50 protein-coding genes, 2 pseudogenes and 1 riboswitch (2 of these 53 only partly in view) are annotated in these 55,917 nt (G+C 70.9%); of the genes and pseudogenes, 26 read left to right on the top strand and 26 right to left on the bottom strand.

Features of this window, described 5'->3' with window-relative positions; genetic code table 11:
• Positions 1–166, top strand: partial view of a S1 family peptidase gene (locus ACZ7M3_RS35960; protein ID WP_472068971.1) — the end only. The gene continues 1,229 nt to the left of window position 1, outside the view; only the last 166 of its 1,395 coding nucleotides appear in the window; its start codon lies off the left edge, out of view; its stop codon occupies positions 164–166.
• 148 nt (positions 167–314) lie between these two features.
• On the opposite strand, the gene ACZ7M3_RS35955 is transcribed toward ACZ7M3_RS35960, so the two are convergent.
• On the bottom strand, positions 315–2,474 hold the full coding sequence (locus ACZ7M3_RS35955; protein ID WP_472068969.1) for a SpoIIE family protein phosphatase: 2,160 nt from the start codon (positions 2,472–2,474) through the stop codon (positions 315–317).
• Between the two features lie 180 nt (positions 2,475–2,654).
• Between ACZ7M3_RS35955 and ACZ7M3_RS35950 the strand changes: the two genes are divergently transcribed.
• From ACZ7M3_RS35950 to ACZ7M3_RS35935, 4 genes are all read left to right on the top strand, one after another.
• Complete coding sequence (locus ACZ7M3_RS35950; RefSeq protein WP_472068967.1) at positions 2,655–5,099, top strand: SpoIIE family protein phosphatase; 2,445 nt, start codon at positions 2,655–2,657, stop codon at positions 5,097–5,099.
• 59 nt (positions 5,100–5,158) lie between these two features.
• Positions 5,159–6,679 (top strand): hypothetical protein, encoded by a 1,521-nt coding sequence (locus tag ACZ7M3_RS35945; protein WP_472068965.1) that lies wholly within the window; start codon positions 5,159–5,161, stop codon positions 6,677–6,679.
• A gap of 68 nt (positions 6,680–6,747) precedes the next feature.
• Entirely contained in the window at positions 6,748–7,152 is a 405-nt protein-coding gene (locus tag ACZ7M3_RS35940; RefSeq protein ID WP_472068963.1) for an acyltransferase family protein, read from the top strand.
• Positions 7,153–7,179: 27 nt separating this feature from the next.
• A complete protein-coding gene (locus ACZ7M3_RS35935; RefSeq protein ID WP_472068961.1) occupies positions 7,180–7,680 on the top strand; it encodes a metallophosphoesterase family protein in 501 nt (166 codons plus the stop codon).
• 5 nt (positions 7,681–7,685) lie between these two features.
• Here the strand turns inward: ACZ7M3_RS35935 and ACZ7M3_RS35930 are convergent, their stop codons facing one another.
• The 7 genes from ACZ7M3_RS35930 to ACZ7M3_RS35900 are packed head-to-tail and all read right to left on the bottom strand — an operon-like array spanning position 7,686 to position 15,329.
• A complete protein-coding gene (locus tag ACZ7M3_RS35930) occupies positions 7,686–8,333 on the bottom strand; it encodes an SRPBCC family protein (protein WP_472068959.1) in 648 nt (215 codons plus the stop codon).
• Positions 8,317–9,477: an XdhC family protein gene (locus ACZ7M3_RS35925; RefSeq protein WP_472068957.1), complete on the bottom strand. Its 1,161-nt coding sequence runs from the start codon at positions 9,475–9,477 to the stop codon at positions 8,317–8,319. The genes ACZ7M3_RS35930 and ACZ7M3_RS35925 overlap by 17 nt, the downstream gene beginning before the upstream one ends.
• A gap of 33 nt (positions 9,478–9,510) precedes the next feature.
• Positions 9,511–10,746: a vWA domain-containing protein gene (locus ACZ7M3_RS35920; RefSeq protein WP_472068955.1), complete on the bottom strand. Its 1,236-nt coding sequence runs from the start codon at positions 10,744–10,746 to the stop codon at positions 9,511–9,513.
• Positions 10,743–11,627 (bottom strand): AAA family ATPase, encoded by an 885-nt coding sequence (locus ACZ7M3_RS35915; protein WP_472068953.1) that lies wholly within the window; start codon positions 11,625–11,627, stop codon positions 10,743–10,745. Before ACZ7M3_RS35915 ends, ACZ7M3_RS35920 begins: the two co-directional genes overlap by 4 nt.
• A gap of 5 nt (positions 11,628–11,632) precedes the next feature.
• Positions 11,633–12,484 (bottom strand): FAD binding domain-containing protein, encoded by an 852-nt coding sequence (locus ACZ7M3_RS35910; protein ID WP_472068951.1) that lies wholly within the window; start codon positions 12,482–12,484, stop codon positions 11,633–11,635.
• On the bottom strand, positions 12,481–14,862 hold the full coding sequence (locus ACZ7M3_RS35905) for a xanthine dehydrogenase family protein molybdopterin-binding subunit (protein WP_472068949.1): 2,382 nt from the start codon (positions 14,860–14,862) through the stop codon (positions 12,481–12,483). Before ACZ7M3_RS35905 ends, ACZ7M3_RS35910 begins: the two co-directional genes overlap by 4 nt.
• Positions 14,859–15,329, bottom strand: coding sequence for a (2Fe-2S)-binding protein (locus ACZ7M3_RS35900; protein WP_472068947.1), 471 nt, complete (start codon positions 15,327–15,329; stop codon positions 14,859–14,861). Before ACZ7M3_RS35900 ends, ACZ7M3_RS35905 begins: the two co-directional genes overlap by 4 nt.
• Positions 15,330–15,576: 247 nt before the next feature.
• Between ACZ7M3_RS35900 and ACZ7M3_RS35895 the strand changes: the two genes are divergently transcribed.
• Positions 15,577–17,562, top strand: a complete 1,986-nt coding sequence (locus tag ACZ7M3_RS35895) for a GTP-binding protein (protein WP_472068945.1) — start codon at positions 15,577–15,579, stop codon at positions 17,560–17,562.
• Positions 17,563–17,678: 116 nt separating this feature from the next.
• Complete coding sequence (locus tag ACZ7M3_RS35890; RefSeq protein ID WP_472068943.1) at positions 17,679–19,547, top strand: cellulase family glycosylhydrolase; 1,869 nt, start codon at positions 17,679–17,681, stop codon at positions 19,545–19,547.
• Here the strand turns inward: ACZ7M3_RS35890 and ACZ7M3_RS35885 are convergent.
• The gene (locus ACZ7M3_RS35885; RefSeq protein WP_472068941.1) at positions 19,540–20,808 is read right to left on the bottom strand and encodes a YncE family protein; all 1,269 of its coding nucleotides are present in this window, start codon (positions 20,806–20,808) and stop codon (positions 19,540–19,542) included. The genes ACZ7M3_RS35890 and ACZ7M3_RS35885 overlap by 8 nt on opposite strands.
• 171 nt (positions 20,809–20,979) lie before the next feature.
• Here ACZ7M3_RS35885 and ACZ7M3_RS35880 point away from each other — a divergent pair, with 171 nt between their 5' ends.
• On the top strand, positions 20,980–21,633 hold the full coding sequence (locus ACZ7M3_RS35880) for a TetR/AcrR family transcriptional regulator (protein ID WP_355301921.1): 654 nt from the start codon (positions 20,980–20,982) through the stop codon (positions 21,631–21,633).
• 195 nt (positions 21,634–21,828) lie between these two features.
• Here the strand turns inward: ACZ7M3_RS35880 and ACZ7M3_RS35875 are convergent, their stop codons facing one another.
• Positions 21,829–22,176: a hypothetical protein gene (locus tag ACZ7M3_RS35875; protein ID WP_472068939.1), complete on the bottom strand. Its 348-nt coding sequence runs from the start codon at positions 22,174–22,176 to the stop codon at positions 21,829–21,831.
• The gene (ctaD, locus tag ACZ7M3_RS35870) at positions 22,173–23,858 is read right to left on the bottom strand and encodes an aa3-type cytochrome oxidase subunit I (RefSeq protein WP_472068937.1); all 1,686 of its coding nucleotides are present in this window, start codon (positions 23,856–23,858) and stop codon (positions 22,173–22,175) included. The genes ACZ7M3_RS35875 and ctaD overlap by 4 nt, the downstream gene beginning before the upstream one ends.
• A 105-nt stretch (positions 23,859–23,963) precedes the next feature.
• Here ctaD and ACZ7M3_RS35865 point away from each other — a divergent pair, with 105 nt between their 5' ends.
• The gene (locus ACZ7M3_RS35865) at positions 23,964–24,527 is read left to right on the top strand and encodes an RNA polymerase sigma factor (protein WP_472068935.1); all 564 of its coding nucleotides are present in this window, start codon (positions 23,964–23,966) and stop codon (positions 24,525–24,527) included.
• Positions 24,520–25,506, top strand: a complete 987-nt coding sequence (locus ACZ7M3_RS35860; RefSeq protein WP_472068933.1) for a CU044_5270 family protein — start codon at positions 24,520–24,522, stop codon at positions 25,504–25,506. Before ACZ7M3_RS35865 ends, ACZ7M3_RS35860 begins: the two co-directional genes overlap by 8 nt.
• 36 nt (positions 25,507–25,542) lie before the next feature.
• Here the strand turns inward: ACZ7M3_RS35860 and ACZ7M3_RS35855 are convergent.
• Positions 25,543–26,395, bottom strand: a pseudogene (locus ACZ7M3_RS35855) (bifunctional 5,10-methylenetetrahydrofolate dehydrogenase/5,10-methenyltetrahydrofolate cyclohydrolase).
• 23 nt (positions 26,396–26,418) lie between these two features.
• Positions 26,419–26,505, bottom strand: a riboswitch (ZMP/ZTP riboswitch).
• Between the two features lie 17 nt (positions 26,506–26,522).
• A complete protein-coding gene (locus ACZ7M3_RS35850) occupies positions 26,523–27,482 on the bottom strand; it encodes a hypothetical protein (RefSeq protein ID WP_472068931.1) in 960 nt (319 codons plus the stop codon).
• Positions 27,483–27,541: 59 nt separating this feature from the next.
• On the opposite strand from ACZ7M3_RS35850, the gene ACZ7M3_RS35845 reads away from it, so the two are divergent.
• Complete coding sequence (locus tag ACZ7M3_RS35845; RefSeq protein ID WP_472068929.1) at positions 27,542–28,171, top strand: MarR family winged helix-turn-helix transcriptional regulator; 630 nt, start codon at positions 27,542–27,544, stop codon at positions 28,169–28,171.
• A gap of 24 nt (positions 28,172–28,195) precedes the next feature.
• Here the strand turns inward: ACZ7M3_RS35845 and ACZ7M3_RS35840 are convergent, their stop codons facing one another.
• The gene (locus tag ACZ7M3_RS35840; protein ID WP_351296380.1) at positions 28,196–28,561 is read right to left on the bottom strand and encodes a nuclear transport factor 2 family protein; all 366 of its coding nucleotides are present in this window, start codon (positions 28,559–28,561) and stop codon (positions 28,196–28,198) included.
• A gap of 172 nt (positions 28,562–28,733) precedes the next feature.
• Between ACZ7M3_RS35840 and ACZ7M3_RS35835 the strand changes: the two genes are divergently transcribed.
• Positions 28,734–29,024 carry a hypothetical protein gene (locus ACZ7M3_RS35835; protein WP_355301941.1) on the top strand — a complete coding sequence of 97 codons (291 nt, stop codon included), beginning with the start codon at positions 28,734–28,736 and terminating at the stop codon, positions 29,022–29,024.
• 134 nt (positions 29,025–29,158) lie between these two features.
• Here ACZ7M3_RS35835 and ACZ7M3_RS35830 read toward each other — a convergent pair whose 3' ends face one another.
• Positions 29,159–30,913 carry an ABC transporter ATP-binding protein gene (locus tag ACZ7M3_RS35830; RefSeq protein ID WP_472068927.1) on the bottom strand — a complete coding sequence of 585 codons (1,755 nt, stop codon included), beginning with the start codon at positions 30,911–30,913 and terminating at the stop codon, positions 29,159–29,161.
• An 808-nt stretch (positions 30,914–31,721) separates the two neighbouring features.
• Here ACZ7M3_RS35830 and chvE point away from each other — a divergent pair.
• Both chvE and ACZ7M3_RS35820 read left to right on the top strand, forming a co-directional pair.
• Complete coding sequence (chvE, locus tag ACZ7M3_RS35825) at positions 31,722–32,810, top strand: multiple monosaccharide ABC transporter substrate-binding protein (protein ID WP_452974665.1); 1,089 nt, start codon at positions 31,722–31,724, stop codon at positions 32,808–32,810.
• Positions 32,811–32,940: 130 nt separating this feature from the next.
• Positions 32,941–33,042: pseudogene (locus ACZ7M3_RS35820) on the top strand (short-chain dehydrogenase); the annotation flags it as partial.
• A gap of 106 nt (positions 33,043–33,148) precedes the next feature.
• On the opposite strand, the gene ACZ7M3_RS35815 reads toward ACZ7M3_RS35820, so the two are convergent.
• The 4 genes from ACZ7M3_RS35815 to ACZ7M3_RS35800 all read right to left on the bottom strand — a co-directional run bounded on the left by ACZ7M3_RS35815 (position 33,149) and on the right by ACZ7M3_RS35800 (position 38,536).
• Complete coding sequence (locus ACZ7M3_RS35815; protein WP_472068925.1) at positions 33,149–35,926, bottom strand: alpha/beta hydrolase family protein; 2,778 nt, start codon at positions 35,924–35,926, stop codon at positions 33,149–33,151.
• Positions 35,927–36,355: 429 nt separating this feature from the next.
• Positions 36,356–36,757, bottom strand: coding sequence for a hypothetical protein (locus tag ACZ7M3_RS35810; protein WP_472068923.1), 402 nt, complete (start codon positions 36,755–36,757; stop codon positions 36,356–36,358).
• Positions 36,758–37,090: 333 nt separating this feature from the next.
• Complete coding sequence (locus ACZ7M3_RS35805) at positions 37,091–37,327, bottom strand: hypothetical protein (protein ID WP_472068921.1); 237 nt, start codon at positions 37,325–37,327, stop codon at positions 37,091–37,093.
• A gap of 69 nt (positions 37,328–37,396) precedes the next feature.
• Positions 37,397–38,536 carry an inorganic phosphate transporter gene (locus tag ACZ7M3_RS35800; protein ID WP_472068919.1) on the bottom strand — a complete coding sequence of 380 codons (1,140 nt, stop codon included), beginning with the start codon at positions 38,534–38,536 and terminating at the stop codon, positions 37,397–37,399.
• A gap of 771 nt (positions 38,537–39,307) precedes the next feature.
• Between ACZ7M3_RS35800 and ACZ7M3_RS35795 the strand changes: the two genes are divergently transcribed.
• The 5 genes from ACZ7M3_RS35795 to ACZ7M3_RS35775 all read left to right on the top strand — a co-directional run bounded on the left by ACZ7M3_RS35795 (position 39,308) and on the right by ACZ7M3_RS35775 (position 42,668).
• Positions 39,308–39,664 carry a SidA/IucD/PvdA family monooxygenase gene (locus tag ACZ7M3_RS35795; RefSeq protein ID WP_472068917.1) on the top strand — a complete coding sequence of 119 codons (357 nt, stop codon included), beginning with the start codon at positions 39,308–39,310 and terminating at the stop codon, positions 39,662–39,664.
• A complete protein-coding gene (locus tag ACZ7M3_RS35790) occupies positions 39,624–39,884 on the top strand; it encodes a hypothetical protein (RefSeq protein ID WP_472068915.1) in 261 nt (86 codons plus the stop codon). Before ACZ7M3_RS35795 ends, ACZ7M3_RS35790 begins: the two co-directional genes overlap by 41 nt.
• Positions 39,885–39,915: 31 nt before the next feature.
• Complete coding sequence (locus tag ACZ7M3_RS35785; protein ID WP_075028203.1) at positions 39,916–41,001, top strand: S-(hydroxymethyl)mycothiol dehydrogenase; 1,086 nt, start codon at positions 39,916–39,918, stop codon at positions 40,999–41,001.
• Positions 41,001–41,630, top strand: a complete 630-nt coding sequence (locus ACZ7M3_RS35780) for an MBL fold metallo-hydrolase (protein WP_472068913.1) — start codon at positions 41,001–41,003, stop codon at positions 41,628–41,630. The genes ACZ7M3_RS35785 and ACZ7M3_RS35780 overlap by 1 nt, the downstream gene beginning before the upstream one ends.
• Before the next feature lie 123 nt (positions 41,631–41,753).
• Positions 41,754–42,668 (top strand): SDR family oxidoreductase, encoded by a 915-nt coding sequence (locus ACZ7M3_RS35775; RefSeq protein ID WP_472068911.1) that lies wholly within the window; start codon positions 41,754–41,756, stop codon positions 42,666–42,668.
• Between the two features lie 2 nt (positions 42,669–42,670).
• Here the strand turns inward: ACZ7M3_RS35775 and ACZ7M3_RS35770 are convergent, their stop codons facing one another.
• Positions 42,671–43,207: a hypothetical protein gene (locus ACZ7M3_RS35770; protein WP_472068909.1), complete on the bottom strand. Its 537-nt coding sequence runs from the start codon at positions 43,205–43,207 to the stop codon at positions 42,671–42,673.
• 18 nt (positions 43,208–43,225) lie between these two features.
• On the opposite strand from ACZ7M3_RS35770, the gene ACZ7M3_RS35765 reads away from it, so the two are divergent.
• Positions 43,226–44,002 carry an SDR family NAD(P)-dependent oxidoreductase gene (locus ACZ7M3_RS35765; protein WP_095850848.1) on the top strand — a complete coding sequence of 259 codons (777 nt, stop codon included), beginning with the start codon at positions 43,226–43,228 and terminating at the stop codon, positions 44,000–44,002.
• On the opposite strand, the gene ACZ7M3_RS35760 is transcribed toward ACZ7M3_RS35765, so the two are convergent.
• Positions 43,992–45,386: a pyridoxal phosphate-dependent decarboxylase family protein gene (locus tag ACZ7M3_RS35760; RefSeq protein ID WP_472068907.1), complete on the bottom strand. Its 1,395-nt coding sequence runs from the start codon at positions 45,384–45,386 to the stop codon at positions 43,992–43,994. The two genes, ACZ7M3_RS35765 and ACZ7M3_RS35760, sit on opposite strands and share 11 nt — an antisense overlap.
• A gap of 181 nt (positions 45,387–45,567) precedes the next feature.
• Between ACZ7M3_RS35760 and ACZ7M3_RS35755 the strand changes: the two genes are divergently transcribed.
• The gene (locus tag ACZ7M3_RS35755; RefSeq protein ID WP_095850847.1) at positions 45,568–46,263 is read left to right on the top strand and encodes a L,D-transpeptidase family protein; all 696 of its coding nucleotides are present in this window, start codon (positions 45,568–45,570) and stop codon (positions 46,261–46,263) included.
• A gap of 25 nt (positions 46,264–46,288) precedes the next feature.
• Here ACZ7M3_RS35755 and ACZ7M3_RS35750 read toward each other — a convergent pair whose 3' ends face one another.
• Positions 46,289–47,491, bottom strand: coding sequence for a Gfo/Idh/MocA family protein (locus ACZ7M3_RS35750; RefSeq protein WP_472068905.1), 1,203 nt, complete (start codon positions 47,489–47,491; stop codon positions 46,289–46,291).
• Positions 47,492–47,675: 184 nt separating this feature from the next.
• Here ACZ7M3_RS35750 and ACZ7M3_RS35745 point away from each other — a divergent pair, with 184 nt between their 5' ends.
• Positions 47,676–48,848 (top strand): ROK family protein, encoded by a 1,173-nt coding sequence (locus ACZ7M3_RS35745; RefSeq protein WP_472068903.1) that lies wholly within the window; start codon positions 47,676–47,678, stop codon positions 48,846–48,848.
• A 103-nt stretch (positions 48,849–48,951) separates the two neighbouring features.
• On the top strand, positions 48,952–49,140 hold the full coding sequence (locus tag ACZ7M3_RS35740; RefSeq protein ID WP_060896602.1) for a hypothetical protein: 189 nt from the start codon (positions 48,952–48,954) through the stop codon (positions 49,138–49,140).
• Positions 49,141–49,230: 90 nt separating this feature from the next.
• On the opposite strand, the gene ACZ7M3_RS35735 is transcribed toward ACZ7M3_RS35740, so the two are convergent.
• On the bottom strand, positions 49,231–50,616 hold the full coding sequence (locus ACZ7M3_RS35735; protein ID WP_472068901.1) for a S1 family peptidase: 1,386 nt from the start codon (positions 50,614–50,616) through the stop codon (positions 49,231–49,233).
• Positions 50,617–50,731: 115 nt separating this feature from the next.
• Positions 50,732–51,562 (bottom strand): SAM-dependent methyltransferase, encoded by an 831-nt coding sequence (locus ACZ7M3_RS35730; RefSeq protein WP_472068899.1) that lies wholly within the window; start codon positions 51,560–51,562, stop codon positions 50,732–50,734.
• A gap of 138 nt (positions 51,563–51,700) precedes the next feature.
• On the opposite strand from ACZ7M3_RS35730, the gene ACZ7M3_RS35725 reads away from it, so the two are divergent.
• Positions 51,701–52,462: a type 1 glutamine amidotransferase domain-containing protein gene (locus ACZ7M3_RS35725; RefSeq protein ID WP_472068897.1), complete on the top strand. Its 762-nt coding sequence runs from the start codon at positions 51,701–51,703 to the stop codon at positions 52,460–52,462.
• Positions 52,463–52,477: 15 nt separating this feature from the next.
• Here the strand turns inward: ACZ7M3_RS35725 and ACZ7M3_RS35720 are convergent, their stop codons facing one another.
• Positions 52,478–53,824, bottom strand: a complete 1,347-nt coding sequence (locus ACZ7M3_RS35720) for an NAD(P)/FAD-dependent oxidoreductase (protein ID WP_472068895.1) — start codon at positions 53,822–53,824, stop codon at positions 52,478–52,480.
• 230 nt (positions 53,825–54,054) lie between these two features.
• Between ACZ7M3_RS35720 and ACZ7M3_RS35715 the strand changes: the two genes are divergently transcribed.
• Positions 54,055–54,693, top strand: a complete 639-nt coding sequence (locus ACZ7M3_RS35715) for an HAD family acid phosphatase (RefSeq protein ID WP_472068893.1) — start codon at positions 54,055–54,057, stop codon at positions 54,691–54,693.
• A gap of 44 nt (positions 54,694–54,737) precedes the next feature.
• Positions 54,738–55,124, top strand: coding sequence for a PPOX class F420-dependent oxidoreductase (locus ACZ7M3_RS35710; protein WP_472068891.1), 387 nt, complete (start codon positions 54,738–54,740; stop codon positions 55,122–55,124).
• 160 nt (positions 55,125–55,284) lie between these two features.
• On the opposite strand, the gene sigJ is transcribed toward ACZ7M3_RS35710, so the two are convergent.
• A protein-coding gene (gene sigJ / locus ACZ7M3_RS35705) for an RNA polymerase sigma factor SigJ (protein WP_472069139.1) crosses the window boundary here: on the bottom strand, positions 55,285–55,917 show its 3' portion. It continues 252 nt past the right edge of the window; only the last 633 of its 885 coding nucleotides appear in the window; the start codon falls outside the window, past its right edge; its stop codon occupies positions 55,285–55,287.

The following is a 55,917-nucleotide window of genomic DNA, read 5'->3' as shown; positions in this document are numbered from 1 at the left end:
TCCGGCGGCCACCGATCCGGCGGCCACGGACCCGGCGGCGACCGACCCCGCGGCCACGGACCCGGCGGCCAGTGACCCGGCCGCGGGCGACGAGTCCGGGACCGGCAACGACGAGAACAGCACCGGTATGGATGCGGGCTCCGGCCTGGTGACCAGCACCCCGTGACACCGGTGACCACGAGCCACTGACCCGGCCCTGCCACCACGGCCCGGTCGGCAGTGGAAGGGTCCGGCCCTCCGGCGGGAGGGCCGGACCCCACCGCTTTTCCCCGCCGCTCACGAGAGGGCCGGACCCCGCGGGGTTCCGGTACCGCTCAGTCGTGCGGACGTGCCCGCAACAGCAGCAGCGCCACGTCGTCGAGTCGCTCCTGCGTCACCGCCCCGGTCTGCTCGACGAGACGGTCGGCCAGCGTGTTCAGCGACAGGTCACCGCCCTCGGCGAGTTTCCGACCGAGGTCGGCCAGGGCGTCCTCGATGTCCACGCCGGGCGACTCGATCAGACCGTCGGTGTACAGGGCGAGGACCGAACCGGGGACGAGCGGCACCTCGGTCGTCGGATACGTGGCGGCCGCGTCGATCCCCAGCAGTGGCCCACCGGCCAGGTCGAGCACCCGGACCCGCCCGTCCGGCCGCAGCAGCAGCGGGGGCGGATGACCCGCGCGCGACATGACGGCCACCTCACGCGCCGGGTCGAGACGCAGATAGAGACAGCTCGCGAACAGCTCGGCCCCCAGGTCGATCAGCAGCCGGTTGGTGCTGCGCATGACCTCCTCCGGCGGCTGACCGACGGTCGTGTACGCCCGTACGGCCGTGCGGATCTGCCCCATCAGGCCCGCCGCCGTCACGTTGTGCCCCTGCACGTCACCGATGACCGCGGCGGCCAGACCCTGCGAGGGCACCAGGTCGTAGAAGTCCCCGCCGATCTCCATCCCCTGAGTGGCCGGGAGATAGCGCGCGGCCGCCTCGATCGAGGGCAGCGCGGGCAACGAGTGCGGCAACAGCACGGCCTGCAGACCGTGCGCCAGCTGCAGCTTGGCGTCGTAGAGCAGGGCCCGCTCAAGGGCCTGCGCGATCAGACCGCAGAGACTGGTCAGCACGGCACGCTCGTCCGCCGGGAAGGTGTGCGGTTCCGTGTACCCGAGGACGCAGGTGCCCACCGGCCGTCCGGACGCGATCAGCGGCAGATACGCCCACGCCGCCATCCCGTCGGGTGTCGCACACCGGTCCGGGTAGAGGCGCTCCAGCTGCTGACGGGAGTCGAAGAACGCCGGCACCCCGGTTTTCAGCGCCTGGGTGCCCGGGGTCTGCGCGCTCAGTGGCACCGCGTGCCAGCACTCCACGACGTGCGCGTCCGCGTATCCACGGTGGCCGAGCACGTGCAGGCGGCCGGATCGCGAGCCGAGGACGACCAGGGCCTTGCCGCCGACGGCCGGCGCGATCTCGTCCGCCACCAACTGCACCACGTCCTCGACACCCGCCGCCTGGGTGAGCGCGCCGGCCAGACTCAGCACCTGGGTGATGGTCACCAGGCGCGGTGCGGTGTCGTCCTCGCCGTGCCGCGACTCGAGGCGCCCCATCTCGGCCACCGCCCGGGCCCGGGAGATGCGCACGCTCAGTCCGGTCGTACTCGGATAGAGCCGGAACGACAGCCAGTCGCCGGGCGGTCGCAGCGCCACGAACGACGTCACATGCTGGCTGATCAGCGCGGCTCGGTAACGGTCCTCGTAGACCGGGTCGTTGAGCCAGGGAACCGACGCCCACAGCTGGGTTCCCAGCAGCCCGCTGACCGGGACGCCGAGCATGTCCGCGGTCGCGGCGTTGGCGAAAGTGACCCGGCCGTTCAGGTCCAGGGCGCACAGCCCGTACGGCAACCGCGCCACCATCCGCGCCGCCTCCAGCGTGCCGAGCACGCCGGTCGCCTGAGCCGCGGACGAGCCCAGCAGATCCGCCTCGGGATGGACCGGACGCCGTTCCGCCGCCGCCCGCTCCAGACGCAGCGCGAGCCGGGCGCAGGACGCGGTGAGATGGTCGCGCTCCCGGTCGGAGAGGTCCGGCGGATGCGATCCGGGCCAGGTCACGAAGACGGCGCCGTACACGGTGCCCGCGGTCGCCACCGGAAGGGCGGCCAGCGCGAAGGGATACGGCAGGACCACGGCGATCCGCGGGAAGCGGTGGGCCATCTCCTCCTCGCCGGCGACCCAGACCAGCCGCCGCTCGCGCACCGCCACGGCGACCGGGATCGGCGCGTTGAGCCCCACCCGCTCCCACGGCGCCGCGAACGACCTGGGCATGCCCGCCATGACCGCCATCTCCAGCACGGCCTCACCCGGCGTCAGCAAGTACACCGCCCCGGAGTGGGCGTGGACCTCCTCCATCATCGAGGCCAGCGTCAGCGACAGCAGCGGCCGCCCGACCGGCGTCCGCCGACCCGCCGGCGCCTGCACGGACCCCTGCCAGTCGGACACGCCGACCACCTCCTCGCAGGGCCGCGCGACGGGACTCAGGGATCAAGGCTCCCTCGTGACGGCCCTTCCCGCACGGCGAACGCCACGCGCGGCACCGGGTGCCGCTTTCCGGGCTCCGCCGCAGGCCCGACAGCCCCGGAACGGTCGCAGGGGCTGCGCGAGCGTCCCGGAAGCGCTGTAATTGCGGACGTGGTCAGTGAGGGCGCTGCGGAACGCGGAAAGAGGACGCTGCGTGCCGAACTTGCCCTCAAGACGCCCACCCCGGACCTGGACCCGAGCGAGCGACAGCGCCGCGTTCTCGAACAGGCACTCGTCTTCGCGGGTGCGAGCGTCGTCGCGGTGTACTCGCCCACCGAGAGCGGCGACGAGCTGTACCTGTCCGAGTCGGCAGGCGTCCCCAGGACGCTCTACGGCCTGCGCGACAGCTATGTCCTCACCGGCGGCTCCCCGGCGGTGGACGCGTACCGCACGGGCCGACCGCTGTGGCTCGGCCCGGCGGAGATCGCCCGCTGCGCCGACGCCCGCAGGCTGCCGTCCCAGGACTTCTGGCTGGCCGTCCTGCCCCTGCCGCACGGCGGCTGTCTCGTGGCGGCCGGCGAGCGCCCGGGCGGCTTCGACGAGGAGGACCGGGAGTGCCTCGGCCTCATCGCCGAGGCCGCCGTGGTCCCCGCGCCCGGCTCACCGCGCGACACCGCCGCCCGGCCCACCAGCTCGTTCGACCTCGCCATGGACACCGGACACCTCGAGGTCGACGGCGAGATGCTGGAGCTGTTCGGCCTCGACGCGGCCGAGTTCGACGGCAAGGTCGAGAGCCTGCTGTCGATGACCGTCCCCGAGGACCTGCCCACGCTGATGTCCGTGGTGGAGGCGGACCGCATGGCCATCGGCGACCGCGAGCTGGAGTTCCGCATCCTCCAGCCCTCCGGAGAGCAGAAATGGCTACGGCTGCGCGGCCGTCTCGTACCCGGCGGGGAGGGGCGCCCGGCGCACCTCGTGGGCACCGTCGTCGACGCCTCCAAGCTGCGCTCCGGCGTCAGCGACGTGGCCCGCGTGCAGCGACTCGCCTCGACCCTCGCCACCGCGGGCACCGTCCGTGACGTCGGCCGGGCCGTGGTGGCCGCGCTGCGGGGCCCCCTGCGCGCCGACCGGATCGCCCTCGCCGAGCTGGAGGGCGACCGTCTCGTCGTCACCCTCCTCGACCCTCCCGAACCCGAAGCCTGGCCCGAGGTGTGGCGCTCCGAGTGGCGCTCGGAGTGGCCCGACGCGCCCGTACGCGCCATGCCCACGCTGGAGGCGGCCCTCATCGAGGGGCGCCCCGCCGTCTGGCCCGCCGGCGCACCCCTGGAACCGGCGCTCGCCGACGTCGGCCCCGGCGGTCTCGCCATCCTGCCGCTGCCCACAGCCGGCCGGATGGCGGGTGCCTGTCTGATCGGCTGGGACGAACCGCACGAGTTCGGCTCCGACGAGCGCGCGCTGCTCACCGCGTCCGCGGGCCTCGCGGGCCAGGCCCTGACACGCGCCCGCGCCTTCGACGCCGAACACGAGCTGGTCGGCACGCTCCAGCGCTCCCTGCTGCCGCGGCGCCTGCCCCGGATCCCCGGCGCGGTCGCCGTCGCCCGCTATCTGCCCACCACGGCGGGCCTGGAGGTCGGCGGCGACTGGTACGACGTCGTCCCGCTGCCCGACAACCACGTCGCCCTCGTCATCGGCGACGTCCAGGGCCACAACGCCCAGGCGGCCACCCTGATGGGCCAGATGCGCACGGCCCTGCGCGCGTACGCCATCGAGGGCCACCCCCCGGACGTCGTCGTGCAGCATGCCAACCGACTCCTCATGGACCTGGAGACCGACCTCTTCGTCACCTGCTGCTACGTCGACGTGGACCTGGAGGAGGGCACTGCCTGGTGCGTACGCGCCGGACACCACCCGCCCGTGCTGCGTCACCCGGACGGCACAACGGAGGTCACCGTGTCCGAGGGCGGACCACCACTGGGCGTCGTCACCCAGGCCGACTTCCCGATGATCCCGCTGCGACTCCAGCGCGGCACGGTCCTCGCCCTGACCACGGACGGTCTCGTCGAGTCCGCCGAGGTCGACATCGAGGACGGACTGAACCGACTGGCCGGCGAACTGACCGCGTCCGACCCCGCCCACCTCGGAGTGGTGGCCGACGGACTGCTCACGGGCGCCAACCGCAGCGACGACGTGGCCCTCCTCCTGATGCGCTACGACGGTCTGGCGACCCGCCCGCTGCGGGAGAGTTGGACGGTGTGGCGCGTCCCGGAGGCGGTCAGGCACGCCCGCCGCTTCACCCGACGCACCCTGCGCGCCTGGGGCGTGCCCGACGACAGCATGGACGGCGCGCTCCTGGTCGTCTCCGAACTCGTCACCAACGCCCTCGTGCACACCGACGGGCAGGTCAGACTCGACATCACCCTCATCAACCACCGCCTGCGGATCTCCGTCGCCGACACCTCACCCCGTACGCCCGTCAAGCCCACCAGCATCGGCTGGGAGGCCACCGGCGGCCGCGGCATCCTCCTCGTCGAGGCCATGTCGACGACCTGGGGCACCGTGCCGGTCAGTGGCGGCAAGCAGGTGTGGAGCGAAATCCCGCTGGACGCAGGGGGATAGGGTCGGGCACCAGGTGCTCCTGGGGGCGGGGGCCGGTCTGCACACGGGGGGTATCGAGCATGGTGAAGACACCTGAGCGGATATGGGAGGAAGCCGACCTGACCGCGCGGCGGCTGGCCGGGCTGGCACTCAACCCCTCCACCCCGCAGGACGTCCTGCTGCGGCTGCTCGCCGCGGGTCCGGCGGCGGTACGGATGGTGCTGTGCCGGGACCGGGTCCTGCCCGACGCCGTCGTGGACGCGGTGATCGAGCACCCCGACACGTACACCCGCAGCTTCTTCGCCCGCAATCCCCACGTCGCTCCGGCCCAGCGGGTACGACTGATCGACGATCCGGAGTGGTTCGTCCGCGCCCACCTCGCCGATGGGCCCCGGATGCCTTTCCATGTCCGGCCCGAGCCCCTGCCCGACGAGGCCCTCGTCCACATGATCAGGACGTACGGGAACGACGAACTCGCCGGTCTCTTCTACCAGCAGATCTCCACCGAACTGCTGCGGACGATGCACACACACCCGGACGCGAAGGTCCGCCGCTGGGGGGTCGGCGCGTGGAAGTCGCTGTCCGCCGAAGCGCGTGCCGCGCTGCTGGCGGACCCCGACGAGGGCGTCCGGGACGGGGCGCTGCTGCACACCCACAACGAGGATGCGGCCTGGTTGGAGAGCGCGCTGCCCGCCAAGCCCTGTCACGGACGCACCGACATGCTGTGCAACCTGCCCCTCACCAGAGCTGTTGTGGACCTTGTCCTGACCGCTCCGGCCAGTGACGACGAGCGGGCGATGATCGCCCACAACCCCAGCCTCCCCGCCGATGTGGTGATCCTGCTGGCCGCCGATCCGGACCCGGAGGTGCGGGAAGGCATCGCGTACCGCGCGGACCTCGGACCCGCCGAACGCCGTACGCTCGCCGTGGACCCCGACCCCAAGGTGCGGCTCGCGCTGTCCCTGCACCCGGCGCTGAGCGAGGAGGAGCGGGCCGCGATCGACTACGAGGTGCCCATGGACCGCGGCTTCTCCCACTGGCACGCAGCATGGGTGCCACGCGCCCCCGAGGACGTCCGCCGGGACGCCCTCTCCGCCCATCCGATGCTGCGCCGGAAGGCGGCCGGGGTCCACTCGCTCCCGCCGGACCTCGTGGCACGCCTGGCCGACGACGAGGACCTCGGTGTACGCGTCACGCTCGCCCAGAACCATCCCGACGCCCCCGCGGCCCTGCTGCTGCGCAGTTTCCTCGAGTACACCGGTCCCGACCGCTCACACCTCGCCACCCGGCCGAACTTCCCGACCACCCGACTGGCCGCCTTCGCCGACCACGAGGACCCCGAGGTCAGGGCCCTGGCCATGCGCGACCCCGAGATCGCGCAGGCCGTCGTGGAACGCCTCACCAGGGACCCGGGCCCCGCCGTACGGGCCGCGGCGGCCCGCCACCCGAACCTCCCGCAGCCCCGGCTGACGGAACTCCTCGACGACGAGGAACTGGCTCATCCGGCAGCCGCGAACCCGGCGTTGGAGGTGGCGGAGATACGGCGGCTGGCGCGGACGCTCGGGGACCCGGCCGGGCCCTGCGTCGATACGCCGATCTGAGCGGCCGGCCCGGTCGGCGGTTCCAGGCCATCGACTCCGAGGCGTACCGGCCGATGATCGGACGGTAGGTGAACATCGGCCCGGAACGACACGTGAGAAAGAGCATGGGAACCCCACTCGCCGTCTCTCCACCGCTGGAGCGGCCCGAAACGCGTGGTCGCGACCAGGTGCTGGGCCTTGACGGGCTCCGCGGCCTGGCCACGCGTCTCATGCGCGGCCTCGGCGACTTCTCCTACAGCCTCTACCTGGTTCACCTGCCGATCGTCATGATCGTCTGCCGAAAGATGGCCCCACATTTCGTATCGCCGGGTCTGCCCGCGTTCTGGTTCACGCTGACACTGGCACTGCCCGCCTCGGTGCTGGGAGCGTGGCTGTTCGCCAAGCTGTTCGAGCTGCCGTTCAAGCGGAACCGATCATGGAAGTCCATGTTCTCGGCAGGGCGCGTGCTGACACGACCGCACTCCTCGCGGTGACGCGACCGCACTCCTAGGGTGGGTGCCGTGCGTCTGCTCCTGATGTCCGACACCCACCTGCCCAAGCGGGCCAAGGCACTGCCGCCGCAGCTGGTGGCCGAACTCCCGCACGCCGACGTCGTCGTCCACGCGGGCGACTGGGTGGACACCGCCACCCTCGATCTGCTGGAGGAGCGGTCTCGCAGGCTCGTCGGGGTGTACGGCAACAACGACGGCCCGGCCCTGCGCGCCCGCCTCCCCGAGGTCGCGCGTGTCGACCTGGACGGTCTGCGCCTCGGCGTCGTCCATGAGACCGGTGCCGCCCAGGGCCGCGAGCGGCGCTGCGCCGAGCGCTACCCCGACCTCGACGTCCTGGTCTTCGGACACAGCCACATCCCCTGGGACACCACCACCGGGACGGGCCTGCGCCTGCTCAACCCGGGCTCCCCTACCGACCGCCGCCGCCAGCCGCACCACACGTACATGACCGCGACCGTGACCGAAGGACAGCTGACCGAGGTGACCCTGCACCGCGTCGGCCCCGGCTGAGGCACTCAGGCGTGCCGGTGGCGTCGTATGCGCACGAAGACCAGCGCCAGTACGGCGGTGGCCACCGCGACCGCCACGCGTTTGGCGACCGGAGGCCCGGCGGTCCGCAACAGGTCGATCGGCTCGACCGGTTGGACCGGCTGCACCGGTTGGACTGGTTGCGCCGATCGGAATGGTTCGACCGCCTCGGGTGGCTCGGTCCGAGCGGTCGATTCCTCGAGGCGCCGCGCCAGACACTCCGCGAACTGCCCGACCAGCTTGTCTCCCACCTCCGCCATGACGCCGCGACCGAACTGCGCCGGACGCCCCGTGACGGTCAGATCGGTCCGCACCGACACCGCCGTGCCGCCGTCGCGTTCGGCGAGCGTGCCCGTGACCGTGGCCCGTGCCGTGCCCTGGCCGCGGGTCTCCTTGCCGTTCGCGATCAGTACCATCCGGTGCGCGGACTCGTCCTGTTCCTCGAAGACGGCGGTGCCCCGGTACGTCACCGTGATGGGCCCCACCTTGACCTTCACCGAACCGGTCACGGTCTTGCCGTCGTAGTCGTCCACCGTCGCGCCCGGCATGCACGGGGCGATCCGTTCGACGTCCAGGAGCGCCCGCCAGGCGTCGTCGACGGGAACGGGGACGGTGAACTCATGATGCAGTTCCATGCTGCTCTCCTCCAGGCGTATCGACGGGTCCGGCAGGCGTGTCGACGGGTCCGGGATGGATCGCCCCGCCCGTCGCCGTCAGCGGCGCCCCGCTGCCGCCCCACCGCAGCGCGACGATCTCCGCGGCGACGGACACGGCCACCTCCTGCGGCGTACGGGCTCCGAGGTCGAGCCCGACCGGCGAGCGCAGCCGGGACAGTTCGCCCTCCGACAGACCGGCGTCGATGAGCCGTTTGCTGCGGTCGTCGTGGGTACGGCGACTGCCCATCGCCCCGATGTACGCGGCCGGGCGGCGCAGTGCCTCCTCCAGCAGGGGCACGTCGAACTTCGGGTCGTGGGTCAGGACGCAGATCACCGTGCGCGCGTCGGTCGTCGTACCCCGCAGATAGCGGTGCGGCCAGTCCACGACGACCTCCACACCCGCCGGGAACCGTTTGGCGGTGGCGAAGACCGGGCGGGCGTCGCACACCGTGACCCGGTAGCCGAGGAAGTCCCCGATGCCGGCCACCGCCGCCGCGTAGTCGATCGCGCCGAAGACCAGCATGCGCGGGGGCGGCGCGAAGGAATGGAGGAAGACGGTCACGGCGTCCTCGCGGCGCTCGCCGTGCGGCCCGTAGTGCCGCCGGATCGTGGCGCCCTGGGCCAGTTCACCGCGGGCGTCGGCGGTGACGGCCACGTCCAGACCGGTGGAGCCCAGCGAACCGGCCACCTCGTCAGGCCACACCGCGAGCGTGGCCCCGAGCGGCGCCGGTCCCTCGATCACCGTCGCCACCGTCACGGGCCGGCCGGCGGCCACCGAGTCGGCCACCGCGGCGAAGGAGGGGTCCTCGGCGGGCGTCACCCGGCGGATGAGCAGGGTGATCTCGCCGCCGCAGGTGAGTCCCACGGCGAACGCGTCCTCGTCGCTGTACCCGAAGGTCTCCAGACGGGCCTCGCCGGACGCCACCACCTCCTGGGCCAGCTCGAAGACCGCCCCCTCGACACAGCCGCCGGACACACTGCCCACGACCTCGTCGCCCGGCCCCACGGCCATGGCGGCCCCCGGGTCCCGGGGCGCGCTGCGGCTGACCGTGACCACCGTGGCGAGCCCGAAGGGGGAGCCCGCCGCGTACCACCGTTCCAGCGCCGGGAGGATCTCACGCATCGCTCGCTCCGCTCACCACAGGGTGCGTTCCACTCAAGAGTCCGCTCCTCTCACCGCCGCCGCCAGCCGCTCCAGCGCGGCCGGAGTGTGTCCCTCGACGAACGCGTCCACGTTCGGCAGCGCCGCGGCCATGCCGCCGGCCAGGGGCGCGTAACCGGGTCGGGCCTTGCGCGGATTCGCCCAGATCACCCGGTGCGCGAGCCGGTGCAGGCGGCGCATCTGCTCCGCGAGCAGGGCCGGATCGCCACGCTCCCACCCGTCGGACAGCACGACGACCACCGCGCCGCGCGCCATGCCCCGCCGCCCCCACCGGTCCAGGAAGCCGCGCAGCATCTCACCCAACCGGGTGCCGCCACGCCAGTCCGGAACCGCCGCCGCGAGCGCGGCCATCGCCGTGTCGGGATCCCGGTGCGCCAGCTCACGGGTCACCCGGGTCAGCCGGGTACCGATCGTGAAGACCTCCGTGCGGGTGCCCCGTGCGGCCCCGCCGGTGCGGGGGCCGTGGAGGGCCGCGTGCGCGAAACGCAGCAGCGCGTCCGCGTACGGCCCCATCGAGCCGCTCACGTCCACGAGCAGCACCACCCGGCGCGGCCGGTCCGCTCGCGCCCGGTGCCGCAGCCGCGCCGGCTCCCCGCCGCCGCGCAGCATCTCCCGTACCGTGCGCCGCGGATCGACGGCGCCCCGCCGGGCCGGATGGCGCCGCGCGGTGCGCCGGGCCTCGCCGCGCAGGGTGAACGCGGCCCGCAGTCGCCGCAGTTGGTCGCGCTCGGCGGCGGTCAGCTCGGCGAAGTCCCGGTGGCGCAGTACGTCGGTGGAGTCGGCCAGCACGGCCACGGGTACGGCGTCCTCGGCCCGCGCCGCCGCGCGGGGCACCGTACCGGCGCCGCGCAGGACCGTCCGGGTCCGCGGCGGGGGAGCGGACCGGGCAGGGGCGCCGCCGGGCCGGCCGCCGAAGTACGCCGCGAAGACCCGCTCGTAGCGCTCCAGGTCGTCCTGGCTCCCGCACAGGGTGAGACGGCCCGCCCAGTACACGTCCGAGCGGGCACCGGGATCGAGCACGTCGAGCGCGCCCAGGAAGGCCTGCACGCGGTCGGGTGAGGCGTCGACGCCCGCGGCGCGCAACGCGCGGGCGAACCCGACGACCACGGCGGACGCGTCGACGGCGCGCCGTTGTCCCACCTCGTCCCCGCCGTCTTCGCCCTCCCCGCGGCTGCGGCCGTCCCGGCCGTCGCCGCCATGGCTGCCGTCCCTGCCGTTCACGCTGCTCACGTCTCCCGGGCCGCGAGGATCGCCGACAGATCCAGCCCCCGTGCCCGCTCGGCGTCCTCCCGGTACTTCAGCACCGACCCCAGCGTCGCCACCGCAAGCTCCGCGTCCACCTCGCTCGCCCCCAGCGCGTCCAGGGCCTCAGCCCAGTCGATGGTCTCCGCGACCCCGGGCGGCTTGACCAGGTCCTCGGCGCGCAGGGCCTGCGCGAGTGCGGTCACCTGCTCGGCCAACCGCTCCGTGACCCGCGGCAACCGCCTTCGTACGATGGCGAGTTCACGGGCGAACCCGGGATGGTCGAACCAGTGGTAGAGACACCTCCGCTTCAGCGCGTCATGCACTTCGCGCGTCCGGTTCGAGGTGAGCACCACGACGGGCGGTAGCTCCGCCCGCAGGGTGCCCAGTTCGGGGATGGTGATGGTGTACTCGGACAGCAACTCCAGCAGGAACGCCTCGAACTCGTCGTCCGCGCGGTCGATCTCGTCGACCAGCAGCACCGACGGCTGGGTCTCCAGCGCCCGCAGCAGCGGACGGGTGACGAGGAACCGCCGGTCGTACAGCTCCCCTTCGAGCCGGTCGGCATCCGTCACGCCCGCCGCCTCGGCCGCCCGCAGGTGCAGCAGCTGACGCGGGAAGTCCCAGTCGTACAGGGCCTGGGAGGCGTCGATGCCCTCGTAGCACTGGAGCCGGATCAGCGGGGCGTCCATCGCCTCGGCCAGGGCGGACGCGAGCGCGGTCTTGCCCACGCCCGCGTCACCCTCGCAGAACAGCGGCCGGTGCAGCCGCAGCGCCAGGAAGCAGGCCACGGCCAGCCCGTCGTCGACGAGATACCCCGTCTTCTCCAGGCGGGCCCGCACCTGGGCCGGACCGCTCACCTCGTGCATGGGCGCTACTCCAGTGCGGCCAGCACCGCGCGACGCGTCAGCACCCGGGCCAGGTGCGCGCGGTACTCGGGTGAGCCCGAGGGATCGGACGAGGGGTGCGTGCCCTCAGCCGCCGCCTCGGCGGCCCGTGCCACCGCGCCCGGTTCGGCGTCGGCGCCGGTGAGCGCCGCCTCGGTGGACGTGGCCCGCAGCGGCGTGGAGCCCATGTTGGTCAGTCCGATCCGGGACTCGGCGAGGTGTCCGTCGTCCCGCCGGACGAGCGCCGCCACGCCGACCACCGCCCAGGCCTGCGCGACCCGCTGGAACTTCTCGTAGTGGAAGCCCCAGCCCTCGGTCGACGGGATCTCCACCCGCACCAGCAGTTCGTCCGGGCGCAGCGCGGTCTGCAGATAGTCGACGAAGAACTCACGGGCCGGGATCGCGCGCTGCCCGTCCGGTCCCACGGCGATCAGGGTCGCCTCGAGCGCGAGGACCACGGCGGGCAGGTCACCGGCCGGATCGGCGTGTGCGAGCGAACCGCCGAGGGTGCCGCGATGGCGTACGGCGGGATCGGCGACCGTGGCGGTGGCCGCCGCCAGGAGCCCGGCGTGCCGGCGCACCAGCGGATCGCGGATGACGTCGTGGTGCGAGGTCATCGCGCCGATGACCAGCGTGCCGGCGTCCTCGCGGATCCCACGCAGCTCCGGGATCCGGCCGACGTCGACGACCAGTTCGGGGAAGGCGAGCCGCAGCCGGAGCAGGGGCAGCAGGCTCTGCCCGCCGGCCAGCACCTTCGCGTCCTCGCCCGCGTCCGCGAGGGTGCGCACGGCCTCGTCGACGCTCGCGGGCCGCACGTAGTCGAATGCGGGGGGAATCATGCCGACGCCTCCTCACCGGAGCGGGCGGACCGAAGGGCTTCCCAGACCCGCTGCGGCGTGCAGGGCATCCTCACCTCGGTCACTCCGAGCGGGCGCAGCGCGTCCACGATCGCGTTGACGACGGCGGGCGTGGAGGCGATGGTCCCCGACTCTCCGACTCCCTTGGAACCCAGGGGATTCGAGGTCGCCGGTGTCTCCGTCCGGTCCGTCACGAACTCGGGCAGGTCGGCCGCCGAGGGCACGAGGTAGTCGGCCATCGTGCCCGAGACGAGGTTGCCCTCGTCGTCGTACACGGCCTCCTCGTACAGCGCCTGGGCGATGCCCTGTGCGACCCCGCCGTGCACCTGCCCCTCGACGATCATCGGGTTGATGACGCTGCCGACGTCGTCGACGCAGACGTACGAGCGGATGGTGGTCCGTCCGGTCTCGGTGTCGACCTCGACCGCGCACAGGTGGGTGCCGTGCGGGTAGGAGAAGTTGTCCGGGTCGACCAGGTGCTCGGCGTTGATGGTGGGCTCCATGCCGTCGGGCAGGTCGTGCGAGGAGAACGTCTCGAAGGCGACCTCCTGGATGGTCTTGCGCGCCTCGGGCGAGCCCTTCACGGAGAACACGCCGTGCGTGAACTCCAGGTCGTGCTCGCTCGCCTCCAGCAGGTGCGCGGCCACCTTGCGCGCCTTCTCCACCACCTTCCGCGCCGCGTGGTGCACCGCGGCCCCGCCCACGACGAGCGAGCGCGAGCCGTAGGTGTCCATGCCCTGGGGCGCCGCCCTGGTGTCGCCGTGCACCACCTCGATGTCCTCGAAGGGCACCCCGAGCACATCGGCGGCGATCTGGCTCCAGCAGGTCACATGGCCCTGGCCGTGCGGGCTGGTGCCGGTGACCACCTCGACCTTGCCGGTGGGCAGCATGCGGATGCTCGCAGCCTCCCAGCCCCCGGCCGCGTACCGCAGGTCACGCAGCACCCGGCTGGGCGCGAGCCCGCACATCTCGGTGTACGTGGACACGCCGATGCCCAGGCGTACCAGGTCGCCGCGCCGGTTGCGGTCCGCCTGCTCGGCGCGCAGCTTGTCGTATCCGAAGAGGGCGAGCGCCTTGTCCGTGGCGGCCTCGTAGTTGCCGCTGTCGTAGGTCAGACCCGCGATGGACGTGTACGGGAACTCCTCGTGCCTGATCCAGTTGAGTCGCCTCAACTCGATGGGATCCAGGTCGAGTTCGACGGCCAGTTCGTCCATGATCCGTTCGATGGCGTACGTCGCCTCGGGGCGTCCCGCGCCGCGGTAGGCGTCGGTCGGCGTCCTGGTCGTGAAGACGCCCGTGCACGTGAAGTCGTACGCGTCCATCTTGTAGATCGCCGGGTACATGAAGGCACCCAGGATCGGGATGCCCGGGGTGACGAGCATCAGATAGGCGCCCATGTCGGCGAGGAGGTCGACCTTGAGGCCGAGCAGCCTGCCCTCGCTCGTGGCGGCGATCTCGATGTCCTGGATCATGCCGCGGCCGTGGTGGGTCGCGAGGTAGCCCTCGGAGCGCGACTCGGTCCACTTCACGGGCCGTCCGAGCCGCCGGGCGACGGCCAGGGCGAGGGCCTCCTCGCCGTACACCTGGAGCTTGGAGCCGAAGCCGCCGCCGACGTCGGGGGCGATCACGCGCAGCTTCTGCTCGGGGATGCCGGTGACGACGGCGAGCATGATCCGCAGGATGTGCGGGATCTGCGTGGCCGAGTAGACGGTGTACTCGCCGGAGGCGGCGAGCGGCGTGACCACGACGGCGCGCGGCTCCATCGCGTTGGGGATCAGGCGCTGCTGGAGATAGCGGCGCTTCAGGACGACGTCCGCGCGCTCCCGCACGGCCGCGTAGCTCTCGCCGGTGGCCAGCGGCCAGACGTAGCAGCGGTTGGTGCCCTTGTCGGAGTGGACCAGTGGGGCGTCCTCGGCGAGGGCGGCCTCCAGGTCGAGCACCGGGGGCAGGGGTGTGTAGTCGACCTCGACAGCTTCCAGGGCGTCGGCGGCCGCGTACCGGTCGCGGGCCACGACGACGGCCACCGGGTCTCCCGCGTACCGGACCTCGTCGACCGCGATCGGCGGGTGGTCGGGCAGCACGATGTCTTCCGTGACCGGCCAGGCGCAGGGGAGCGAGCCCAGGCCCTCGGCGAGGTCCTGGCCGGTGAACGCGGCGACCACGCCGGGGCGCTCGCGTGCGGGTGCGACGTCGATCCGGTCGATCCGGGCGTGTGCCATGGGGCTGCGCAGAATGGCCAGGTGGAGCAGTCCGTTGACGTGGATGTTGTCGGTCCAGTTGGTCTGCCCGGTGACGAGACGGGCGTCCTCCTTGCGCGGCCGGGAACGGCCGACCTCCGGTTCGACGATCTGGTCCGTCACGACGACACCTCCTGTCGGGAGGCGGCGAGGACCGCACGCACGATGTTCTGGTAGCCGGTGCACCGGCAGAGGTTGCCCTCCAGGGCCTCCCGTACCTCCTGCGGGCCCGGGGCCGGGTTCTCGCGCAGCAGATCGCGGGCCGCCATGATCATCCCGGGGGTGCAGTAGCCGCACTGGAGCGCGTGCCGCTCGTGGAACGCCTTCTGGAGCGCATGCCACTCACCGTCGTGCGCCAGCCCCTGGATGGTGGTCACTTCGCTCCCGTCCGCCTGGACGGCGAGGACCGAGCAGCTCTTGACGGTCTCCCCGTCCAGGTCGACCGTGCAGGCCCCGCAGTTCGACGTGTCGCAGCCGATCGGGGTACCGGTCAGACCCAGGTGGTCGCGCAGATAGTGGACCAGGAGAAGGCGGGGTTCGACCTCGTCCTCGTACGTGGTGCCGTCCACCTTCAACGAAATGCGGGTCATGTGCCCTCCCGGGGAGCCAGGTGAGAGGTATCAGCCATTTTATGTGGTGTGCGTCACTCTAGGGCGGGGTGAGGAGGGCGGCGAGTGCTGCGGCGGAGATTTGTTGAGCGTTAATCCGTTGCTGCCGGGCGAGGCCGCCTGCTGCACTGAGAGGGAAGCGTCCACCAAGATCAGGGAGCAGCGATGCGCACACCGTTCATGTCCACCCAGGAAGGAATCACTCCCACTCCAAAGGACATGACACCCGGTGCATATGCTCAACCTGGGAATCCTGGCGCACGTAGACGCCGGTAAGACAAGCCTGACCGAGCGGCTGCTGCACTCGGTCGGAGTCATCGACGAGATCGGCAGCGTCGACGACGGGAACACCCAGACCGATTCCCTCGCGCTGGAGCGGCAGCGCGGCATCACGATCAAGTCCGCCGTGGTCTCCTTCGCGGTCGACGACGTGACCGTCAATCTGATCGACACCCCGGGACACCCGGACTTCATCGCCGAGGTGGAGCGCGTGCTGAGCGTGCTCGACGGCGCCGTGCTGGTGATCTCCGCCGTGGAGGGCGTGCAGGCCCAGACCCGTGTGCTGATGCGGACGCTCCGGCGGCTGCGCATCCCCACGCTCGTCTTCGTCAACAAGATCGACCGCGGCGGGGCGTGCTGCGAGCGCGTGCTCGACGCCGTCGCGGCGCGGCTCACCCCGGCGATCGTCCCCATGGGTGAGGCCCGGGCGCAGGGCACGCGGGACGCCCGCTTCGGCCTGTTCGACGAGGCACGGCTCGGCGCGCCGTTGCTCGACCTGCTCTCCGAGCACGACGACGCGCTGCTCGCCGCGTATGTCGAGGGCCGGGTGTCGTACGACCTGATCCGCGCCGCTCTGGTGCGGCAGACCGGGCAGGCCCTGGTGCATCCGGTGTTCTTCGGCTCGGCCGTGACGGGCGCGGGGGTCGACGAACTGATCGCGGGGATCAGGGAGTTGCTGCCACGCGCCGAGGCCGATGTCGACGGCCCGGTCTCGGGCAGCGTCTTCAAGGTCGACCGCGGGCCCGCCGGGGAGAAGATCGCGTACGCCCGGATGTTCTCCGGGACGCTGCGGACGCGCGACCGGCTGCCTCTGGGCGACGGCGAGGAGGGCAGGGTCACCGCGATCAGTGTCTTCGACCAGGGTGCGGCGGTGCGTGAGCAGTCCGTGGCGGCGGGGCGGATCGGCAAGCTCTGGGGCCTCGCGGACATCCGTATCGGCGACACCATCGGCGTACCGCGGAAGTCCTCGGCCGGCGAGCACCACTTCTCGCCCCCGACCCTCGAAACCGTCGTCGAACCCTGCCGTCCGGCCGACAAGGGCGCACTGCACGGCGCCCTCACCCAATTGGCCGAGCAGGACCCGCTGATCGATCTGCGCCAGGACGAGGCGCGCAAGGAGATCTCCGTCTCGCTCTACGGAGAGGTGCAGAAAGAGGTCATCCAGGCGACTCTGGCCGATGAGTTCGGCATCGACGTCCTGTTCCGCGAGACGACACCCCTGTGTATCGAGCGGCCCCTCGGCAGCGGCGCGGCGGTCGAGTTCATCAAGAAGGGCCCCAACCCCTTCCTCGCGACCGTCGGCCTGCGCGTCGATCAGGGCCCGGTCGGCTCCGGGGTGGAGTTCCGGCTGGAGGTCGAGCTCGGAGCGATGCCGTACGCGTTCTTCAAGGCGGTCGAGGACACCGTGAAGGAGACGCTCGCGCAGGGAATCCACGGCTGGCAGGTGGCGGACTGCACGGTCACCATGACCCACTCCGGCTACTGGCCCCGGCAGAGCCACGCCCACCAGGGCTTCGACAAGAGCATGTCCAGCACGGGCGCCGACTTCCGGGGCCTGACCCCCCTGGTGGTCATGGACGCGCTGCGGGCGGCGGGCACCCAGGTGTACGAGCCGATGCACCGCTTCAGGCTGGAGGCCCCGGCGGACACGCTGGGCGCGGTGCTGCCGGTGCTCGCGAAACAGGGAGCCGTCGCGGGGACCACCGAGCTGCGGGGCGCATCGTGCGTGCTGGAGGGCCGGATCCCGGTCGCCCGGGTCCATGGGCTGGAGCGGCAACTCCCGGGGCTGACCCGCGGCGAGGGCGAGCTGGAATGCGCCTTCGACCACTACGCACCGGTCCTGCGGGGCACGGTCCCCGAGCGCCCGCGCACCGACCTCAATCCGTTGAACCGGAAGGAGTACCTGCTGAACGTGACGCGGCGGGTCGGCGCTTGAGTCCGCACACGGCGACACGTCTCCCCAAAAGATCTCCAGAAGATCTCCAGAACATGAAACTTACTCTGGAGTCAGAAGTATTGACGCCCATTTGCGCACCCGCGAATGTTGTGGACATGTCGAAGTTACGTGCGCGTCTGCTCGGCGTCCTCGTGCTCCTCACCGGCTTCCTCTCGGCGGTGGGCGCCCAGCCCGCCGCCGCGGACGGACTCCCCGACTCCCTGTGGTTCGACGCGCCTGCGGCGGCCACTCTCACGGTCGACAAGGGCCGCTTCCTCGACGGACTCGGCCGCGAGGTCGTCCTGCGCGGCTACAACGTCTCCGGCGAGACGAAACTCGAAGAGAACAGCGGTCTGCCCTTCGCCTCGGTCGCCGACGCCAAGAAGTCCGCGACGGCCCTGCGGGCCCTCGGCGGCGGCAACTCCGTGCGCTTCCTGCTCTCCTGGGCCCACGCCGAACCCGTACGCGGCCAGGTCGACTCCGCCTATCTCGCCGCCGTCACCGACCAGATACGCGCCTTCCTCGACGCCGGAATCCGCGTGTATCCCGACTTCCACCAGGACCTCTACTCCCGCTACCTCTTCAACTCGGGCAGCTGGTACACCGGCGACGGAGCCCCCAAGTGGGCTGTGGACGCCGGGAACTACCCGAGCGAGTCCTGCGGGATCTGCCTCTTCTGGGGTCAGAACATCACCCAGAACGGGGCCGTGAAGCAGGCACAGTACGACTTCTGGCACAACGCGTACGGCGTCCAGGACGCCTTCCTCACCACGGCCCAGGCCACCATGACCTACGTCAGACAGCACCTCACCACGGCCCAGTTCGCGGGCCTCGTCGGCTTCGACCCGTTCAACGAGCCGTACGCGGGCACCTACGACTCCGGGCAGACCAGCCGCACCTGGGAGCGGGACCTGCTCTGGCCGTTCTATGTGAAGTTCCGGGCCCGGATGGACGCGGCCGGCTGGCAGGACAAGCCCGCCTTCGTCGAAGCCAACCTCTTCTGGAACTCCAACATCGACTCCCAGAAGCAGGAGGGCGGCCTGCTCGACGCGGGCACCCTCGGCCCGCGCTATGTCTTCAACACCCACTTCTACGACCAGAAGGCCATCTCGGGCATCCTCATGTGGGGCAACGCCGAGGACGGCCAGTACGCCACCGACTTCGGGACGGTCCGCGACCGCGCATCGAGCGCGGGGACGACGGCGATCGTCAGCGAGTTCGGCCATCCGCTGTCGGGAACGGTCTCCGGCAAGGCCCCCACGGTCGACAAGGCGATGTACCAGGCCCTCGACTCCCGCCTGCCGGGAGCCACTTGGTGGACCAAACCGGCGTCCTCCGGCCCGGTGCTCTCCGGCAACCAGTGGCAGTGGGACATCTACAACGGCCGCCATCACGAGCTGATGAACGGCAACGCGAGCAAGGTCCTCACCTCCGGCGACGCCTGGAACGACGAGGACCTCTCGGCCGTACGCCTCGACGACTCCGGTACGGCCGTCCTGCGCCAGGACGCCCGTCTGCTCGACCGGCTCCATCCGAGCGCCACCTCGGGCAGCACGGTCGCCTTCACCTACGAGGACCGCTCCCGGGACGGCTCCACCACCCTGACCTGGAACCCGGTTCCGTCGTCCCTGCCGCACGTCTCCCAACTGGTGGGATCGGGTCAGTACGGGCTGCTCCTGTGGCGCTCGGGCGGCGGTAGCGCTCCCACCGAACTCCATCTCCCGGCGTCCTTCCCGACCGCGTCCACGACGGTGGTCTCCGACCTCGGTGCGACGATCTCCCCGCCCGCCTACACCACGACCACCCCGATCGCCGTGGCCCCCGAACCGGGCGGCACCGGCAGTCGCCGACTGCTGCTCACCGCACCGGACTCGGGGACCCTGCACTACGCGCTGGTCACGAACGGGGCGAGCGCCCCGTCCGGCGATCTGCTGAGCGCGGCCCGTTCCGAACTGAGCTCATGGGCCGCGTCGAAGGTCAACTAGTCGAAGGACCGGTCCAGTTCGCCTCCACATGGCCGAGGCGAACACGCTGGGGGTGGTCGCCGACCGGTACCGACACCGTCTTCTGCCCCGTGGCGAAGTCGATGGCGGTGACCTGGTCGGCGCCGCTCTCGGAGACGATGCAGTCCGTACCGTCACCGCTGACGGTCGCCCAGTACGGCTTCGAGGCGGTGACGAGCGGGCCCTCCTGGAGGGTGGCCCGGTCGACGACGGTCGCATAGTCGTCCATCGTTCCGGCGACGCACAGTTTGGTGCCGGACGGGTTCATCGAAATGCCGTGGTGGCGCGAGTCGTTGACCCAGGTGGTGCGGTCGGTGCTGGTCGCGGGGTTCATCGGCAGGGTCTTCACCCGGGTGATCCGGTCGGAGGCCACGTCGTACTCCAGGAAGCCGTTGAAGAACGACACCTGGAAGTACAGTTTGGACTCGTCGGGGCTGAAGACGGCCGGCCGGACCGCGTCGGAGAAGTCCGTGAGACCGATCGCGTCCAGCCGCTGCCGCATGTCGATCACCTTGACCTGCTTGTAGGTGGTCGCGTCGACGACGGTGATGTGCCGGTCGCCCTTCGTCCAGTCCAGCCACGGGTCGTCGAGTGCGGTGTTCACATCGCCGATGGCCATGTTCCAGATGTACTTGCCGTCCCGCGTGAAGATGTTCTCGTGCGGCTTGTCGCCGGTGGCGAAGGAGCCCAGCTGCTTGCCCGTGTCGATGTCCAGCACGTGCACGGTGTTCGCGGTCGACGCGGAGACCGCGACGCGGGTGCCGTCGGGGGAGACGGCCATGTGGTCGGACCGGTAACCGGACACGGGGAAGCGCCAGTTGATGTTCCCGGTCGCCAGGTCGATCGAGACGACATCGGCGAAGCTCGGGCGGGAGACGACCACCGACCTGCCGTCGGGCGTGGAGTACATGTCGTCGACGAACTGGTCGTGGCCCTCGCCGACACCATTGCGGATGGCCTGAAAGTAGATCCACTTGATCGGATCGGCGTTGATCTCCGCCATCCGCGCGTCCTTGTCCGGGACGACGTTGATCCGGCCGACCTTCGCGAAGTCACCAGTGGACTTGATGACGTCCGCGGTGCCGTCCCAGTTGTTGCCCACGAACATCACTTCGCGCAGGTCGGCCGCGGCGGTCTGCGCGGCGGGTCGCGCGGAGGCCGCGGTCGCCGTACCGCCGAGGGTGAAGGTCAGGGCGACGGCGGCGGCGAGCGTACAGAGGTGTCTGGGTCTGAGGGCAGACATGGTGGGTCCCTTGTCTAGGTGGGGGTGCGGGTACCGGAAAGTCTGAACACAACTGAGTTCAGAGTGGACTTACTGGAAAGTAAGGAAGGGGCGGGGCTCTCCACAAGGGTTCGTGCACGACAAAATCATCGGAGGGACGAACGGTTCGTCCCTGCGGCGAGGGGGGAACGCGTGGCGGGCAGGATCAAACAGCCGACCGGCCGTTACGGAGGCAGGACCGCCGCGGAACGGCAGGCCGAGCGACGCTCGCGCTTTCTGGCCGCCGCGCTCCAACTCTTCGGTGACAGCCCGGGGTTCAGATCCACGACCATCGCGGCGCTGAGCGAGGCGGCGGGACTGTCGACGCGTCAGTTCTACGAGGAGTTCCGCACCCTCGAGGACGTGCTGGCCGCACTCCACCTCCAGGTCAACGACTGGGCCGAGCAGGCTGCCCTGGCCGCCCTCGCCGACGCCCAGGACCTGCCGCTCGTCGAGCGCGCCACCGCGATCTTCCGCGCCTACGCCGCGAACGTGACGGCGGACCCGCGCCGCATCCGCATCACCTTCGTCGAGATCATCGGCGTCAGTCCACGCCTGGAGGAGCAGCGGCTCGCCCGCCGGGCACGCTGGGTCGACTTCATCTGCGCCGAGGCGACCGCGGCCGCCGACCGCGGCGAGGCGGTGTCCCGCGACTACCGGATCGCCGCCACCGCCTTCATCGGCAGCGTCAACGGCCTCCTGCACGACTGGCGCGCAGGATGGGTGGCGGCCACGCTCGACGAGGTGGTCGAGGAACTGGTCCGTCAGCTGCTGGGGATCCTGCGACCGGTGGGGTGGAACCCGTAGGGGTCAGGAAGCCGATGCCGCGACCTCACCGTGAGTGCCGTGCCGTGCCGTGCCGTGTCTTGTCGTGCCGGCCGCCGGTCGAGGTGTCCTCGAACCCGGTGGTGAATCCCTGGGGATCCGCCACCGGGTTCGGGACCCGCGCGCCGCTCCCCGTCCCCACGGGTTCGGCGCAGTGGGGCCGCCTCGCGCGCGAGGTCACCGTCGGCTGACCGAGACGACGGTCACCAGTGTGAAAGCGGCACCGAGGAGGAACGCGGCGCAAAGGCGCCGACGCAGTGCGCGGTACCTCGCCTCGTACTCGGCGCGCAGTTCCCGGCCGCGCCGCGCCGTCCGTTCCCAGGAGCGGCGGGTGAGGGCCAGGTAGGTGTCCGTGAAGCGTTCTTCCACGTCCTCGCGTTGGGTCTCCGTCAGGCAGGCCAGCGAGTGGGTGAAACGAGCCGCTTCCGCTCGCCCCTCGGCCTTGGTGGCCTCGATGAGCAGATGGCCCTCCAGTTCGTCGATGAGTGAGCGCGGGGCCGGCGGTCGATCGTCCATGGTCGTCATCGCAGTTCCTTCCGGGGCGTCTGCGGACGTGCGGCCGCGGCCGTGATCTCCGTGTGGTGCAGGTCGAAGGCGGGGGACTCGCTGCGGATGCGCGGCAGGGTGAGGAAGTTGTGGCGCGGCGGGGGACAGGAGGTCGCCCACTCCAGTGAGCGGCCGTAGCCCCACGGGTCGTCGACCTCGACCTTCTCGCCGTACTTGGCGGTCTTCCAGATGTTGTAGAAGAACGGCAGCAGGGAACCGCCGAGCAGGAAGGAGAAGATCGTCGAGACGGTGTTGAGGGTGGTCAGGCCCTCCACCGCCAGATAGTCGGGGATACGGCGCTGCATTCCGTTCGCACCCAGCCAGTGCTGCACCAGGAACGTGCCGTGGAAACCCACGAACAACGTCCAGAAGGTGATCTTTCCGAGGCGCTCGTCGAGCATCTTGCCGGTGAACTTCGGCCACCAGAAGTGGAATCCGGAGAACATCGCGAACACGACCGTACCGAAGATCACGTAGTGGAAGTGCGCCACCACGAAGTACGAGTCCGAGACCGGAAAGTCCATCGGCGGCGAGGCGAGCATCACACCGGTCAGACCGCCGAAGACGAAGGTGATCAGAAAGCCGGTCGCCCACAGCATCGGGGTCTCGAAACTCAGCGACCCCTTCCACATCGTTCCGATCCAGTTGAAGAACTTCACGCCTGTCGGTACGGCGATGAGGAACGTCATGAAGGAGAAGAACGGGAGCAGTACGCCACCGGTGACGTACATGTGGTGCGCCCACACGGTCACGGACAGACCGGCGATGGAGATCGTCGCGGCGATCAGGCCCATGTAGCCGAACATCGGCTTGCGGGAGAACACCGGCACGACTTCGGAGATGATGCCGAAGAACGGCAGGGCGATGATGTACACCTCCGGATGGCCGAAGAACCAGAAGAGGTGCTGCCAGAGCAGGGCACCGCCGTTCGCCGCGTCGAAGACATGGGCTCCGAACTTGCGGTCCGCCTCCAGCGCGAACAGGGCGGCGGCCAGTACGGGGAAGGCCAGCAGCACCAGAACACCCGTGAGCAGCACGTTCCACACGAAGATCGGCATGCGGAACATCGTCATGCCGGGGGCACGCATGCAGATGATGGTCGTGATGAAGTTGACCGCACCGAGGATCGTGCCGAAGCCGGAGAAGGTCAGACCCATGATCCACATGTCGGCGCCGACACCCGGCGAGCGGACCGCGTCCGACAGCGGGCTGTAGGCGAACCAGCCGAAGTCGGCCGCTCCTTGAGGGGTCAGGAACCCGCCCACGGCGATCAGCGAGCCGAGGAGATAGAACCAGTACGCCAGCATGTTCAGCCGCGGGAACGCCACGTCGGGCGCGCCGATCTGCAGCGGCATGATCCAGTTCGCGAAACCGGCGAACAACGGCGTCGCGAACATCAGCAGCATGATCGTGCCGTGCATCGTGAACGCCTGGTTGAACTGCTCGTTCGACATGATCTGAAGCCCCGGCCGGGCGAGTTCGGCGCGCATCAGCAGCGCCGTCACCCCGCCGACGCAGAAGAAGCCGAACGCCGTGACCAGATACAGCGTGCCGATCGTCTTGTGATCCGTGGTGGTCAGCCACTTCACCGCGGCGAGTCCAGGACGCCGCGCACGCGCGGGAAGGGCTGCGGGCGGCGTCGTCACTGTGGTGCTTTCCATGCCCCGCCTGTGTCCGCCGCCGGCCCCACCGTCACACTTGAACGAAGCGACGAGCGTCACACCCGCACCGGTGACGATCGCGCACCTGCCGGACACCTACGGATCATGAGCAACGACGAGACCTTCGCCGCTGCCTATCGCGAGCACTACTGGGCGGTCAGCCGCTACGTGGCGAGGCGACTGGACGGCCGGAGCAGTGATGTCGAGGAGGTGGTGGCGGAGGTCTTCACCGTCGCCTGGCGGCGCCGGTCCGACCTTCCGCCGTCCCCGCTTCCCTGGCTGTACGGGGTGGCACGCCACTGCCTGGCCAACGCCGTACGCGGCTACGGGCGCCGCCGCAGGCTCCTCGACCGGATCGGCAACGACGAGAGCGCGCACGGCAGACAGGTCGTCGACAGCCCCGACTCCGCGTCGCCGGGCGACTGGGTGCACGAGGCGCTGGCCCGGCTCTCCCCGGCCGACCAGGAGGTACTGCGCCTCATCGCCTGGGAGGAACTCGGCGTCGACCAGGTCGCCGTCGCCCTCGGCTGTGGCACCCGCGCCGCGGCCATGCGCCTGCACCGCGCCCGCCGCCGGCTCAGAGCCGAGATCGACCGTATGGACATCACCGTGGCCGGCGGCACTGCTTCGCCCCGCCGCGACACCCCGAAGGAGCACGGCCATGGCTGACGAACTCGACATCCTGCGCCGCGCCAACCCGGTGCCGTCCACCGACCCCCGCTTCCACGACCGCCCCTTCGACCAGCACGCGCAGCGCCGCCTCAACCAACTGCTGCACGGCGAGCGGCACCGCCCGAGCCCCCGTCCGCTGCGCCGCTGGATCTGGAGCGTCGGCACCGCGGCCGCCGTCGGTGTCGTCGTCCTGACGCTCACGCTGTCGGGATCGACCACCACCCCGGCCGTGGCCGCACCCCGCCCGCTGATCGTCGAGGCGGGCTCCACCCCCGTACCCCTGGACCGGCTCGCCGACCGAGTGGCCGCGTCCGCGGGCTCGCAGCGGCTCGTCCAGGGCACCCACGTACAGACCTGGAGCATGGGCCTGACCTCCGGGCCCGGGGCCCGGCCGCCGATCACCCTCCCCGCGGAACGCGTGGTCCGCTGGAAGGCCGACGGCAGTCACACGGAACTCGTCGTGGCGACCGACCCCCGCCACCCGGGCAGGCCGGTCCTCACCGACGCCGACCCCGTCCCCCGCACGGTCGAGGACGGGCACGTCCTCAGTCGGCAGACCTATCCGCCGAGCTGGAGCGACGCCCCGCCGGTGGCCCGGCCGCCGCACGACGCCGAGCGGCTGCGCGCCTACCTCGAGGAGATCGACCGCACCGAGGCCATGGACACATCCCAACTTCTCGACGCCGTCGCTGAGTTGCTGAACAACTGGACGCTGGGCGCCCGGGAGGACGCCGCGCTCGTCCGCGTCCTCGCCGACGCGAAGGGCCTGCGCCCGGCCGGAGCGGTCACCGACCGGCTGGGCAGGCAGGGACAGGCGTACGTGTACGAGGACACCGCGCACTCCGCGCGCCGGATGCTGGTCCTCGACCCGAGGAGCGGCGCCGTGCTCGGGATCGAGGACACCGTCACCAAGGACGATCCCGAGTACGGCGTCAAGGCCGGGGACGTGATGTCGTACAGCGCGTGGATGCGTTGAGCGGACCCCGAGCCCTGCGAGCGAACCCGCAACGCTTTACCGGACGGCGAGTTGGCGCTCGGCCCCGGTCACGGTCTGCTCCAGCAGGACCGCGATCGTCATCGGGCCGACACCACCCGGCACCGGCGTGATCAGCCGGGCCCGTTCGCGGGCGGTGTCGAAGTCGACGTCGCCGACGTTTCCGGAGTTGTAGCCCGCGTCGATCACGACGGCTCCCGGCTTGATGTCCTTCACCGCGGATCAGCCGGGGCCGGCCCACGGCGGCCACCACGATGTCCGCCTCGCGGACGACCGAGGAGAGACCGGTCGTCCGCGAGTGGCAGTACGTCACCGTCGCGTCGCGGCCGAGCAGCAGCATCCCGACCGGCTTGCCGAGGATCGCGCTGCGCCCCACCACGACGGCCCGCCGGCCCGCCGGGTCGACGTCGTACGCGTCGAGGAGCCGCATGATGCCGCCGGGGGTGCAGGACACGAAGCCCGGCAGCCCGAAGCTCATCGCCGAGTACGAGCTGAGCGTCACCCCGTCGACGTCCTTCTCCGGCGCGATGGCCTCGAACGCCGCCCGCTCGTCGATGTGCGGCCCGACGGGGTGCTGGAGCAGGATGCCGTGCACGGTCGGGTCGTCCGACAGCGCCTTCAGCGTGTCGACCAGCTCGGCCGTGGTGGTGTCGGCGGGCAGGGCGACGTGCCGGGACTCGATGCCGGCCTTGTGGCTGCGGTTCTGCTTCATCCGGACGTAGGTGACCGAGGCGGGATCCTCGCCGACCAGCACCGTCGCGAGACACGGCGCCATCCCCGTGCGGCCGGTGAGTGCGGCCGCGCGCTTCGCGGTCTCCTCGACGATGCGGCGCGCGAGACCCGCGCCGTCCATGAGCTGGGCCTGGGACATGAGCTACTCCTGAGCGTCGCTGACACAATCGCCCAGGCGCGCGGCAAAGACCCGTTCGTCAGGCCGCTCCCCGGTGGTACTCCACCTCAGCGCCAGTCACGGCCCGAGCCCAGGGTAGCTCGTACGATCAGCTGCCCGACTCGGCGGCAGCGGGCGCCGCCGTCGGGTCGACCCCGGCCAGGAACCCCCTGGCCTGTGTCTCGGTGGTCACGGCGCCGATGGCCCCGGCCCAGCGGGCGATCTCGCCGACCAGCGCGACGGCCCCGGCCTCGTCGCCCGCGTCGCGTGCCAGCACCGCCAGGAGCAGCTGCTGCGAGAGGGTGCCGGGGACGGTCCCGGCCCGGGCGCCGAGCTCGGTCGCCCTGCTCCAGCGCTCCTGTGCCCGTGCGTGGTCACCGTGGTCGTGGTCGTGATCGCCGAGGTGCCGCAGCGCTTCACGGACGAGCAGATCGTCACCGGAGTCGTGCGAGCCGCCTGCTTCACCTGCTTTGCCCGTTGCACCTGCCTCACCTGCTTCACCTGCCTCACCCGCTTCACCGGCGCGCAGCGCGGCTTCGTAGTGGCCGGGCGCGAGGTCCCGCTCGGCGAAGAGATTGTCGGCGACGAGGCCCAGGTACATCTCGGCCCAGCCCCGGCGCACATCGTCCGGGGCCTCACCACGCAGCCGCTCGGCGTGCGTGCGGAGGGCGGCCGGCGCGTCCGGGTCCTTGCCGTCGGGTCCGGCACGGAAGGCACCGTCGACGTGCACCTGCCCGAGGTAGCCGTGGCGCAGCCGGAGGAAGTCCAGGTCCCAGCCGATGTCGGAGTGCGCCTCATCGGCGACTTTCACGTCGAGGACCTCGATGAATTCCTCGGCGGCGGCGAGCCGTGGCCCCGCCAGGGAGGTCCCGCCGAACCAGTCGCTCTCCAGGGCGACTTCGGCGGCGGCCAGGGCGAGACGGGCACGGGACCGCGGGTCGGTCGCCTCGGCCGAGTCGAGCAGGCGCGTAGCGCGTTCCCAGCGACCGCCGATCCTCAACTCCCTTGTAGCGGCGATGAGTTCGCCGAGCGGTACGGCCGTACGAAGGGTACTTGCGGTGTTCGTCATGGCAGGGAAAGTAGTAATCAGAAAAACTATCCACAAGAAAACTATCTACGGAGTGGCGCATGGAAGATGTGAAGGCGGGAGACGTGAAGGCGGGAGATGTGGAAGCGGTAGAGGCGGAGGCCGCGCGGGGGCAGGTGTCGGCGGCGGACTCGGTCGACCGGCACGTCGCGGTCTGGGCGAAGGAACTCGACTGGATGGACCCGGTCAAGGAGGAGATCTTCGTCCGGCTCGCGATCCTGGCCCGGCACGCGGCCCAGGCCCGCCGGGACGTGCTCGACTCTGACGGGCTGCAGCACTGGCAGTTCAAGGTGCTGCTGATGCTGCGCAGACTCGGCCCGCCCTACGCGGCGAGCCCCTCGCAGCTCGCCGACATGCTCGGGCTGACCCGCGGCGCACTGTCGGCGCGATTGGGTCCGCTGGAGGAGGACGGGCTGATCGCCCGTAGCCATCACATGGCCGACCGGCGTCGCGTGGAGGTGCGGATCACCGACGCCGGATACGCGGCGTTCGAACAGCACGCGGTGTCGGAGGACCGGGGTGAGAACGCGCTGCTCGCAGTACTGACCCCAGCAGAGAAGCGGACGCTCGCAGACCTGCTGCGGAAACTGGTCGTGGCAGCCGAGGCCGCTGCGAGCGCGAGCGACCCATCTCGGCCTTCGCCGAGAAGGTCCAGGTCAGGCGAGAGTTGATCTGGACCTTCGGCCAGTTCCTTCCTACTCGTCCCATGCCTGGAGCAGCGTGTGTTCGACGATCTTGCCGTCCCGCAGCGAGACCATCGAGCTGGCGAGTACCCGGACGCCGTCCGGGTACTGGCAGGACTCGGTGAACGCGACGTGGTCGCCCTGGACGACACACTCTTCCAACTTGTGGGTCATGTCGCGGCTGTAGACGTCGTTGAGCATCTCGGCGATCTCGCCGCGGCCGTGTTTGATCATCGGGTGGCTTGGCTGGGTGTTGCGGTCGACGATGGTCATTTCCGCGTCGTCCGCGTAGAGCGACAGGAGATCCGCCGCACTGTGTCCTTCTATGCCCCGGCGTAGCGCTTCGGTGTCGAAGGCGGGGCCTGCCATGGTGCCCATGTCGACCTCCTTGGAAGGCCGCGGTCGTCTGAGGAAGGGACCGCGAAGGGTCTCTCTACCGAGCCTCCTCCGCCCCATGGCCCACGGCAAGCCCAGTCGGCGCGATGCGCCTCTCGGGTGAGGAGCGGGGGACGGCCGTGACCGCGCGCCGTCCGGGACCGTTGCTGCAAGCATGATCTCAACACGACGTATGGTCGCCGCCGTTGGTCTCGCCGTCGGTGTCACGGGGCTTGCCGCGCCGATGGCGTCTGCGGCCGAGGCCTCGGACGCGGGGAAGCTGAACCCGATCACCCAGCTCGACGCGCTCGCCGTCAGCGACATCCCCGCGGAGCACCAGGCCGACATCCCGCGAGTCTCCGAGCAACTGGGCGGACTCAACCGCCTGAACGACCTCAACCAGTTGCACCAGGTCACCGACCTGGTCGCACCCGTCACCGGACTCCTCCCGGGCCTCCAGGCCTAGGGCCTGTCCTTTCGAGCGGGTCTGGGCCTGTCCGCCCGCGTCTGCCCCCGGCACCCCGTGCCGGGGGCAGACGCCTGTGTCGTGGGCCCAGTGAAGGAAACTTCGTACCGAGAACGCGCGGCGATCGTCTCTCCTCAGCCCGCCGTCGCGAGGAACTGGGTCGCGGCCAGCTCCGCGTAGAGCGGGTCCCCGGCCACCAGTTCCCGGTGGGTGCCCACGGCGCGTACGCGGCCCGCGTCCATGACGACGATACGGTCGGCCATCGTCACGGTGGACAGTCGGTGTGCGACCACCAGGACCGTGGTCGTCAGGGCCACATCGGCGACCGTGTCGCGCAGCGCGGCCTCGTTCACCGCGTCGAGCTGCGAGGTCGCCTCGTCCAGGAGCAGCAGGCGGGGGTGGCGCAGCAGCGCGCGGGCGATCGCGACCCGCTGGCGTTCGCCGCCGGACAGCTTGGTGCCGCGGTGCCCGACGAGCGTGTCCAGACCGCGCGGCAGCCGGGCGACCATCCCGTCGAGCCGGGTCGTCTTCAGTACCCGCGTGACATCGGCGTCGTCGGCCTCCGGGTTGCCCAGCAGCAGGTTGTCGCGCAGGGAGCCGGACAGGACCGGGGCGTCCTGCTCCACGTATCCGATGGCCGACCGGAGCCGGGGCAGGTCCCACTGCTCCAGGGGACGGCCGTCGACCGTGATGACGCCCGCCTCGGGGTCGTAGAACCGCTCGATCAGCGAGAACACGGTGGTCTTGCCGGCGCCGGAGGGGCCGACGAAGGCGGTCATGCCGCGGGCCGGGACGGAGAAGGTCACGCCGTGGTGGACGTACGGCAGGTCGTCGGCGTACCGGAAGCGGACGTCGTCGAAGGCGAGCGCGGCCGGCGCGGCACCGGGAGTCGGCAGCGGAGCGGGCAGCGCGTCCGGTTCGGCGGGCAGCCGCAGCGCCTCCTGGATGCGGGCGAGCGCGGCGGCGCCGGTCTGGTACTGGGTGATCGCGCCCACGACCTGCTGGATCGGCGACATCAGATAGAAGACGTAGAGGAGGAAGGCGACCAGCGTGCCGACTTCGATCGCGCCGGTCGCGACCCGCGCGCCGCCCACCGCGAGGACCGTGATGAAGGCGATCTGCATCGCGAGACCGGCCGTGTTGCCCGCGGCCGCCGACCACTTGGCGGCCCGTACGCTCTGCCGCCAGGACTCCTCGGCCGCCGCGTGGATGGTCTGCTCCTCCCGGTGTTCGGCACCCGACGCCTTGACCGTGCGCAGCGCACCCAGGATCCGCTCCAGCGAGGCGCCCATCACGCCCACGGCGTCCTGCGCCTGCTTGCTGGCCCGGTTGATGCGGGGCACGATCACGCCGAGCACCGTGCCCGCGCACAGGATCACCCCCAGGGTGACGCCGAGCAGGACCACGTCGACCAGGCCCATCATCACCACCGTCGCCACCAGGGTGAGACCGCCGGTGCCGATGCCCACCAGCGAATCGGTGGTGACCTCGCGCAGCAGCGTGGTGTCGGAGGTGATGCGGGCCATCAGGTCGCCCGGTTCGCTGCGGTCCACGGCCGGTATCCGCAGCCGCAGCAGATACGAGGACAGGGCGCGCCGTGCGCCGAGCACCACCGACTCGGCGGTGCGCCGCAGTACGTACGAACCCAGCGCCCCCACCGCGGCGTTGGTCACCACCAGCGCCGCCATACCGATGAGCGCCCGCCCGATGGGCCGGTCGTGCGACAGGTCGTCGATGAGCCCCCGCGCCACCAGCGGCAGCACCAGACCGGTGGCGCCGGTCGTCAGCGCCAGCAACGCGCCCGCCAGCAGCGCCCATCGATGCGGTCGTACGTACCCGAGAAGCAGCCGCCAGGCGGGCGGTCCGGCGTGCGGCTCTGCGATGGTCACGGTGCTCCTAGCGGGAGTTCGGTGCGGAGCGTTCAGGCTACGTCGGCGCGGCCCCCGGAGGGGAACGGGCCACCCGGTGTCAGGGGCGGCCCCGCCCGCCTCACCAGGGGCGCAGTCCTGTGAGGGAGGACAGGTCCGAGCGTTCAGGGAGCGAATCCCCCACACCTTTCCGGAATCGTTACCGGTCCTCCCCCGTTGACACCCCGCGCCCGCCCTCCTAAGGTCACGCCTACGTTCCGAACGTGTGACGACATTTCGAACGGTTGAAAGGCAACTGCCCTGTGCATCACCGGAGTTGGAACACGTGTGGACGTAGCCCCGCGGCGCAGCCCGACATGCGTTCAGGTGCACACCGGCAGAGGGGTCACCCCGATCGGCAAGACCCGGATGCGTGGGCGACGACGCGTCGATCGGCGATCCGCGAGGCGCCGGGGCTCCTGAGCCCCCACTCCACAATGTTGCGGAGAACCTGACCGTCGGTCACCTCGTCAGGGAATACTGGTGGCTCACTCCCATGGAGATGCGCACCAAAGACCCCCGACGACCTCGGTGGCCGCGTGCGGATCTACCAGGTCGCCGAGGTGATCCGCCGCGGCGCACCGCTTCACCTCATGTTCGGGCTGTTCAGGGCGCCCGGGATCCACCCGTACGGCACCCATACGCGGGGACCTCACTCTGGCTGCGGCACGGCACCGACTCGCGCTCGACCGGCTCGTCGGATGCCCGGCTGGTTCAACCGCCGCCTCCTCACAGACATTTGATACGCCGTCATCTTTCTCAACGACGAGAAGAACAAGGAACGATCACCATGCGCAATCGCAGAGCCGCCCTCGCCGCCATCGCCGGAACTGCCTCCGTCGCCCTCACCATGTCCGCCTGCGGCGGCGAGAACAGCACGGGCAGCTCCAAGGGCGGCACGATCGGCATCGCCATGCCGACCCAGGCCTCCGAGCGCTGGATCACCGACGGCAAGAGCGTCGTCAAGGACCTACAGGCCAATGGGTACAAGACGAAGCTGGTCTACGGCGAGAACGACCCGGCGACCCAGGTCTCGCAGATCGAGAACCTGATCACGCAGGGCGTCAGCGCACTGATCATCGCGGCCATCGACAACAAGTCGCTGAACAAGGTGCTCCAGCAGGCCGCCGACGCGGACATCCCGGTGATCTCCTACGACCGGCTCATCCTCGGCACCAAGAACGTCACCTACTACGCCTCCTTCGACAACGAGCAGGTCGGTCGGCTCCAGGCCCGCTTCATCATCGACAAGCTCGGTCTTGAGCACGGCAAGGGCCCGTTCAACATCGAGCTGTTCGCCGGCTCCAGTGATGACAACAACACCAAGTACTTCTTCAGCGGCGCGTTGCACCTTCTGCAGCCGTTCCTGGACAGCAAGCAACTGGTCGTCCAGTCCGGCCAGACCGCGCTCAACCAGGTCACCACCCTGCGCTGGGACGGTGCCACCGCGCAGAAGCGCATGAACAGCATCCTCGCCACGTCGTACAAGACCAAGACGGTGGACGCGGTCCTGTCGCCGTACGACGGCATATCCATCGGCGTCCTGGCAGCGCTGAGGTCGGACGATTACGGCTCCATCAGCAAGCCCCTCCCGGTCATCACGGGGCAGGACGCCGAACTGGCCTCGGTCAAGTCGATCATTGCGGGTCAGCAGGCGCAGACCGTCTACAAGGACAGTCGACTGCTCGCCGATGTCGCCGCAAACATGGTCGACGACGTACTCAACAAAAGGAAGCCGCAGCTCAACGACACCAGGACCTACGACAACGGCGCCAAGGTCGTGCCCGCCTACCTGCTGCAGCCCATCAGCGTCGACAAGACCAACTACGACAGCGTTCTGGTCGCGGGCGGCTACTACACCGACGCCGAGCTCAAGTAGCCGAACCCTCCGTGGCGTGCATTCCGCGCACAGTTCGTCGACCTCCTGGTGGTGGACCTCCTCGACGAAGGCCTCGCGTGTGTGTGCGTCGGCGCGCAACGGACGTGACGATGGCGGGAGGAGCGACCACATGACGATTTTGGACGAGGGACTCAGCGGCCTGCGCGTGCTGGTCACCGGCGGCAGCCGCGGCTCGGGGGAGGCGACCGCCCGGCGCTTCGCCGCGGCCGGCACGCGCTCTGCCTGACCTGGACGGGTCTTTGCCCCGCCGATCCCGCGGCGATACGTAGGGGGCATGGGCATGGACCACCCTGCCCATGCCCCCTGCGCAGGGCGGTCTACGGTGCGTCCACCACCGTGCCCGTCAGTACGGGATGGTCGGGAAGCGGTTCGGCGTTGTCGTCGGTGAGGGCTAGGCGTAGCGACTCGGCCGGCTCGGCCAGTTGGTCCGTCACCGTCGGCACGGTGAAGTCGGCGGTGGTGGTCCCGGCCGGGATGTCCGTCCCCACCCACAGGTTCGCCAGGGAGAGTGCGCGCTCCGGGTCGGGGAGCTCACCGGCGTGGTCCGTCAGCCACTGCGGGTCCACGTCCTTGGTGGACAGCTCGGCGCCCTCGGTGACCGGAAGCACCCGCATCGGCTGCAGGATGTCCACCTCGGCGGGCTCGGAGAGCGAGATCCGCCATGTCAGCGTCCCTCCCTCGGTCACCCGGTCCGTGACCGGCGTCAGGGTGACCGCGGGCACGGGGTCGTCGTTCACCGCGGTGACCCCGCCCCGGTACGAGCCGATGACGGCGCCGCGCACGGCCTTCGCGACGACGTCGTACTGCTCGTCGTAGCCGAAGCGTGTGTCGCCCTTGACCTTCACGGGCACGTCGATGGGGGCGCTGCCCGGCCGTACCGTGACCAGCTTGTCCTTGGCCTGACCGGTGTCCGGGTCGAGGACGGAGAAGCGGACCTTGCCGCTGCCGTGCCCGGAGACCTGGACCGGGATGTGGTAAGTGAGAGTGCCCGAGTCGCCCTCCTTGACGGTGAGTCGGCCGATGTCGACGCGCGGCAGCGTCGCGGCCCTGGCCGTCGGGGTACCGGGGGCCCAGCCCCAGGCGTCCATCAGCCAGGCCTGTCCGGACGGTGAACGCGGGGTCAGTTCAAGGGACTTGACGTGCCGCAGGTCGAGGCCGGCGCGGATCGCCGCGGTCAGCGGGACGCGCAGCTCGCGCGCCCAGTACGAGGAGGTGCGCTCCGTGCCGGGCAACCCGTCGACCTTGACCTGGCCGAGTGCGGCGCGGTGGCCGGAGGAGTCGGTCACGGCCACGTCCAGTGGGGTGCCGGTCGTGTTCGGCGGCACGAACACGCGAAGCGCAAGGCTCTTGGCGCCCGAGAGGGACACCGGAGCGGCGGGACGGACCATGGTCGTCGCGCCCGGCGCCGACCACTTCAGCGCGACCGCGCCGCGGCCGGCCTCCTTCTCCGTCCACCACCGCGCGAAGTGCGGCGACCTCCCCGCGGCGTCGGGGTCGAGACATGCCACGGCCGGGTCGGGGTCGAGCGCCGAGCACAGCCTGCCGCCGGTCACCTTCACCGGGGCGTCGGGCAGGAAGCCGCCCGTGCGGCGGGCGCCCACCGCGTGGGTCAGCACGCGGGCCGGATCGGCCGAGGGGGCGCGCCGACCCGAGCCGTCGAGCAACGGACGCACCCGGTCGTCGCCGGCGACGAACAGCCGCGCCGCGGCGGCGATGTAGGTGGCGCCGGTCTGGTGCTGCTGGTCGGCGGTCAGTCGGGTGCGGGCGCTCGTGGAGCACACCGGGTCGGGCCGCTGTTCCGGGTCGTCCCAGAAGTCGTCGAAGGAGGGTGCCTCGGACTTGCCCGGCGTCCACTCGGTGTTGAAGAAGTTGTGGTTCGCGCCGACCACGTAGACGGCGCTGTGCAGGGCGGTGCCCCGGCCGACCCCGCGCGTCCCGTCGACGTACACCTCGCCCTGGAGGTCGGAGACGTCACCGTCGCAGCCGGGGAGGATCGTCGTGGACGGCACGTCGGCCACCGGATTCTGGCCGAAGATCGTCGGTCCGATGAGGACGGTCCCGCGGATCTTCCAACGCACCGGGCCTCGGTGGCCGTCCTGCGCGGCGGGCGGCGGGTAGAGGCTGTCCATGGCGGCCCGGTTGACGCCCTCGCCGCCGCGCGAATGTCCGACGAGCAGCACGCGGGACAGGTCGGCCTCGGCCGCGTCGGGCACGGCCGCCGGGGCAGTGCCCGGGTGGGCGGCCCAGTCGGCCCACTTGGCGAGGTGCTGTCGCACCAGTGAGGAGCGCGCCTGCGCACCGCCGTCCTCGATGTCCCCGTCCTGGCCGTTGATGCCGTTCGCCGAGATCGACACCGTCACATAGCCCTGGGAGGCCAGCAGCTTCTGGTCCTTCAGGTAGCCCTTGTGGCTCGGGATCGACCGGGTGCCGGCCGAGCAGGGCCACTCGAGGGTCACGTCGTCCTCGGAACCGCCCGGCTTGAAGCAGGTGGGGTGGCGGCCGTGGAGGAACAGAGCGAGCGGTCGCCTGCCGGTGGCGCCGGTGGGAGCGACGACGACGGCCTGCATCTCGACCGGCTGGGCGAAGCCGGGGAGCTTCACCGGGTCGAGGTGGTACTCGCCGGTGACCGTGCGGTACCCGCCCGGCCTGCCCGGGTCCACGGAGTTCGCCGGGAGTGGGGCCGGGGGCTGCGCGGCCTTCAGGGAGTTCTTCGGTTTCTTGCCGGTGTTGTCGGCAGTCGCGTCCAACCGGCGCCCGGCCGCCAGGACTTGAAGGTCCTTGAGCGGGGTGGCTCCGTGGAGAGCGAGCCGGAACGTGTGGCCGTCCTTGGCCGCCTTCGGTATGCCGAGCAGTCGGCCGGCCGCGCGGAACTCGACACGGGCGTCGCCCACGGGTACGGCCTTGTCCGACCGCCAGACCAGCTCACGCGCGAGGCCCTTCCCGGTGACGCGCCAGCCCGGTGGCAGCGCGCTGTCCGCCTTCTGCGTCAACGGCTCTGCCTTGGCGCGATGTTGGGCCTGGGCCAGTCCCGGTGAGCCCGCCAGGGCCGCGAGAACGGCCACGGCGGTGACCGCTATTCGCCGGGTACGGTTCAAGGATCCCCTCCTCACACTTCGAGCGCGGGCGCCCCGTCGATACCGGGGGCCCCTCGCGCCTCGAAGGAAGCGAATCGGGACCTGTGGGTTGCCTGTGCCGGGGAAGTGTGCCCGCGCGGGACAAGAATCGGGTCACCGGGACTCCCCGCGCGGACACCGGAAATAGCCCCTCCATGGGCCGATCTCCCCTTCTCCGCAAGGCCGTTGTCGGCACCGGCCACGGCGCCCGCATCCTCGACACCTCCCGGCGCACCGGCGACTCCCGCACCGTCGCCCTCGCCCACCGCTTCCACCCTGGCCGCGTGCAGAACGCGTACCGCTCCTCGCCGTTCTTCGCGACGGACGGATGGAAGACACCGGGACGGTGGCCGGCGTCTCGTCCTCCCACGTCATGGTGCGGTTGCCGGGGAAACGCGCGAGGACGAAGCGTTACGACACCAGGAAATTGCCGGGATCGCCTTCCGCCAGCCACGCCAGCCACGCCAGCCACGCCAGCCACGCCAGGCCCGGCGGATCCAGGTCGGCTGCGGGAGCCGGTGCGTCGCCCCGCTGCCCGGCGCGGGAGTGGCCAGCAGTTCCCGGCCCCGCTCCGGGGTGATTCAAGGGGCCGAGGAGCGGGTCGGCGCGCAGGCCGACCGGCGTGAGGTGCTCGGGGCCGATCGGGCGCCACTCGGGCAGTGCGGCGCGCGGAATACGCCAGGCCGCGTCCCCGTCACCCCAGCGTGCCGACTCCCGTGCCTCTTCCACGGCACGCCCGAACGGGTCTTCGGCGGCGCAGCGGAAGGTGCCGCCCCCCGCCTGCCGCAGGATCTCGTCCGCCGCCTCGCGCACCTCGTCGGAGGCGGGTCGGCCGTGAGCCTCGGGAAATACACCATGCAGGTCTCCCCGAGCAGCCGGCGGAACGCGTCGACGAACTCCGCCCCACACGCTCCGAGCGGCTCGACGCGTACCGTCCCGGAGGACTCGCGTGCCACGACGCGTCGTCCAGCTGCAGCGCCCGCTCCCACATCCCGGCGAGCAACACGTCCTCGGACGCGGGCGGGAACCTCGTCAGCCGTCCATGAGGTCCCTCATGTCGGCGATCCTGCCGGCCACCACGGACAACGCCCTGGCCGTCTCGTGCAGTTCAGGTCCGCACGGATGGTGCCCCGGGTACGACGGACGTCAGCCGCCGATGATCAGGGTGAGCCCGTAGATGGCGACCGCCAGGCACGCGCCGAAGCACAGCAGCGCTGCCACGGTGGCCGTCCGGTTGGCGCCGCGGGAGCGTTCTCCGCCGTGGCCTGCGCCGTCGCCACGGGGCTGGGCGGCGACACCGAGGGAGAACAACACGACCGTGAGCAGCGTGATCCCGAGGCTCACACCGACCACACCACCGAGGGCGGCCCAGTGGATGTCCATCGCCGCGCCTCCTTTCACTGCCGGACGGGACGGGACACGGTGGGTCAGGATGGGACGTTCGGTCGGCTCTCACGCCGCAGGCTGTTCCACGCGTTCGGTCGGCCGGGCGGGCTGTTCGTTGACGTTGTCCGGAGTCACCGGCCGGTGGCGCGACAGGGCCCAGAACCCGGCCGCCGCCGCGGCCGCGACGGCGGCCACCAGGGCCACGCCCGCGGTGCCGTGGCCGGCGGTCCAGGCCGCCGCGCCGCCGACGGCCGCCGCCGCGGGCAATGTGAGCAGCCAGGACAGCGCGATGCGCCCGGCCACCCCCCACCGCACCTGGGCCAGCCTGCGGCCCAGGCCCGCGCCCAGGATGCTGCCGGTGCACACCTGCGTGGTCGACAGCGGGAATCCCATGTGGGACGAGGCGAGAATCACGGCCGTCGCACTGGTCTCGGCCGCGAAGCCCTGCGGCGCCTCGATGTCGGTGAGCCCCTTGCCCATGGTGCGGATGATGCGCCACCCGCCCGTGTACGTGCCGAGCGCGATCGCCATTCCGGAGAGGAGTACCACCCACCAGGGCGGTGCGGAGTCGTGGGCGAGCGCCCCGGTGGAGATGAGGGCCAGGGTGATGACCCCCATGGTCTTCTGCGCGTCGTTGGTGCCGTGGGCCAGCGCCACCAGCGACGCCGAACCGACCTGCCCCCGTCGGAATCCACGCCGCGCCTGGTCGGGGGCCGTCCGCCGGGTGATGACGTACGCGAAGTAGGTCGCCAGCAGGGCCACGACACAGGCGACGAGCGGCGAGACGACGGCGGGGATCAGGATCATCTCGATGATCGCTCCGAACTGCACCGCGGATCCGCCGGCGCCCACCCACACCGCGCCGATCAGCCCGCCGAACAGCGCGTGCGACGAACTCGACGGCAGCCCGGCGAGCCAGGTCAGCAGGTTCCACAGGAGAGCACCGACCAGCCCGGCGAAGATCATCACCAGGGAGACCTTGGCGTCGTCCACGATGCCGCCGGAGATGGTCTTGGCCACCTCCGTGGACAGGAACGCGCCCGCCAGATTCAGTGCTCCCGCGACGGCGACGGCCACGCGCGGTCTCAGGGCCCCGGTGGCGATCGACGTCGCCATCGAGTTGGCCGTGTCGTGGAACCCGTTGGTGAAGTCGAACGCCAGGGCCGTCAGGACGACCACGACGAGGAGGAACGAGACGGTACCCACGGGGGGACCTCCGAAGAACAGGACGACCCCCACGTCCGCCGTGCCGTCCCCCGCCCCGGACGTGTTCCACGCTAGGCGGCTCCTCCCGGGCCCGCGACCGGGGGCCCGGCTGTGGGCCCGGCTCACGTCGGCCCCGCGCCGCTCACGCGGTCGCCGACGGCCGGTCGCCGGGAGAAGCGTCGCCACCCTCCCGATCAGCGCGAGTTCGGCCGCCGCGCCGTACGTCCGTCGCCGACCCGCCCGATCTCCAGGGCATGGCCTCGACGAGGTGGGGCCGCCGGTCCTGGACGCCGTGGCCCACGGCGACCGGGTGTACCTCCACATGTGCCACTCGTCCGAGCCGCGCGCGGCGACCGGCGGCTTCGGGGTCGTCCGTGAGGGGCCGCCCGGCGTGGTGCTCGCCATCGGCGCGACCCTCGACCCGGTGCCGCGCGCCACCGGGGGGTGCCACCGCGGGGCAGGATCTCGCGGACGTCGTGCCCGTCGAGCCCTACCTGCGCGGCTCCTCCGTCCAGCACGTCGCCGAGGCGCTCGTCCCTGTCCGGGGCCGCCCGTCCTGATCGCGTGAATCGCCCTCGTCCTCGCCCTGCCCGACGGTTGATTGCCGGCCAGGCAACGAGTGCGGGTTCGGTAACTCCTCTATGTTCCGGATGAATTGATCCGTCAACCCGTGCTGGCTGAAGTGGTTCTCACAAGCAGCGCCGAGGTGCCACCACCTCTCCTCCTCTATGCCTCGCTGGAGGACTTCATGCCCGAACTCAGGAGCACAGGGTGAGCCCCCGGCTCGTGGGGGCCCACTATCCGGTGGCCGTCGTCGGTGGGGGCCAGGCGGGACTGTCGGTCAGCTACTGCCTGCGCGAGCGCGGAGGAGTCATCGAACTCACCACCACCCGGGGCGAGTTCACCGACGACCAGGTGGTCGTCGCCACCGGCCCCCACCACACGCCCGCCGTCCCCCGGGTGGCCGAGCGGCTGCCCGGCCCGATCGAGCAGATCCACTCCTCCCGCTACCGCAACCCCGACCGGCTCCCCGACGGAGCGGTCCTGGTGGTGGGCACCGGACAGTCCGGGCTTCGGACTCGCCGCGATGGAGGCGCTCGCCGCGGGCGTCCCCCTGGTCGTCCGTGATCTGCCCGTCCCGCGTGAGGTCTTCGGGTCCGCCGCCCGCTTCGCGGACACGCCGGAGGCCTTCGCCACCGCGCTCGGCCACGCCCTCACCTCGGACGATCCGGTACGCGCCGCCCTTGGCCGGAAGCTGGCCGCACGCCACACCTGGACCGAGGCGGCCGCACGCCACCTGGCGTTCTACCGGTCGGTTACCGGCGGGTCACACCGTAGGGTCGGTTGACGAACGTCGATCTACGGAAGGGTTCACCACCATGGCGCAGGAAGTACGTGGCGTGATCGCCCCGGGCAAGAACGAACCGGTGCGCGTCGAGACCATCGTCGTGCCGGATCCGGGGCCGGGAGAGGCCGTGGTGAAGATCCAGGCATGCGGGGTCTGCCACACCGACCTGCACTACAAGCAGGGCGGCATCAACGACGACTTCCCCTTCCTGCTTGGCCACGAGGCGGCCGGGATCGTGGAGTCGGTCGGCGACGGCGTCACGGACGTGGCTCCCGGCGACTTCGTCGTCCTCAACTGGCGTGCGGTGTGCGGACAGTGCCGGGCCTGTCTGCGCGGGCGACCCTGGTACTGCTTCAACACGCACAACGCCAAGCAGAAGATGACGCTCAAGGACGGCACCGAACTGTCCCCGGCCCTGGGCATCGGCGCCTTCGCGGACAAGACCCTGGTCGCCGCCGGACAGTGCACCAAGGTCGACCCCGCGGTCTCCCCGGCGGTCGCCGGTCTGCTCGGCTGCGGGGTGATGGCGGGCATCGGCGCCGCCATCAACACCGGCAACGTCGGCCGCGGGGACTCCGTCGCCGTCATCGGCTGCGGCGGCGTCGGCAACGCCGCGATCGCCGGGGCCCGGCTGGCCGGCGCCGCGAAGATCATCGCCGTCGACATCGACGACCGGAAGCTCACCACCGCCTCGAAGCTCGGCGCGACCCACACCGTCAACTCCACCTCGACCGACCCCGTCGAGGCGATCCAGGGACTCACCGGCGGCTTCGGCGCCGACGTCGTCATCGACGCGGTCGGCCGCCCGGAGACGTACCGGCAGGCCTTCTACGCCCGCGACCTCGCCGGCACGGTCGTCCTCGTCGGCGTACCCACCCCCGAGATGAAGCTCGAACTGCCGCTCCTCGACGTCTTCGGACGCGGCGGCGCCCTCAAGTCGTCCTGGTACGGCGACTGCCTGCCCTCCCGCGACTTCCCGATGCTCATCGACCTGCACCTCCAGGGGCGGCTGGACCTGGACGCGTTCGTGAGCGAGACGATCGCCCTCGACGGGATCGAGGCCGCCTTCGAGCGGATGCACCACGGTGACGTGCTGCGTTCGGTGGTGGTGCTGTGATGAGCGCCCGGATCGAGCACCTCGTCACCTCGGGCACGTTCTCGCTCGACGGCGGCACCTGGGACGTCGAGAACAACGTGTGGATCGTCGGCGACGACCACGAGGCGATCGTCATCGACGCCGCGCACGACGCCGACGCCATCGCCGCGGCGGTGGGCGACCGGCGGCTGCTGGCCATCGTGTGCACCCACGCCCACAACGACCACATCGACGCCGCGCCCGCCCTCGCCGAGCGCACCGGCGCCACGATCTGGCTCCACCCCGACGATCTGCAGCTGTGGAAGCAGACCCACCCCGACCGGCTCCCCGACGCCTGGCTGCAGGACGGGCAGGTGATCGAGGCGGCCGGCGCGGACCTGACCGTCCTGCACACGCCCGGTCACGCCCCGGGCGCGGTCTGCCTCTACGACCCGGGCCTGGGCGCCGTCTTCACCGGTGACACGCTGTTCCAGGGCGGGCCCGGAGCCACCGGGCGCTCCTTCTCCCACTTCCCGACGATCGTCGAGTCGATCCGCGAGCGCCTGCTCACCCTCCCGGCCGACACGGTCGTCCGCACCGGACACGGGGACTCGACCACGATCGGTGCCGAGTCCCCGCATCTGGAGGAGTGGATCAAGCGCGGTCACTGACCGGGCCGGGCCGGTCGCGACACACCAGCGAATCACGACAGGAGATGTCCGGCTTCCGAGGGACTCTCGTGGGGACACACGGGTGAAGGCAGCCCGTGAACGCCACGAGCACGGAGGTCGGACATGCCAGGGCCGTTGGACGGCAGGGTCGCACTGGTCGCGGGAGCGACCCGCGGAGCGGGCCGGGGAATCGCGGTGGAGCTCGGCGCGGCCGGCGCCACCGTCTACGTCACCGGACGCAGCACGCGCGAACGGCGTTCCGAGTACGACCGCCCCGAGACGATCGAGGACACGGCGGACCTGGTCACCGCGGCCGGAGGCGTCGGCATCGCGGTGCCCACCGACCATCTGGTCCCCGCCGAGGTCGAGGCCCTGGTCTCCCGCATCGCGGACGAACAGGGCGGCCTCGACGTCCTCGTCAACGACGTCTGGGGCGGCGAGAAACACTTCGAGTGGGACACCCCGCTCTGGGAGACCGACCTCGACCAGGGCCTTCGGCTGCTGCGCCGGGCCGTCGAGACGCACGCGATCACCAGCCACCACGCACTGCCCCTGCTGCTGCGCACCCCCGGCGGCCTCGTCGTCGAGATGACCGACGGCACCGCCGAGTACAACCGGGACACCTACCGGGTCTCCTTCTTCTACGACCTTGCCAAGGCGTCCGTCCTGCGCATGGCGTTCTCCCTCGGCCACGAACTCGGCCCGCGCGGCGCCACCGCCCTCGCGCTCACCCCCGGCTGGCTGCGCTCGGAGATGATGCTCGACACCTTCGACGTCAGCGAGGAGAACTGGAGGGACGCACTCGAGCGCGTCCCGCATTTCGCCATCTCCGAGACGCCCTTCTACGTCGGCCGTGCGGTGGCCGCGCTGGCCGCCGACCCGGACGTCGCGCGCTGGAACGGCCGCTCGCTCTCCAGCGGGCAGCTCGCCCACGAGTACGGCTTCACCGACCGCGACGGCAGCAGGCCCGACGCCTGGCGTTATCTCGTCGAGGTCCAGGACGATGGCAGGCCGGCGGATGTGACGGGGTACCGGTGAGCTCAGGTGGGAGGCACCGGCGACAGCGGCCAGCGCGCGGAGTGGCCCGGGGGCAGCACCAGATCCTCCCGCACGGCCGCGTAGTAGCCCTCGCGCCCGGCGCGCTGCCGCTCCAACAGGGTCTGCCATGCCTGCGGGTCACGCGTCCCCTCGCGCAGGAACTGCTCCATCTCCATCACCCTGACCACCCACGCCCGGGCCCGCTCCACCACCTCCGGACTGCCGAGGAGGATCAGCGTCTCCCCGGACGGATCCCGCGCGAGGGTGGCCTCGGCCAGCAGCGGCTCGGCCTCCTGCGGGGACAAGGGGTGCGGGTGCGGGTCGTTGCCCAGGTATGACGCCACCCGGTAGGTCAGAGTGACGCTCTTCTTGAGCGACCGCGCGTAGTCGGCGTACACAGCGAGCCGTCGTTCCTCCCATCGGGCCGTCTGCTCCCGACGGAAGCGGGCCCGATCGCCTCGCACGATCGCCAGATACGAGCCGAGGGCACCGATGACCACGCCGATCAGCGCCGGAAGTTGTTGTATGAACGCGGACATGGGCGCACGGTATCTGTCATGAGGCGCTTTGAAGGATACGGAGTTCTGATCACGGGCGCGGCCCGCGGCATCGGCGCGGCCACCGCCCGCCGGCTGGCCGAGGAGGGCGCTCGGGTGCTCGTGACGGACGTGGACCCGGCCGAGGCGGAGAAGACGGCCGCCGCGATCCGGGAACTGGGGGCGCGGGCCGAGGAGTTGGCGTGTGATGTGGGGGACCGGGCGGCGGTGGAGGCGGCCGTCGCGTACGCCGTGGACTCCTTCGGCTCGCTCGACGTCCTGGTCAACAACGCGTACGGGTGCTCTCCCGATGCTCCGCTCTTCGAGGACGAGCCGGACGAGGTGTGGGCGCGTGACCTCGACCTCACCCTGACCGGCGCGTACCGCTGCAGCCGCGCGGCCCTCCCGCACCTGGTGGCCTCGGGCCGGGGCGCCATCGTCAACATCGGTTCGGTGAACGGCATCCAGGATTTCGGCAACCATGCCTACAGCGCGGCCAAGGCGGGCCTCATGTCCCTCACCCGCACCCTGGCGGGGCACGCGGCCCCTCGTGGTGTGCGGGTCAACCTGGTCGCGCCGGGCACGGTCCGCACCCCGGCGTGGGAGGGCCGCGACGGCGATCTCGCCCAGGCGTCGGGGATCTATCCGCTCGGACGGGTCGGTGAGCCGGACGACATCGCGGCAGCCGTCGCCTTCCTCGCCTCCCGGGACGCGGCATGGATCACCGGGACCACGCTGTGCGTGGACGGCGGCCTCACCGCGGTCAACACGGGTTTCCGGAGCGCGGTCAGGCCGTGAGGGCGGCCGACCGTAGGACGGAGAACACCCTCTCGGTGTCGGCCTTGGTCGTACGCCAGTTGCTGAAGGCGGCCCGCAGTCCCTGAGTCCCCGCGTACACGGTCGGCGTCACGTAGGCCTCGCCCGAGGCCGCGACCGCCGCCGCCAGCGCGTGCACCCGCTCCCGCGTGGGCTCGTCCGCGAGGGTGAAGCAGACGACGTTGAGCCGGACGGGCGCCAGGAGCCGCAACTCCGGTACGTCCGAGATGCGTTCGCCCAGCAGCCGGGCGAGCGCGATGTTCCGCTCGACGATCTCGCGATGCCCCTCGCGTCCGTACGCCATCAGCGAGAACCACGCCGGGAGCGCCCGCAGCCGGCGCGAGTTCTCCGGGGTGAGGTGCAGGAAGTCGGGGTCGCCGGTCGGCAGGCCCAGATACGGGGACTCGTTGTGGAAGACCCGGACCTGGAGGTCCCGGCGGCGCGTGAACTGCACGGCCGCGTCGTAGGGGACGTTGAGCCACTTGTGCAGGTCGACACAGACGGAGTCGGCCGCGTCGAGCCCGTCGACGAGATGCGCGTACGACGGTGACAGCGCGGCGAAGCCGCCGAACGCCGCGTCCACGTGCAGCCAGAAGTCGTACCGCTCCTTGAGCCCGGCGATGGCCCGCAGATCGTCGAAGTCGACGGTGTTCACGGTTCCGGCGTTCGCCACGACGACCGCCGGGCGCCCGTCGAGCGCCTCGAGGGCGGCGGCGAGCCGCTCGACGTCGACGGCCTCACGGTTCCCGGGCAGCACCGGCACCGTCCGCAGCCGGTCCCGGCCGATGCCGAGCACCGACAGTGCCTTGGTGACGCTGGAGTGCGGGGAGCCGGACAGGACGTCGACCGGTCCGAGCGCGGCGGCGCCCTCCCGTGACACGGACACGCCCAGCCGCTCGCCGAGCCACTCCCGCGCGATCGCCAGACCGACCGTGTTCGAGACGGACGCGCCGGTCACGAACGCCCCGCTGTGCGCCTCGCCCAGTCCGAACAGCTCGCGCAGCCAGCCCACCGTCTCCCGCTCCAGCGCGCTCGCCGACGATCCGCCGCCGCCGGACACGTTCTGGTCGTACGCGCCGGTCAGCCAGTCCCCGGTGAGCGAGGCGGGTGTCGCGCCGCCGGTGACGAAACCGAGGTAGCGGGGCCCCGCGGAACCGGAGAATCCGGGCGCCCAGCGCTCGGCGAACCGGCTCAGCGCCCCCTGCGCGCCGTGTCCCTCGGCGGGCAGGGGCTCGGGGTCGGGCACCTTGCCGGGGTGGGCGACGGGACGCCCGTCGAGTCCGTCCACCTCCCCGGCGGCGAAGTCACGGGCGGACTGCAGGAGCTCGGGAAGCCGGGAGAGATCGTCGGCGAGTGTGCGGTGCATGGCCGCAGCGTAGATCGGGCTGCGCACCCGCGGCCCGGTCCAATCCGAGGTAACTGGACTGCGCCCAATGTCACCGTTTCGTCGCAGACCGGACAGCCGTACAACGCCTGCGACCCGACGCGGGTCTAGCAGGCGGAGAACGAGGGAAACACCCGGGAACACGCAGACAGAAGGGCCTGACATGGGGGACATACGCAGACGGGGAGCCGTCGCTCTGGGGATCACCGGACTGGTCGCGCCGCTGACGCTCGCGCTGGGCACGGCGCCCGCGCAGGCCGCGAGCTGCACGACACAGACCGGCCCGTACCAGAAGCAGGTGGAGAAGTTCCTCGGCCGACCGGTCGACGGCCGGCAGTCCACCGCCGACTGCAAGGCGATCCAGGCCTTCCAGACCAAGCACGGCATCACCCCGAACGCGGGCTACGCCGGGTCCGTCACCTGGGGCGTGATGGACCTGATGAACAAGCAGAAGGCCGTCGGCAACAAGCCCAACAAGGACGGCAAGTGTCCCGTCAACAAGGGCCGCATCGCCTGCGTCAACCTGACCCTCCAGCTCAGCTGGATCCAGGACGGCAGCAGGCTCGTCTACGGTCCGGTGCCGGTCCGCACGGGACGCAACGGGTACGAGACGCGCACCGGTCTGAAGAAGATCTACTGGCGGGACATCGACCACGTCTCGACCATCTACAACGTGCCCATGCCCTACAGCCAGTTCTTCGACGGCGGCCAGGCCTTCCACTCGGTCGGCCTGAGCATGTGGAACCCGCCCGGCTCGCACGGCTGCGTCAACATGACCACGACCACCGCCAAGAAGTACTGGTCGCTGCTGAAGAACGGCGACGACGTCTTTGTCTACGGCCGTAAGCCGGGCACCTGACGGCACCCGGCCCCGCCCGGGGACCTCATGCCCCGGGCGCGTCCCCGAAGTCCGGGATCTCCAGCCTGACCCCGCCCTGCCGCGCGGACTCGTGCGCGACGATGCCCGGCAGGGTGTAGCGGGCCGCGACCCACGCGTTCACCGATGGGAGCGTCCGGGTGTTGACCGCGGTCACGAAGTCGTCCGCCAGGAAGTGGTGGCTGCCCTCGTGCCCGTTGTGCAGGTGGTCGAACTCCCGGGGTAGCCGCGCCCGGTCGTGCACGGGCGCCGACCCGGACGTGAACGCGGCCCGCAGCGCCGGCGCGATGTGCTGGAGCGAGGGATCGTCCGGCGCCATCGTCGGCTTGGGCTCGAGCAGTTCCGTGATGTCCTGCACCCCCTTCTTGTCCTGCCAGAAGCTCACCGTGGCGAGCTGCTCCATGCTGGCGTCGGTCCCGAAGAACCGGAAACGCGACTCCCGGATGTGCGAGGGATAGCCGACCCGCCGGAACTCGTTCGTACGGAACGAGCCGCCGCCCGCCACCTCGAACAGCGCCGTCGCGTTGGAGAAGTCGTTGCCGAACTGGCTGACCTCCTTGTCGAACACCCCGTCCCCGCGCTCGTCGCGCACCCCGATGGCCGACACGCTGACCGCGTGCGTCCGCCAGGCGCCGAGCACCCCGCCCACCGAGTGCGTCGGGTAGAGGAGCGGGGGATAGCTGGCGGTCGCCTTCCAGTTCTCGCCGCCGCTGTACTGGTACGCCTCGTAGAACCCGAGATCCATGTCGTGGACGTAGTCGCCCTCGGCGTAGAACAGCCGCCCGAAGGCGCCCTCGGCGATCTGGTTGCGGGCGTGGACCGTCGCCGGGTTGTACTGGCTGGTCTCGCCCATCATGTACGTCAGTCCGGTCGCCCGTACCGCGTCGATGATCGCGGCGATCTCGTCTTGGGTGATGGCCATCGGCACCGCGGAGTAGACATGCTTGCCCGCCCGGAGTCCCTGGAGCACCAGCGGCCCGTGGGTCCAGCGCTGGGTGAAGATCGCGACGGCGTCCACCGCCTTCGACTCCAGCATCGCCTCGTACGAGGGGAAGGTGCCCGACAGCCCTTCGGCGGCCGCCAGTTCCTCCGCCCGCTCGGGGAGCAGATCGGTGACGTGGACATCGGCGACGCCGGGGTGGGCGAGGAACAGCTTCGCGAACTGGCCGGAGAACTGGCCGGCGCCGACGATGCCGAGAGAGAACGTCATCTGAGCAACATCCTTCACTGGTGGAGACTTCACGGGTCGGGCTCGTCCTGGACTCATTTACTTTTGATGCGGAACAATCAAGGCGTCAAGAGTCCTGTGCGCAACTTTTCCGGCGAACTGCCGCGCCATAGAGTGATGTCGTTAATTCCGATGCGAAAGAAAATCTTGTGGGAGTCCGATCCTCATGACCACACGTGCCGCCGTCGGCTGGCTGCCGCTGAGTCCGGGTGAGCGTGCGGTGGCGATCGAGGTGCTCGTGCACGGGCCGCTGTCGCGCAGCGAGCTCGCGCGCCGTCTGAACCTGTCGGCGGGCAGCCTCACCCGACTGACCAAACCGCTGATCGAGACCGGCCTGCTGATCGAGGCCGCCGAGTCGGGGGAGGGGGAGAGCGCGGAAGTACGGCAGGGGCGTCCCTCACAGCCCCTGGACATCGTCGCCGACTCCCGCTCCTTCATCGGGTTCAAAATCACCGAGGACATGGTCTACGGCGTCGTCACCACCCTGCGCAGCGACATCGTGGCGCGTCACGACCGCCCGCTCACCACCCACACCCCGGCCGAAGTCGCCGACCTGCTGGCGGAGATGACCGAGGAACTCACCCCATCCCTTCCCACGCCGGCCGGAATCGGCATCGGAGTCGGCGGCCGTGTCGAGAAACGATCGGTCGTCGCCGAGTCGGCCTTCCTCGGCTGGACGGACGTCCCGCTGGCCGAACTCGTCGCATCGCGCACCGGGTTGCCGGTGGTCGTCGAGAACGACGTCGCCGCCCTCGTGGAGGCCGAGACCTGGTTCGGCGCCGGCCGTGGACTCGACCGCTTCGTGGTCCTCACCATCGGCGCCGGGATCGGCTACGGCCTCGTCCTCGGCGGCAGCCGGGTCGCCTCCGTCGAGGACGGGCGGGGCGTGGGCCGCCGCTGGATCGTGAACCCGTACGGCCCCCTCACCCCCGAAGGGGAACGCGGCAGCGCCATCTCCCTGCTGACCATCCCCAGCATCCGCTACCAGGTCAGGGCCGCCACCGGCGAGGACCTGACCTACGAGGAGATCCTCGCTCGTGCCGCGGCGGGTGACCCGCTGCCGGCCCGCGTCCTCGACGAGGCGGCCCGCGCGCTCGGCACCCTCGTCGCACAGATCGCCAACTTCGCCATGCCGCAGAAGATCCTGCTCGCCGGAGAGGGCGTCGGACTCGTCGACGTGGCGGGCCCGGTCGTCGAGGAGACGATCCTCACATACCGCCACCCGCAGGCCGATCCGGTCGATCTGCAGACGAAGGTCTCCGACTTCCACGACTGGGCGCGCGGGGCCGCGGTGCTGGCCATTCAGGTGCTGGTGCTGGGGACGGGGGAGAGACGGTGAGCAGGTGCGGAAGGTGATCCCACGTCGGACGAGTGATCAGGTTCACGGTCCGTAATGTCGTAAGGCGTACCTTTACTCACAGCGCCTTCACGCCAAGGCCCGTATGCTTCACACCATGTCCACCACTCCTGAAACCGACTCCGTGCGGTCCGCCGCCGATGTCAACGAGGAGATCCGGGCCCTGTGGTTCCGGGCCGGTGGGACGCTGAGCATGGAGGAGCGGCGGGAGTATCAGCGGCTCGTCCTGGAGTGGGCGGAAGCCGCCCCCCAGTCGCCCACACAGGCGGCGTGAGCCCGCTCGGCCGCCCCGCGGCTCCGTGACGAACGGGGCGTGACTCCTGGTCGCGAGTCTCCGCCCCGTCCCCTCGTCCGCCGTCCGGCCTCAGCCCCAACTCTGCGAGTACTGCCGCCGGTAGCGGTTGCGATCCTGTTCCGTGCGGATGTACCGCGTGGCGACCAGCGCGATGATGCTGCCGGCGATGACCAGCAGCCCCGGACCGATGTTCTGCGGGTCCGTGAGGCGGGCAAGGAGCGGCTCGGAGGCGCCCGACCCGACCGCCTGGACCGAGCCGGGCGCGGCGGATCCGGGTACGACGGCCGCGCCCTGCGAGGACGCGGGGGCGGGGGAGGACTGGGCGGTTGCTCCTCCCGCCGCGCCCTGGGCGGCCGCACCCGGTCCGGTCAGTTTCACCCCGAGCGCCGTGAGTGCCTTGGTGATCGGCTGGAAGAACGTCGTACCGCCCGCGGTGCAGTCTCCGTTGCCCCCCGAGGTCACGCCGAGCGCGATGCCCTCCGAGAACAACGGACCGCCGCTGTCGCCCGGTTCGGCGCACACGTTGGTCTCGACCAGACCGGTCACGGTGCCCTCGGGGTAGTTGACCGTCGCGTTGAGCGCCTTCACCTCACCGTCGTGGAGACCACTGGTGCTGCCGCTGCGGAAGACCCGCTGGCCGACCGTCGGATCGGCGGTGCCGATGATCTGGACGCCCTTGCCGCCCCCGATCGACACGACGTTGTTCCCGGTGTCGTTCTGGCCGTTGTTGTACTGGATGAGGGAGAAGTCGCTGCCGGGGAACGCCGTGGTGACCGTCTGCCCCAGCTGCTTGGCGCCCTGATTGTCGCCGAACCAGACGGACCCGGCCGGCCCGCAGTGCCCGGCCGTCAGGATGAACTCGTTGCGCCCATTGGTCACGTTGTAACCCGCCGAACAGCGCCCGCCGGTCGAGAACATCGGCAGGGCGGCGTTGAGCCGTGTGGTGAACGTGCCCTCGGTCCGCTCCATGCGGACCGAACTGCCCATGCTCGCGGCGAGCTTCTTCATCCGGGACCAGTCGGAGGCGGACACGGTGCGGTCGGCCTGCACCACCACCTCGTTGTGGACGTAGTCCATGGCCCAGGCGGTGCCCGCGACGCGTGGCGCCGCCTTCAGCGCCTTCGTCACGGAACTGAGGTCCTCCATGCTGTGGCTCACGACCTTGGGTCGGGCGCCCGCCTCCTTCACCTCGGCCGCCGCGGCCGAGTCGGTCACCGCGACGACAGGGTGCCCGTCGGCAGCGATCCAACTGCCCGCCGTACGCGAGGTGCCGAGGGTCGACACCAGCCCCGCGCCCTTGCCCGCGGCGGCCAGGGTGGCGCTCTGGGGAGCACGTGACGCGGCGGACGGCTCGCTCGCCATGGCGTGCGTCACCATCAACCCTCCGCAGAGGACCCCGCCGACGGCCGCGAGTCGCGCCCCCCGTCGGACGATCCGTCGTCGTGCGTGCCTCATGCATGGGCTCCCGAAGCCGTACGGTGCGGCGTCGACGCCGCCGGGGCTGCGGTCTTGAGCCCTCCTTCCATACGTGCGCCCGTGCCCTCGCGTTCACCCCCGGCCGTTCTGCGGTTCAGGGTTTGCGGCCCACCCCGCCGAACATGGCCACTTCCGCCGATTCGTCCCCGTCCGTCGGCTGCGGACGCCAGCGCGAACAGGAGACGACACCGGGCTCCAGGAGAGCGAGACCGTCGAAGAACCGGGCGACCGCCTCGGGAGTGCGCTGGGTGATGCAGGGCGTGCCGTGCTGGTTCCAGTAGGAGACGGCGGCGTCCACGTCAGGCATCGCCGGGCTGGTGATCGTGTGCGAGAGGACCAGATGGCTCCCCGAGGGCAGCTCCTCCAGCAGCCGGCGCACGATGTCGTACGCCTCCGCGTCGTCGCCGATGAAGATGACGACCCCGAGCAGCATCAGCCCGACCGGCTCGCTCAAGTCCAGGGTCCTCGCGGCGCGTTCGAGGATGGCGTCCACATTGCGGAGGTCCTCGTCGAGATGGTCGGTGCGGCCCTCGGGGGTGCTGGTGAGCAGGGCGCGGGCGTGCGTCAGGACCAGCGGGTCGTTGTCGACGTAGACGATCCGGGCGTCCGGCGCGAGCCGCTGCGCCACCTCGTGCGTGTTGTCCGCGGTCGGCAGGCCGGTGCCTATGTCGAGGAACTGGCGTATTCCGCACGCGGTGACCAGATGGCGTACGGCGCGTCCCAGGAACAGCCGGTCCGCCCGCGCGTAGTCGCCGATGCCCGGGTGCAGTTGGCGGATCCGCTCCCCGGCCGCCCGGTCGACCTCGTAGTAGTCGCCGCCGCCGAGCCAGTAGTTCCAGATCCGGGCCGTGTGCGGGCGGGTCGTGATGATCCGGCTGAGCACTCCCTCGGCGGGGAGCTGCGAGGCGGCCGGGTTCTCGGGCACGGAATCAGCTCCTGGGCTTTTCTCTGCGATGACGTGTCGACCGGCAATGTAGGCGTCAACAAGCCAACGGGAAAGGGAAGTTGTCACTCTCCTGTCAGCCGTACCGATGGCCACCCCGGGGCCTGCCATGATGGGCGCATGCGCGTGCTGATGCCGGTCCCCGACCGCGACTTCGACGTCACCGAAGTGGCCGTTCCCTGGCGGATCCTCACCGATGCGGGGCACGAGGTGGTGCTCGCCACCGAGCACGCGGGCACCCGGCCGGCGGCGGACCCACGGCTGCTGAGGGGGGTGCTCTTCGGACAACTGGGCGCCGCCGAGGAACCCCGGCGGTTCTACGAGCAGTTCACGAGGTCACCGGAGTTCACCTCCACCGTCTCCTGGGCCGAGGTCGACATCGAGCAGTACGACGGCCTGTTGCTGCCCGGCGGACACGCACCCGGCATGCGGCAGTACCTCGGCTCGACGGCGCTTCACCAGCAGATCGCCCGCTTCTGGGTCCTCGGACGGCCCGTCGGCGCGATCTGCCACGGCGTCCTGGTGCTCGCCCGCGCCCGTGACCTCACCACCGGCCGGAGCGTCCTGGCCGACCGGCGCACGACCTGCCTGCCCACATACATGGAACGCACGGCCTACTTCACCACCGCCTGGCGCCTCGGCCGCTACTACCGCACCTATCCCGCGTACGTCGAGGACGAGGTCAGGGCGGCCCTCGCCGACCCGGGAACGCAGTTCGTACGCGGCCCCCGCACCCTGACCCGGCGCGGCACCGCCACCGACGACACGGACGCGTTCGTCGTCGAGGACGGCCGCTATCTCTCGGCTCGCTGGCCGGGTGACGCCTACCTCTTCGCCCGCCGCTACCTCGCCCTCCTGAACGGCTCCGCGTCCGCGGCATGATCCGCCGGACGGGCCCTAGCGGCTCAGGCGGGCGGCGACCTCCTCCGGCGTCAGGTACTTGTCGGTGTGCTCGAATTCCCGCAGGGTCCCCTTCCGGTCGGCGAGGAAGCCGGTGCGCACGAAGTCGTCGCCCGCGACCGCGTTGAGGAACCAGTTGGCGGCCGTACGGAACCGTGCCGTGCCCGTGCGCAGCGCGTACAGGTGGTATCCACGGGCCACGACCTGTGCGGGCACGCCCTTGAGACCGATACCGAGCGGCTTGGACACCGCGTGGTGGCCGCCGAGGTCGACGACCAGGCCGAGGTCCTTGTGCTTGTACGGCGTCGTGGGCTGTCCCTGCAGCAGCGCCGCCAGGTTCTTCGCCGCGTGCCGGCCCTGCCGGGCGGCGTGCTGGGCGGTCGGCGGACAGTAGGAACCGTCGGCCCTGGCCAGGTCGGGCACGGCGGCCGCGTCGCCCAGCGCGAACACCCCGTCCAGGCCCGGCACCTTGAAGTCCGGCTCGGTGAGGACCCGGCCGCGTACGGTCTCCGCGCCCAGTGAGTCGACCAGCGGACTCGCCGCGACACCGGCCGTCCACACCAGTGTCCGTGACGGCAGTACCCGGCCGTCCGTGAGGGTGATCTTGCCTTCCGTGACCGAGGCGACGGTCGTCTCGAGGGAGATCTCCAGGCCGCGCTCGCTCAGCAGGCGCAGCGCACTCGCCCCGAGCTTGTCACCGAGCTCCGGGAGCAGCTTGGGGGCGACGTCCACCAGGTGCCACTTGATGAGCCCGGGATCCAGGCGCGGGTGGTAGCGCTTCGACGCGGCGGTGGTCAGGCGCTGCAGACAGGCCGCGGTCTCGGCACCCGCGTATCCGCCGCCGACCACGACGAACTGCAGTCGTGCCGCCCGCTCGTCCTCGTCCGACGTGGCCGCGGCCAGGTCGAGTTGGGCGATCACATGGTCACGTAGATACACCGCCTGGGCGAGCGTCTTCATCCCGCGTGCCTCGTCGAGGAGACCGGGGATGTCGAAGGTGCGGGTCACGCTGCCCGGCGTGAGCAGCAAGTAGTCGTACGACAGATCGACGAACTCCCCCGTGATCTTGCGTACGACGCACCTCTTGGACGCGGGATCCACGCCGATCACCCCGCCCGGCAGGAACGTCGTGCGGCGCAGGATCCGGCGCAGCGAGGGGGCCACGGACTGCGGGGTGACGACACCGGCGGCGACGTGCGGCAGCAGCGGCAGATAGAGCTGGTAGTCGGTGGGGCTGACCAGGGTGATCCGGGCGTCACCCGGCTGAAGGGCGTGCTCGAGTCCGCGTGCGCACTCGACGCCGGCGAACCCGCCGCCGACGATCACGATGTTCGGTGCGTCCATCCCAGCTACCTCTCTCCGTGTGCCAGACATCGCGGCCCACCACCCCCGAACCCAGGCTCACACGGGATGACACCGAGTGCCACCCCGCGTCGGAGGGGAGGACGGCGGCCACGAGTTCTTCTACCGATCAGTAACTTCGTCTTCCCTTCTTGTACATCCTTAGGCACGATCATCTGTCCAGCGGCGATGGTCGAGGCACCTCGCCGCTCCGACATGAAAAGGGGACGAGCATGACAGGACGCGGTGTGGGGCGCCGGATCGGCGCGGTCTCGGCGGTCGTGGCGCTGGGCATCGGGGGGACGGTCACCGCTGCGGGGACCGCCGCCGCGGCTCCGGCCCAGACGGTGGTGAGCGCGACGGCGACGACGGCCGCGGTCGACTACGCCACCTGGCAGAGCGACGTCAAGGCGGTCATCGACCAGGCACGGCCCTACGTCGAGCAGCGCACCGCGAACGCCGCCGGGCAGAAGCTGGCCCTCGTCTTCGACATCGACAACACCACGCTGGAAACGGACTTCCACCCGTGGTACGAACTGCCGACCCCGGCGGTCAAGCCCTCGCTCGACCTCGCCCGCTACGCGCGCTCCCGCGGCGTCGACATCTTCTTCATCAGCGCACGTCCGGGCATCATCTCCTCCTTGACGCAGTGGAACCTGACGAGCGTCGGCTACCCGGTCTCCGGCCTCTACACGCGCGACCTGCCCGATCTGTTCGAAGAGGTCAGCGCCTACAAGACCGGCAAGCGCGCGGAGATCGAGTCGCGGGGCTACACGATCATCGCCAACGTCGGCAACAACGACTCCGACCTCGTCGGCGGCCACGCCGAGCGCACGTTCAAGCTGCCGGACTACAACGGCCAGCTGTCCTGAACGGGCGGCGTGGACTCCCGGCCGTGACTGCTTAGACTCCCGGCATGGACGAGACGAAACTGGACGCGCTCGCTTCAAGCAAGTTCCTGCTGATCACGAGCTACCGCAAGAACGGTACGGGGGTGGCGACGCCCGTGTGGGTGGTCCGGGACGGTGCGGCGCTCGGCGCCTGGACCAGCGCGGACTCCTGGAAGGTGAAGCGGATCCGCAACCGGGCCGACGTCCTGGTGGGTCCGTGCGACGTGCGCGGCAATCCGACCGGCGAGCAGGTCCCCGCCACGGCGGAGGTCCTCGACCCGGCCGCCACCGCGCGCTACCGCCGGCTGATCGCCGGCAAGTACGGCATCCTCGGCCGTCTCACCCTCTTCGGCAGCCGTCTGCGGCGGGGCACGGACGGCACGGTCGGGATTCGCATCTCCCTGACCACGTGAGGAGGGGGTGAGGGCCCGGCCACCGCCGGGCCCTCACCCCCTTGTGTCCGTGTCCCTGTCCCTGTCACCCGTAGAACGGTCCCGGAGTGCTCCGGGACAACTCACCTGTACGGGCAGGGAGTTCATGGAGAACTGCGGCCCCTCGTCCGAGGGCCGCTCCTCAGGGGGTTTCATAGCCGGTCCAGGCATGGAGCTTGTCGGGGTTGACGACCATCCACACGTCGGTGACCAGACCCTCGTGGATGTCCAGGGCGACGACGGCGATCGTGGTACCGGCGATGCGGACGCTGACGCCGGGGGTGCCGTTGACGTCCTCCTCGACGAGTTCGACCCCGGGTTCGTTGCGCATGAGGCCGAGGAAGAGGCGGGCGACCTTGTCCCGGCCGACGACCGGTCGCAAGGCGGCGCGGACCTTGCCGCCTCCGTCGCTGCGCGACTCGACGGCGGGGTCGAGGAGCGCGACGAGGGTGTCGAGGTCGCCGGTCTGACAGGCGTGGCGGAACGCGGTGACGATCCGCCGGTGCTCTTGTGCGGTGCTGCCGCCGGTACGTCGGTCGACGATGCGTCGACGGGCGGAGGAGGCGAGCTGGCGGCAGGCGGCGGGGGTGCGGCCCACGGTGTCGGCGATCTCGGTGAACGGCATGCCGAAGACGTCGTGGAGGACGAAGGCCACGCGCTCCGCGGGAGTGAACGAGTCCAGGACCACCAGCATGCCCATGCTGACCGACTCGTCGAGGGTGATCCGGTCGGCCGGATCGGCCCCGCCCTCATCGGCTGTACTGGTCCACGTGGC

This window comes from Streptomyces sp. NPDC111656, from assembly GCF_055656965.1.
The sequence above is the reverse complement of the archived record's forward strand: the minus strand, read 5'-3'. Positions and strand labels throughout refer to the sequence as shown.

What these genes read in the sequence shown, in the direction of transcription:
- ACZ7M3_RS35945 (WP_472068965.1), top strand. Translation starts at nt 5,159, where the DNA reads ATGGTGAAGACACCTGAGCGGATATGGGAGGAAGCCGACCTGACCGCG.
- ACZ7M3_RS35915 (WP_472068953.1), bottom strand. Translation starts at nt 11,627, where the DNA reads ATGCACGAGGTGAGCGGTCCGGCCCAGGTGCGGGCCCGCCTGGAGAAG.
- ACZ7M3_RS35890 (WP_472068943.1), top strand. Translation starts at nt 17,679, where the DNA reads ATGTCGAAGTTACGTGCGCGTCTGCTCGGCGTCCTCGTGCTCCTCACC.
- ACZ7M3_RS35860 (WP_472068933.1), top strand. Translation starts at nt 24,520, where the DNA reads ATGGCTGACGAACTCGACATCCTGCGCCGCGCCAACCCGGTGCCGTCC.
- ACZ7M3_RS35805 (WP_472068921.1), bottom strand. Translation starts at nt 37,327, where the DNA reads ATGGACATCCACTGGGCCGCCCTCGGTGGTGTGGTCGGTGTGAGCCTC.
- ACZ7M3_RS35785 (WP_075028203.1), top strand. Translation starts at nt 39,916, where the DNA reads ATGGCGCAGGAAGTACGTGGCGTGATCGCCCCGGGCAAGAACGAACCG.
- ACZ7M3_RS35865 (WP_472068935.1), top strand. Translation starts at nt 23,964, where the DNA reads ATGAGCAACGACGAGACCTTCGCCGCTGCCTATCGCGAGCACTACTGG.
- ACZ7M3_RS35725 (WP_472068897.1), top strand. Translation starts at nt 51,701, where the DNA reads ATGCGCGTGCTGATGCCGGTCCCCGACCGCGACTTCGACGTCACCGAA.
- chvE (WP_452974665.1), top strand. Translation starts at nt 31,722, where the DNA reads ATGCGCAATCGCAGAGCCGCCCTCGCCGCCATCGCCGGAACTGCCTCC.
- ACZ7M3_RS35750 (WP_472068905.1), bottom strand. Translation starts at nt 47,491, where the DNA reads ATGACGTTCTCTCTCGGCATCGTCGGCGCCGGCCAGTTCTCCGGCCAG.
- ACZ7M3_RS35900 (WP_472068947.1), bottom strand. Translation starts at nt 15,329, where the DNA reads ATGACCCGCATTTCGTTGAAGGTGGACGGCACCACGTACGAGGACGAG.
- ACZ7M3_RS35715 (WP_472068893.1), top strand. Translation starts at nt 54,055, where the DNA reads ATGACAGGACGCGGTGTGGGGCGCCGGATCGGCGCGGTCTCGGCGGTC.
- ACZ7M3_RS35765 (WP_095850848.1), top strand. Translation starts at nt 43,226, where the DNA reads ATGAGGCGCTTTGAAGGATACGGAGTTCTGATCACGGGCGCGGCCCGC.
- ACZ7M3_RS35735 (WP_472068901.1), bottom strand. Translation starts at nt 50,616, where the DNA reads ATGAGGCACGCACGACGACGGATCGTCCGACGGGGGGCGCGACTCGCG.
- ACZ7M3_RS35930 (WP_472068959.1), bottom strand. Translation starts at nt 8,333, where the DNA reads ATGGAACTGCATCATGAGTTCACCGTCCCCGTTCCCGTCGACGACGCC.
- ACZ7M3_RS35745 (WP_472068903.1), top strand. Translation starts at nt 47,676, where the DNA reads ATGACCACACGTGCCGCCGTCGGCTGGCTGCCGCTGAGTCCGGGTGAG.
- ACZ7M3_RS35780 (WP_472068913.1), top strand. Translation starts at nt 41,001, where the DNA reads ATGAGCGCCCGGATCGAGCACCTCGTCACCTCGGGCACGTTCTCGCTC.
- ACZ7M3_RS35910 (WP_472068951.1), bottom strand. Translation starts at nt 12,484, where the DNA reads ATGATTCCCCCCGCATTCGACTACGTGCGGCCCGCGAGCGTCGACGAG.
- ACZ7M3_RS35775 (WP_472068911.1), top strand. Translation starts at nt 41,754, where the DNA reads ATGCCAGGGCCGTTGGACGGCAGGGTCGCACTGGTCGCGGGAGCGACC.
- ACZ7M3_RS35840 (WP_351296380.1), bottom strand. Translation starts at nt 28,561, where the DNA reads ATGGGCACCATGGCAGGCCCCGCCTTCGACACCGAAGCGCTACGCCGG.
- ACZ7M3_RS35740 (WP_060896602.1), top strand. Translation starts at nt 48,952, where the DNA reads ATGCTTCACACCATGTCCACCACTCCTGAAACCGACTCCGTGCGGTCC.
- ACZ7M3_RS35790 (WP_472068915.1), top strand. Translation starts at nt 39,624, where the DNA reads ATGGAGGCGCTCGCCGCGGGCGTCCCCCTGGTCGTCCGTGATCTGCCC.
- ACZ7M3_RS35850 (WP_472068931.1), bottom strand. Translation starts at nt 27,482, where the DNA reads ATGACGAACACCGCAAGTACCCTTCGTACGGCCGTACCGCTCGGCGAA.
- ACZ7M3_RS35925 (WP_472068957.1), bottom strand. Translation starts at nt 9,477, where the DNA reads ATGCGTGAGATCCTCCCGGCGCTGGAACGGTGGTACGCGGCGGGCTCC.
- ACZ7M3_RS35885 (WP_472068941.1), bottom strand. Translation starts at nt 20,808, where the DNA reads ATGTCTGCCCTCAGACCCAGACACCTCTGTACGCTCGCCGCCGCCGTC.
- ACZ7M3_RS35835 (WP_355301941.1), top strand. Translation starts at nt 28,734, where the DNA reads ATGATCTCAACACGACGTATGGTCGCCGCCGTTGGTCTCGCCGTCGGT.
- ACZ7M3_RS35760 (WP_472068907.1), bottom strand. Translation starts at nt 45,386, where the DNA reads ATGCACCGCACACTCGCCGACGATCTCTCCCGGCTTCCCGAGCTCCTG.
- ACZ7M3_RS35720 (WP_472068895.1), bottom strand. Translation starts at nt 53,824, where the DNA reads ATGGACGCACCGAACATCGTGATCGTCGGCGGCGGGTTCGCCGGCGTC.
- ACZ7M3_RS35755 (WP_095850847.1), top strand. Translation starts at nt 45,568, where the DNA reads ATGGGGGACATACGCAGACGGGGAGCCGTCGCTCTGGGGATCACCGGA.
- ctaD (WP_472068937.1), bottom strand. Translation starts at nt 23,858, where the DNA reads ATGGAAAGCACCACAGTGACGACGCCGCCCGCAGCCCTTCCCGCGCGT.
- ACZ7M3_RS35710 (WP_472068891.1), top strand. Translation starts at nt 54,738, where the DNA reads ATGGACGAGACGAAACTGGACGCGCTCGCTTCAAGCAAGTTCCTGCTG.
- ACZ7M3_RS35875 (WP_472068939.1), bottom strand. Translation starts at nt 22,176, where the DNA reads ATGACGACCATGGACGATCGACCGCCGGCCCCGCGCTCACTCATCGAC.
- ACZ7M3_RS35770 (WP_472068909.1), bottom strand. Translation starts at nt 43,207, where the DNA reads ATGTCCGCGTTCATACAACAACTTCCGGCGCTGATCGGCGTGGTCATC.
- ACZ7M3_RS35845 (WP_472068929.1), top strand. Translation starts at nt 27,542, where the DNA reads ATGGAAGATGTGAAGGCGGGAGACGTGAAGGCGGGAGATGTGGAAGCG.